This is a genomic window from Williamsia sterculiae (assembly GCF_900156495.1).
Classification (GTDB): Bacteria; Actinomycetota; Actinomycetes; order Mycobacteriales; family Mycobacteriaceae; genus Williamsia_B; species Williamsia_B sterculiae.
In genome coordinates this window covers 114,831-171,217 of sequence record NZ_FTNT01000011.1, presented here as the reverse complement: position 1 = coordinate 171,217, position 56,387 = coordinate 114,831, and the positions used below count along the sequence as shown (strand labels likewise).

Below are 56,387 nucleotides of genomic sequence, written 5' to 3'. Positions count from 1 at the left end.
AGCACATCTTTGTCACCGGTGGTGTCGTGTCGTCGCTGGGCAAGGGGTTGACCGCCTCCAGCCTCGGGCAGTTGCTCACCGCCCGCGGTCTCCGGGTCACCATGCAGAAGCTGGACCCGTACCTCAACGTCGACCCCGGCACCATGAACCCGTTCCAGCACGGTGAGGTGTTCGTCACCGAGGACGGCGCCGAGACCGATCTCGACGTCGGGCATTACGAACGGTTCCTCGATCGCAACCTGTCGCAGTCGGCGAATGTCACCACCGGACAGGTGTATTCGACGGTGATCGCCAAGGAACGCCGCGGCGAGTACCTCGGCGACACCGTGCAGGTGATCCCGCACATCACCGACGAGATCAAGAACCGGATCCTGGCGATGCGTGAGGCCGATGCCGACGGCAACGAACCCGACGTGGTGATCACCGAGGTCGGCGGAACCGTGGGTGACATCGAATCCCAGCCGTTCCTGGAGGCGGCGCGACAGGTGCGCCACGACGTCGGACGGGACAACGTGTTCTTCCTGCACGTGTCACTGGTGCCCTACCTCGCGCCGTCGGGGGAGCTGAAGACCAAACCGACACAACACTCGGTGGCGGCGCTGCGCAGCATAGGTATCCAACCCGACGCGTTGATCCTGCGCTGCGACCGCGACGTCCCGGAACCGCTGAAATACAAGATCGCCCTGATGTGCGACGTGGAGGTCGACGGGGTCATCTCGACTCCCGACGCACCGTCGATCTACGACATCCCCAAGGTGCTGCACCGCGAGCAGCTCGATGCCTACGTGGTGCGAAAACTCGGTCTGCCGTTCCGCGACGTCGACTGGACCGAATGGGGCGACCTGCTACAGCGTGTGCACGAGCCGCGCGAGACCGTGCGGATCGCGCTGGTGGGCAAGTACGTCGACCTGCCCGATGCGTACCTGTCGGTCACCGAGGCGATCCGGGCGGGTGGCTTCGCCCACCGTGCCAAGACGGAGCTGGTCTGGGTGCAGAGCGACGACTGCGCCACCGAGTCGGGCGCGGCGGCCGCGTTGTCCGACGTCGACGGTGTCCTCATCCCCGGTGGTTTCGGGATCCGTGGGATCGAGGGCAAGGTCGGGGCGGTGCGCTACGCCCGTCGCCGCGGCATCCCGCTGCTGGGGTTGTGTCTCGGGCTGCAGTGTGTGGTCATCGAGGCGGCACGTGAGGCGGGACTGGACGGTGCATCGTCCTCCGAGTTCGACCCCGACACAACACATCCGGTGATCTCCACGATGGCCGATCAGGAGCGTGCGGTCGCCGGCGAGGCCGATCTGGGCGGAACTATGCGCCTCGGCGCGTACCCGGCCAGACTGGAACGCGGCAGCATCGTCGCCAACGCCTACGGCAAGGTCGAGGTGTCCGAACGGCATCGCCACCGCTACGAGGTGAACAACGCCTACCGCGACAAGGTCGCGGGCACCGGGTTGAGGTTCTCCGGCACCTCACCCGACGGTCATCTCGTCGAGTTCGTCGAGTATCCCAGGGACGTCCACCCGTTCCTGGTCGCCACCCAGGCGCATCCGGAACTCAAGAGTCGTCCTACCCGACCGCACCCGCTGTTCGCGGCGTTCATCCGGGCGGCGCTGCGGTACAAGGCCGAGGAGCGGTTGCCCGTGGACGTCCACGGCGACGACGACATCTCCGACACGGTCGGAGAGGATCTGGCCGACGACGCCCAGGCAGTCGTGGCCGACCTGGTCGTCGAGGGGAACGTCGCCGACGGGGATCTGGCGTGACCGAGGACGGTTCCGGGAACCCGGTTCCCGGCGACTCGGACCAGCGTCACACCTTCATGGTCACCAACAGCGCGGTTGCCTACGACGGCGCGATCATGACCCTGCGGGTGGACGAGGTCGCGATGCCCGGAGGTCGCACCGCCACCCGTGAGGTGATCGAGCACCACGGTGCCGTCGCGATCGCCGCCGTCGACGACCAGGGGCGGGTCGCGTTGATCAGTCAGTACCGACACCCCGTCGGCCGTAGGCTGTGGGAGTTGCCCGCCGGACTGCTGGACGGTGGTCCGGACGAGCCACCCACCGCGGCGGCGGCCCGGGAACTGCTCGAGGAGACCGGGTTGGTGGCCGACGAGTGGTCCGTGCTGGTCGACGTCGACTCCTCTCCGGGATTCACCGATGAGTCGGTGCGTGTATACCGGGCGAGCGGTCTGCGCACCGAGGAGCGTCCCGAGGCCGTCGACGAGGAAGCCGACCTGGAGTTGCACTGGTGGGAGCTCGACACCGCGGTCGACGCCGTGCTCGGTGGCGGCATAGTCAACGGCACGGCGGTCGCGGGGATCCTCGCGCTGGCCGCCGTCACCGCACGAGGTGGGCAACCACGCCGCGCCGATGCCGCCTGGCCCGACCGTCCCCGCGCACTGGAGCAGCGGCGCTCCCGGCAGCGGTGAGCCGACGTCGATGACCGTCGGCGCCGCGGTGCAGCTCTACCTCGACCATCTGGCGGTGGAGCGCGGTGCGGCCGCGAACACCCTCAGTTCGTATCGCCGTGATCTGCACCGATATCAGCGATACCTGGCCGCCCGCGGCATCGACGACCTGACGGTGGTGACCGAGAACGACGTCCGCGAATTCCTGGTGGACCTGCGGCGCGGCGACCCCGAGGCCGGGCAGCCGGCGCTGGCGGACAGCTCGGTGGCCCGCACGCTGGTGGCCACCCGCGGCTTCCACAAGTTCGCCGCCGCCGAGGGGTTGACGACCACCGATGTCGCGCACGCGGTTCGGCCGCCCCGCCCGGCGCAACGACTGCCCAAGTCGCTGCCCATCGACGACGTGCTCGCCATCCTGGAGGCATCCGGCGGTTCCGGTCCCTCCGAGACGGCTCGCACCCTGCGCGACCGGGCACTGATGGAACTGCTGTACAGCTGTGGGGCGCGGATCTCCGAGGCGGTGGCCCTCGACGTCGACGACATCGACACCGACAACCGCTCGGTGGTGTTGCGCGGCAAGGGCGGCAAGGAACGTCTGGTTCCCATCGGCGGACCGGCCATCGAGGCCGTCGACGCCTACCTGGTACGCGGCCGTCCGGCCCTCGTGTCGCGCTTCAACCCCGCGCTGTTCCTGAACGTCCGTGGTGGCCGACTGTCCCGGCAGAGCGCCTGGCAGGTGCTGGCCGACGCGGCCCGACGGGCCGGAGTGGACGCCGCGGTGTCGCCGCACACGCTGCGGCACAGCTTCGCGACCCACCTGCTCGACGGGGGCGCCGACGTCCGTGTGGTGCAGGAACTGCTCGGTCACGCGTCGGTGACCACCACGCAGGTCTACACGCTGGTGACCGTCGGGACCCTGCGCGAGGTGTACGCCACGGCGCATCCGCGGGCACGGTGAACTCGGGTCCGGTGCGGCCCGGCTCCCCATGATCGGCTGGGTGACCAACTAAGGTTGACCAGATGTGGTGCCGGTCGGCGAGGAGGGTGGCGGATGAGCGCTGGTGACGACCTGTTCACCCAGCAGCCGATTGGAGCCCAGTACCGGTTCCGGATCGACATCCCGGCCCCCGCCGGCACCCCGGTCGACCAGCCGGCGGTGACCGAGACCCCGGTCGCCGAACCGGCCGAGCCCGAGCTGGGGCCCACCGGCCGCCCGTACCGGCCGGTGCCCGAACCGACACCGCTGGGACGGCACGGGCCGGCCACGGTGATCGCGGTCTGCAACCAGAAGGGTGGCGTCGGCAAGACCACGTCGACGATCAACCTCGGTGCCGCGCTCGCCGAGTACGGCAGGCGCGTGTTGCTCGTCGATCTCGACCCGCAGGGTGCGTTGTCGGCGGGTCTCGGCGTGGCCCACAACGAACTCGACACGACGATCTACAACGTGTTGGTACCGCCGACGGTGTCGGCCGACGAGGCGTTGATGCGCACCCGTGTCGACGGTCTCGACCTGCTGCCCAGCAACATCGACCTGTCGGCTGCCGAGATCCAGTTGGTGACCGAGGTGGGCCGCGAACAGACGCTGGGCCGTGCCCTGCACCCGCTGCTCGACCGCTACGACTACGTCCTCATCGACTGCCAGCCGTCGCTGGGCCTGCTCACCGTCAACGCGCTGGCGTGCGCCGACACCGTGGTGATCCCGATGGAGTGCGAGTACTTCTCGCTACGCGGGCTGGCCCTGCTGACCGACACCATCGAGAAGGTGCACGACCGCTTGAATCCGCGGCTCACCCTCGGCGGAATCGTGGTGACGATGTTCGATCAGCGCACCCTGCATTCCCGTGAGGTGATGGCGCGGGTGGTCGAGGTGTTCGGCGATCGCGTGTACGACACCGTGATCAACCGGACGGTGCGGTTCCCGGAGACCAGTGTCGCGGGTGAGCCGATCATCACCTGGGCGCCGAAGTCGACCGGCGCCACCGCATATCGGTCGTTGGCGCGCGAGGTGATCGCGCGCAACGGACCGCCCGCATGACGGTCGGTCCCGACCAGGCGGACCCGTCCGCGCCCGTGGCGGCCGACGCGATCCCCGAAGAAGACCCGCAGTCGGGTTTCCAGGTCAAACTGACCAACTTCGAGGGCCCGTTCGACCTGCTCCTCGACCTCATCTCGAATCGTCGCCTCGACGTCACCGAGGTCGCGTTGCACGCGGTCACCGACGACTTCATCGCCTACACGCGCCAGCTCGGCGCCGACATGGAACTCGACCAGACCACGCAGTTTCTCGTCGTCGCGGCCACGTTGCTGGACCTGAAGGCCGCCCGATTGCTGCCGTCCGGTGAGGTGGAGAACCCCGAGGATCTGGCGTTGCTGGAGGCCCGGGACCTGCTTTTCGCGCGGTTGCTGCAGTATCGCGCCTACAAGCAGGTGGCCGTGTTGTTCGCCGAACTCGAGGCGGCGGCGTTGCAGCGCTACCCGCGGGCGGTGTCGTTGGAGCCGCACTTCGAGGCGTTGCTGCCGGAGGTCGACATCGGTGTCGACGCCGCCGGGCTGGCCGAGGTGATGGTGACCGCGATGACCCCCAAGGTCGCGCCGACCGTCGGACTCGACCACCTGCACGTGGCCAAGGTGTCGGTGCCCGAACAGGCGGTGCGGATCACCGAACTGTTGCGGGCCGAGGGGCCGGGTCGGTGGACCGACTTCTCCGCGCTCATCGCCGAGTGCGAGACCGGTCTGCAGGTGGTCGCGCGATTCCTGGCCGTCCTGGAACTGTTCCGAGCCAAGACCGTCGATGTGGAACAACCCGAGGCGCTCGGTGACCTGAAGGTGTGTTGGACCGGTGATGACGTCGACACCGGGCAGATCGTCGCCGCGGAGGAGGAGTACGGATGACGGAATCAGCAGATCTCGCCGACGTGTCCGAGGGCGATCCCGCGGGTGAGGACGACGTGGATCGCGACCTGTTCGGTGAGCCGGCCGAGCAGGTCGACCCGCTCGCCGATGACGAGCTCCGTTCGGCTCTGGAGGCGATGCTGCTGGTCGTCGACACCCCGGCGTCGACGGAACTGCTCGCATCGGCCACCGAGCAGAACGCCGACCGGGTGCAGACGATCCTGCAGGAGATCAGTGCCGACCTGACCGCACGGTCGTCGGGGATCGATCTCCGGTTCAGCGGTGACGGTTGGCGGTTCTACACCCGAACCGACTACGCGCCCTACGTGGAGAAGCTGCTGCTCGACGGTGCCCGGTCCAAACTGACCCGAGCCGCGTTGGAGACGCTCGCGGTGATCGCCTACCGGCAACCGGTCACCCGCAGTCGGGTCAGCGCGGTCCGCGGCGTCAACGTCGACGGTGTGATCCGCACCCTGGTCGCGCGGGGCCTCATCGATGAACGGGGCACCGACCCGGACTCCGGCGCCGCACGCTACGGAACCACCGAGCTGTTCCTGGAGCGGCTCGGCCTGTCATCGCTCGCGGAATTGCCGGACCTCGCCCCGTTGTTACCCGATGTCGACGTCATCGACGATTTCGACCAGGAGATCGCTGACGACCCGCGATTCGCCAAGACGGCCTCCCGACCGTCAGACTCGACAGCGGGCTCGCCGGTCACCGATCTCGGCGCCGACGACGAGTGACCGGCCGCACGGCCTGGTCGACGCGCTCATACCCGCACGACCCACAACCGCACTACCACTGACGAACGAGGTCACATGACACCCGCTAGCCGAGACGGCAAACCGGCCAAGAGGACGGCGAAGATCGCCGCCGAGGCGTCACAGGAGCGACGCAAGAAGGCCCACCGCAAGGGCCGCAGTCACGCCACTCCCGACGCCAAGATCGGGCAGGTGCGGCTGAACAACGCCAAACCCGCCCGCAGGCAGAACGTCCACCCCGACGCGGAGGGCGCCGACTACGTCGCCGACGGGGTGCGGCTGCAGAAGGTTCTCGCCCAGGCCGGTGTGGCGTCCCGGCGCGGGGCCGAGGAGATGATCGCGGCCGGCCGGGTGGACGTCAACGGCGAGATCGTCACCGAACAGGGCTTCCGGGTGGACCCGAGCACCGCGGTCATCCGCGTCGACGGGGCCCGGGTGGTGATGGACGAGACCCGGCAATATCTCGCGCTGAACAAGCCCAAGGGTTGGCAGTCGACCATGTCCGACGATCAGGGACGTCCGTGTGTGGGTGACGTGGTCGCCGAGCGGGTGATGGCCGGGCAGCGGCTCTTCCACGTCGGCCGTCTCGACGCCGACACCGAGGGTCTGCTGCTGTTGACCAACGACGGTGAACTGGCCAACCGACTGATGCACCCGTCACACGAGGTGCCCAAGACCTACTTGGCGACCGTGCGTGGCGAGGTGGCGCGTGGACTCGGCCGCACCCTGCGGGCCGGGGTCGAACTCGACGACGGCCCTGTCGCAGTGGACAAGTTCGCCCTGCTCGAACTGAACAACGGTCAGTCGCTGGTGCGGTTGACCCTGCACGAGGGTCGCAAGCGCGTGGTCCGGCGCCTGATGGAGGCCGCGGGCCACCCGGTGCTCCGGTTGGTGCGCACCGACATCGGACCCGTGTCGTTGGGCAACCAGCGACCGGGCAGCCTGCGTGTCCTCGGCAACGACGAGGTCGGAGCACTGTACAAGGTGGTGGGGATGTGAGCGCCACCGATTCCAGCCCGCCGGTCGTCGCGATCGACGGACCCGCGGGGACCGGCAAGTCCAGTGTCTCGGGTGCCCTGGCGGAGCGGCTGAACGCGGGTTTGCTCGACACCGGCGCGATGTACCGGGTCGCGACACTCGCGGTGTTGCGCGCGGGTGTAAATGTCGACGACGCCGACGCGGTATACGGGGTGGTCGCCAGGGTGCGGGTGCAGGTGACCACCGCCCCCACCGACCAGCAGGTCCTGATGGGTGACGAGGATGTCACCGCCGAGATCCGCAGCGCGACGGTGACCGCGAATGTGTCTGCAGTGTCCGCGATCCCGGCGGTCCGCGAACAGTTGGTGGCGCTGCAACGCGGTGCCGTGGGCGACGTGCTCACCGTGGTCGAGGGGCGCGACATCGGGACCGTGGTGTTCCCGGACGCCCCGCTGAAGATCTTCCTCACCGCGTCGGCCGCGGCGCGGGCCGACCGACGGCACCGGCAGAACGTCGACGCCGGCCGCGACAGCGACTACGACGAGGTGCTCGCCGCGGTGGAACGCCGTGACCATCTCGACTCCACCCGCGCGGTGTCACCGCTGCGGGCCGCCGCCGACGCCGTCGTCGTGGACACCAGCGAGTCGACCAAGGAACAGGTGATCGACCGGCTCGAGAGCCTGGTCCGCGACACGTTGGGAGTGCGGTCATGAGCCAGGAGGCGGGCGCCTTCGAATCGCTGCCGGGAGACGGGGTCTGGTCCGACGAGGCCGACTGGGAGGTCGGCGATTTCGGTGACGACTCCGGGTCGGACGCCGACGTGGTGGTGCCGACGGTGGCCATCGTGGGCCGCCCCAACGTGGGCAAGTCGACGCTGGTCAACCGCATCCTCGGGCGGCGTGAGGCGGTGGTCGAGGACGTTCCCGGGGTGACGCGTGACCGGGTGTCCTATCCGGCGAACTGGGCGGGGCGGCGGTTCATGGTGCAGGACACCGGTGGTTGGGAACCCGACGCCAAGGGCATGCACCAGTCCATCGCGCGGCAGGCCGAGCACGCCATGAAGACCGCCGACGCGGTGATCCTGGTGGTGGACGCGACCGTGGGCCCGACCTCCACCGACGAGGCCGTGGCTCGGGTGCTGCGTCGGTCCAAGACGCCGGTGTTGTTGGCGGCCAACAAGATCGATGATGAGCGCGGCGAGGCTGACGCGGCGTCGCTGTGGTCGCTGGGGCTGGGGGAGCCGTTGCCGATCTCGGCCATCCACGGCCGTGGGTCCGGTGATCTGCTCGACGAGGTGCTGCGGGTGCTGCCCGAGACACCGCGGGAGGCCACGCTGACCGGTGGTCCACGTCGGGTCGCGTTGGTCGGCAAGCCGAACGTCGGCAAGAGTTCGCTGCTGAACAAGTTGACCGGGGTCGACCGTGCAGTAGTGGATAACGTCGCAGGCACCACGGTGGACCCGGTCGACGAACTCGTCGAACTCGGTGGGCGGATCTGGAACTTCGTCGACACCGCGGGTCTGCGCAAGCGGGTCAACACGGCCAGCGGGCACGAGTACTACGCGTCGCTGCGCACCCGTGCGGCGATCGACGCCGCGGAGGTCGCGATCCTGCTCATCGACGCCTCGGAGCCGATCACCGAACAGGACCTGCGCATCCTGACGATGATCATCGAGTCCGGGCGGGCGTTGGTGATCGCGTTCAACAAATGGGATCTGGTCGACGAGGACCGGCGGTATCAGCTGGACAAGGAGATCGACCGCGAGCTGGCACGGGTTCCGTGGGCGCACCGGATCAACATCTCCGCGATGACCGGGCGATCGGTGCAGAAGTTGGTGCCCGCGCTCGACGGGGCGCTGGAGTCGTGGGACACCCGTATCGCGACCGGGCGGCTGAACACCTGGCTGAAGGAGGTGGTGGCCGCGACGCCGCCGCCGCTGCGTGGTGGGCGCCAACCGCGGATCATGTTCGCCACCCAGGCGGCGAGTCGGCCGCCGACGTTCGTGCTGTTCACCACGGGATTCCTCGAGGCCGGGTACCGCCGGTTCCTGGAACGCAGACTGCGTGAGGAATTCGGGTTCGACGGGACCCCGGTGCGGGTGAACGTCCGGGTGCGGGAGAAGCGAGACCGGCGCCGATAAGGGGCGTCGGGGCGATTGGCTCCGAGACGGTGCGGTCGGATACTCTGTTCCGGCTGCCCCGTTCACGGGGTGCCACGGGCTGTGGCGCAGCTTGGTAGCGCACTTGACTGGGGGTCAAGGGGTCGCAGGTTCAAATCCTGTCAGCCCGACGTCGTGACCAGCACATATGTGCTGGTCACCGTCGTTTGTGCCCACTGCGTGCCCAGTCGTGCGGGGGTGCCTCAGGTTAAAACGGCGTTCGTGTCAGTGGGGCGCACTACGATCGGACGATGATCTTCGACCCCACCGACGACCTCACGAACTCTCATGTCAGGCCCATATCTCGCGAGGTTCTCGCTGGAATGCTCCGAGGCGTTGGCTCCTCTTTGAAGGCGCTGACTGGTGTGGCCGCTGCTGTGTTCGGCCTCCTCGGGATCGGCCTTGTCGCTCTCGCTACTTGGCGGCATGATCCTGTCACAATCACGGTCGCGGTGGTTGGACTGCTGCTGATTGTCGTGTTCGTCGCTTGGTACCGCTCCGAGCAAGGGCGGCTTGACGAGCGCTCCCAACGGGAGGCATACATGAATCGAGCTACTCGACGTTGCGGGTACTACGAGATGCCGAACGGCCACGGCATTCTTCCGGGTCGGTGGCCAATCGGCGGCAACGGCGGCAATGGAGGTAATGGCGGGACTGTCTATGGGGATGGGAACGCGAACGGTGGCAACGGCGGGGCTGGTGCTGCTCCAGGAGGCGGAGGGGGCGGGGGTGGTGCCGCTGGGATCGTTATCCCCGGGCCTCCGCCATTCAGCGGATAGGTCAGCCCGAGGGCGTCCTGATCGAGGATGACGGAGTCATGGACCCGACGTTTCCTCAATCGCCAGTGGTCGCACCAGTCGAGGTCCAGGCACGTTCGTGTCCAAGAGAAGGACATCTTCGAGGGACCCGTGGTGGTTGAAAATCACCTGCCGTAGATGATTGGTGGCTGGAACTCGGAGGAGCCCCTCGCGAAGACGTTGACTCAAGGTGTAATAGATGAAGTGATCGGCAGGGCAAACGTAGCCGCTCGTGTCAGGAAGACCGGTTGTAACGATGAGGATTTCGTTAGGTTCCCGATCCTTGGTGGCGACTCGGCCGACGAACTCCTGCTCCAGGACCTTCGTTTCCACCTCGATCTGGGCGCTCCCGGTCGCCATCGGCGGCGCTTCTGGATTGGCAATGTCTGGGTGGATCTCAAGGTCATAGCCGTTCACCTCACGGCGTCCCTGTCGCATTACGCTCCCTGGCACAGTCTGAGGTGGCGATCCGTCAGCGTTCGGCGGGATACCCGTCACCACGCCGAAGTCCGTCTCCAACTCGGTCGCTATGTCGTCAATGAGCTTGGTGAACTTGGTCCCCATGCGCTTCGGTAAGCGGCTAACGTCACCACTTCGGTCGAATACCCATACTTGGTTGCCTGTTAGATGCGGATATTGGTCAGGCGCAGCTTTCAAGCGCTCATCCAACGCGCGTCCGACCGAGCGAACCTCTGCAAGGCGTTGTCGGGACACCTGCTGTGCGGTAATCGACGTCAACTCCACGTTGAAGGTATCGCCACCGACTTGCACAACGAGGTCCGGCGGATCTGTATCGGAATGAGAATAGCTAGTCACCTCGTCCACACATCCATAGAGTTCTGCCCCAAGGAGGACGTGCCAGAATTGCTGGTCCTCGATAGCCCTCTGACTGAGAGATTTGGCGGACACTCGATGGTCCAAGGGTAGCGCCGCTATTGTGTTGAACTCATTCCCCGACTCATCTGTGCCCCCGATAGCGAGACCGCCTATGAAAACCATGCCAGTCACGGTAAGCGGTCAAAGCGTCCCAGGCAGAGTTTCGTCGTGCTGAGACGACGAACGCCCCACCCCGGAGAAGTAGCAGGGTGAGGCGCTCGACGGACGCACGGCAACGACCGTGGTCGTTCCGAGCTATGGAGTTGTTGCCTCCCAGTGTATCCGGGGCCGAGGCCCTCACCGTGGAGTCAGCGGACCGGCTTGGTGATCCCGGCGGCGCAGCTCGGGCAGGCGATCCCCGGCGCGATCTCGTGCGCCGCACGACGTGGACCCACGACGACGACGCGGTGGCCCCGTGGGGCGACCGCTGGCTCGTGGCCCGACGGTCCAACTACGCCCACGCGGGCCATGCGGATCGGCCGCGACGAGTTCGAGGCCCGCGTGGGCCGAGCTGGAGCCAGTCCAACGCCCTCGCGTCGCCGGTCGGCCGACTGGAGCGCCGACGCCGCTCGCGTCGGACGGCCGTGGTCCACGCCGCGAGGTTCCGGGTACTGACGGCCGCCGGGGATCACGCCGCCACGGCGGAAGCTGACGAGGCGTGTCGGGTCCGGCGCGATCTTCGAGCCCACGAGATCCACGTGACCCGTGTAGCCCTTGCCGGTGGGCGTGGACTTCCCCTCAAGGGTTCCGCCGATGTACTTCACCGCACCGCTGGCAATGTCGCCTACGAGATCGACGGCCCCGCCGATTACGTCACCGACGCCCATATCTATCTCCTTGTCCTAGAACGAGATCCGCCCCATGTCGCACGGTGGCAGGCATGGGGACGGAGTGAATCAGGCGGATACGGTGCTGAACCGGACGATCGACTCGGGACGAGAGACGCCGACCTCGAAACGACCCTCCAGACGGGCGCGAACAAGGTTGCGCTCGAAGTCGTCCGAGGCCCGATCCCACTGAATGCGGATCGTTGCGCCGGGGTCGGTGTAGAGCCGTACCGAGTCAGCGCCGACGAGGTATCCCACCCCGGCCGGGAGCTGAGTGCTCGGGACGATCGGGACGCCCCACAGCTTGTACTCGGCGCGGTCGAACGGCGCGGTCGCGTTCAGGTATTCACCGCTGCCGCCGGTGACGGCGAGGTCGATTTCCTCCAGCACGGCCGGGCTCACGACGAATACCGCGCCCTGGTAGCCCAACGCCTCTATAGCGGTCAGCGACTTGCGGGTGGTCCGCAAGAGGTCGGTCGCGTAGGCGACGGTCTGGATTCCAGAGGTGGCCGCGAAGCCGTTCAGGTGACCGGCGGTGCCGTCACCCTGAATCAGCTCGCGCTCGACGGCAAGGCGTAGGCCGTATTCGAGTTCCGAGCCGACGAACGCCTGGAGGTCGGCAACGTCGGTGAGGTCGTACTCCGCGATCCCGTCGGACAGGTGGGCGATGACTTTCAGCTCACGGGGGATCGTGTCCACGCCGTACTCGCTGGTGGGCTTGAGCGCGCCGGGGGCGACGACGGCCGCCCGGTTGGTGCGCGACGCCTGTCGCAGGTACTTGAACGTCGGGGAGCTGACCGCCTGGGCCTCGATCACGTCGAGAATGCTCACCGGCCGACCGAGCGGGCGGATTGTCGGCGCAACGACGACGACAGCAGTCGAGTCGGTCAGTGAAAGGTTCTTCTGGCCGCCAGCGGAGAGCGAGGCGATCACGGCCGTCTCGCCGGCCTCGCGCAGCGCCGACGCCGTGAGGTGGGTGGTCGCCTTCTGTCCGCCGGTCGCTGCCTCGAACCCCTTCTCGGGGTCGATACGGCGGATCTCGCCACCGGACTTGCTGCCGTTCTTGGCGAACTCGGCTCGTTCGCGGAGTTCCTCGCCCATCGCCTTCACGAGCGAGAGGGCGTTAGCGGCGTCCTCGCGGGCCTTGATTCCGACGGGCGAGTTCGCCCCGGCCGCCTTGGCCTGTCCGACGAGGGCCTGGGCTCGGGTGCGGTGGTGGCCAATGCGTGCCGCGAGGGCGTCGTCGGTCAGATCATCGAAGTGCTGGAGTCGGGTAGTGCCCATTCTGGGTGCCTCCTGGGGCGAGATTCTGGGAGAGATCCCACGGGCCTCGGAGGTGATGAGCGCACGCGGTGGAGGAGGTGCGCTGACCAGTCCGAGGCTCGTGGGGCCTCACTGGGGGTTGCAACCCTCCTCGGGGGCGGACGGGCTGGTTACCGCTGGCCTCACCGGGCGAAGGTTGGCGGGGATCTCGGACCGTGGGGACGGGCGGGGTGGTTACCGATGGTCTACCCACGCGGCCGAGGCCGCCAAGCTGACGACTTACGCCGTCGTGATCGAGACTATCAGCAACGAGTCCTGTTGTCCCGCTTGACAATACTGGTCACACGATCGGCGGCTCGGCCAGCTTGTCCAACGCCTGGGCCACGAGTGCGGGGGCCTCGTCGTCGGAGATCCTCTGGGCCGCGAGCGTCGCGGCCGCCACCGCGAGATCTCGCAGAGTAGCGGCGTCGGCCGCCTCGTTGAGGACGGCGTGAACGGCGTCCGGGTCCTCGTCGCGGAGGGCGAGGACGAGCCGGGTGGCCGAGGCCCGGGAGGCGTCGGATCGGTTCGATTGAGACATGTCGAGGGTCCTATCGTCGTGCTGATATTGGTGGTCATTTTCAGTAATGGAATATGCGCTGGTCAGAGGTCCGCGTTTTTCAAACGTCAGGAGACCGGCGGAACTGGGAAAGGGCTCGCGAGTTTGTGGCAGTGACCCCCCTGGGCCTAAACGACCCGCTCGAACACGGGTCAACCGTCGGGCGACCGGGGACGACGAGCGTGGTGGTGTCCGCAGCTACGGACCTCGCCGCCGGTGAGTCGGCCAGCTCGCACGAGTCGGGACCGACCACAGTCGCACTCGCAGCGCCAGCGCCGACGCCCCGAGTCCCAGCCGGTGACCACGAGATCGGAAAACCGTCGGCCGACGAGATCGACGCGAGGCGGGGCGCTCGGCGGATCGAATTGGCCAGCTCGCCACCGGGCGAGGTAGCAGCGCGAGCACAACCCACGCGAGTGAGTCGGACGACCACAGTGCTCGGTCGAGCACGTTGTCGGGCTCATCGTCGCCGCCGTCGGTTGTGTCTCCGTTTGCGATTGATCGACGGCCGGACCTTGGACCGTGCGCCCCGGCGCTGTGCGGGCCGAGGCGGGATGATCTCGGGCTCGGGGTCCTCGGGTGCCGGGACGGCAGCAGCAGCGCGGCGAGGCCCACGCGCGCCGATCACTGACGCGACGTGCGACGAGGCGGCCGTCGGTCCGGCGACTCGGGCCCCCGGGAGCGAGGAGGCCCACGCCCAGCACGCACCACGGACCGGGCAACCGACACACGTCTCCTCGACGGCGGCCACGCGAGCCCGCTTGCTGGAGTATCCGAGCGACTCGGCACTCACGTCGGGATCGAACAAACGCGGGCACGCAGTGCAGGCGGCACCGCGCAGATCTGCCGATCCGGTGAGTATCGCCGCGATGAGCGCTACAGGCCTCGGGTCGGCAGTCCGGCTGACGAGCGCGTTACGACTACCCACGCCGCTCCTCCTGCTCGATGATCTGGTCCGTGAGACGACGCCGCTGCCCTCTCGGTCGGCGGGCGATACCGAACTCGCGCCGTAGCGCGTCCTTGTCGGCCAGCTCGGGCGTCTGTGTTCGGTGACGAGCCTCGCCGGTGAGGCGGGACATGCTGACGCGGATCTTCTTGGCGCTCATCGGGTTCTCCTTGAGTGGTGAATGAGGCGGGACGAGTTGCGTTGCCCAGGCCGCCGATAGGCCGGAATCCGTTCGGGACGAGTTTCTGATTCAGCAGCTAGTGACCTGGGCTTTTCTACGTCGTCCCTCGTCCCGGTACAGAGACCGGGACGAGAGGACGAGTGAGGTAGAAACTCGTCCGGGACGACCTCGGGACGAGTTGGGACGAGGGACGAGTTAGAGGTCATTGGGCGGCCTCGGTGAGGACCTCATCGACCATCTGTAGGGGCCTGAGACCGGTCGGGCGTCGGTACTCCCGCAGGAACCGGAACCGGCTCTTGGTGGACTCCACGTAGCCCTCGTTCGCCAGCGTCTTGACGTGATCGCGGATCGTCGTGGACTTACCTCGGACGCTCTTCTCGATCTCGTCCATTGAGAATCGGAATGCGTCCGGCGCGCGGTCGGCGTCCTCGTCCAGCCATTCGTCACGTCGTCGCACGATCTCGGCCGAGATCCGCTCCATGAGGTCCTCGTTCCGAGGCGTGCCCTTGGACGTGAGAGGTCCATCCTCGGCCATCTTCTCGGGGAGCTTGAGCAGCACCAGGAGCTTGCCGAGGGTGGAGTCCACGACGACCTCGGCGGCTACCTGCATATTGCCGCTGGAGCCCTCGGCGCACCGAGGACGCACGAACCCGGGCCGGTCCTTGCCCACGCGCAAGCGGAGGTTGCCGATCCCGCCCCGCTTAGGGTGCTTGACGACCTCCAGCGTGTACGCCGCGCCGGTGATATCGGCCATCTTGGCCTGGGCACCGATGGCCCACCGGCCCCGGCCGTCGTCGGACTTGGTGACGTGATCGACCATCACCAGCGGCGCACCTGTGGACTCGGCCAGCTTGCGCGGGAGTATCCGCGTCCACTTGTTCACGTCGTCGTTGCTCATCCCCGAGAGGTCGAACGTGCCCAGCGAAGCCGTCACGCCGTCGATCACGATCAGGTCGTAGCCGGTGCCCAGGATCTCCTCCCACGCCTCCATCGACGCGTCGGGACGCCCCTCGGGCCGTCGGTAATCGAACCCGTCGATGATGGCCTCGGACTTGGCCCCGAGTTCGCGCAGACGGGAGACGACCGAATGCTGATCGGACTCGTAATCGAGGAACAGGACCCGGCCGCCGGAGTTGAGGATCTCGGCGGCGAGTGCCTGCATAACGAGGGACTTCCCCGACTCCGATTCACCGTGGACCGTGTGCGTGAGTCCCGGGTAGAGCATGAACAGGCCGTAGGCGTGCTCGAAGTGAGCGACCCGACGCGTGAGGAGGTCGATCTCGTGCTCCATCGCCTCGTACGAGTCGGCCACCTCGTCGGACACCTGGTGTCCGTGCTCGCTGTTCTCACCCGTGAAGATGAACCGGGACGCCTTACTCATCACTCATCACCGCCCGCGAGCGGTATAGTTATCCCATCGGTTGCTCGGCCGATTCTCCTGTTGGGACGCCCCTCGGTTTCGCCGGGGGGCGTTCTGTTTTCTGCTGACACTTGGTGTCTTCTGGACTGAATAGCGTTGCGCCACAAGGGCATGACTTGCCCTATCGCTGGGGTGGGTTGGTAGTTAGAGCGAGCGCCGAGGGCACCAACGCCGGTGAGAGATCCCGGCCGAGACTCCGCCGTCGCCCACGCGGACGATCCTCGGGCGTCGGCAATGCGGGCACCGAGTCGTGGAGCGACCCGCGAGAACGCGGGCCTGGGACTCGCTCGGGCCGGACGGGGCCGACGCCAATAGTTGCGATATATGGGCGGCCTCGGCCCCGCTCCACGTCGCCAGGTAAGCGAGGGCGTAGGCGACGACGGCGATCACGGCGAGGTGGTTGGTACTCATCGGCCGTTGGTCTCGGCCTGGGCGAGGAAACGATCGACCTCGGCGGTGTCGATACGGATCACGCGCTCGGAGAGGCGAACGGCCTTGAGCCGACCCTCTGCGATCCACCGTCGAACGGTGCGGTCGGTGACGCCGAGATCGTCGGCAAGGCGATTGGGAGTGGTGAAACTGCGACGTGCGGACATGCGAGGGCTCCTGAGAGATTACGGAATCGAATCTCGCCCAAGCACGTAACTCGCCAGATACCGCGCCGGGGACTTGGCGGAAGCCGTCGGTCGCGCTTTTATGCGTAGTTCCGACGATAGTCGTCGCGTCCGATAACGTCAAACACTTGTGAATGAAAGCCCTTGTGTCCTAACAGAATTCGTTTGACCGATATGGTCACACGGCGCTATTCCCAGAGGGATTGAACGAGCCCACGCGTGCGGGACTCGGTGCTGTGCGTGTAGCGGGCACTCATCGCGGCCGACGTGTGGCCCATCAACACCATGTGGTCGGCCAACGTCGCCCCGGCCTGGGCGAACAACGTCGCGGCCGTGTGGCGCAGTCCGTGAGGTGTGAGACCCGGTTTGCCGATGGCCTCGGCGGCGCGCTGGAACGAGTAGCGGAACGTGGAGGCAAACATCATCGCGCCCGTGCTCGTCGGGAACAGGAGCCCGTCGCGGCCGGGGAGTGCGTAGGTCTTGAGGTGCTCGGCCAACGCAGGCCGGAGTCCCTCGGGGAGCGGGACGGTCCGTAGCGCGGCCCGGGACTTAGGGCGGTCCACCACGAACTTGCCATCGACCCGCGTCACCGCTCGACGGACGGTGACGGCGAGCGAGTCCTCTCCCATGTCGAGATCCGATCGGCGGAGCGCGGTCAGCTCACCGAACCGGAGCCCGGAGAATCCGGCGAGGAGAACCCACGCCCGATAGCGGGCGGTGATGGCGTCGGCCAATGCCCGGATCTCCTCGGGCGTGAGAGGGATGGGCTCGCTCTTGCGGTGCTTGACGGCCGCGCGCTTGATCCTCGCCGGGTTCGCCGCGAGGATCTCGTCGTCCACGGCCTGGTTGAGGATCGTCCGCAGCAGTGAATAGGCGTTGGCGTTGCGGGTCGGGAAGTCCTCCAGGCCCGCGAACCACTCCCGGACGTCGCTCACGGTCAGACCCTTGAGCGCGCGGTCACCGAGGCCCGGATAGATCACGTTGTCGAGGTACCCGCGATTGAGGGCGCGAGTCCGTGGCTTGTGTCGGTTGACGGTCTCGGCGTGCCACTTCTCGCCGTACGTCTTGAGCGTCAGGCCGGTGACGGCCTTGGCGGCGGTCCGCTCGACCGGGGGAGTCCACTCGCCGTTCTCGATGAGCTTGCGCTCCTGTGCCAGCCAGCCCTCGGCGTCGATCTTGGCCGTGAATGTCGTCGGCGCGGTGTACCGGGCGAGGTCCGCGCCGTGGACGTAGCGCGCCTGGAACTTCTTGCTCGGGAGCTTGCGGATACTGCCGAACGCTCGTTGTCCTGCCATGCCTTACGCCTCCGAATCGTGCCCAGTACGTGCCCACTGAGCTTACATCGACGCCGCTCACGTGCGCTTATGTCCGATCGGTAATGTGCTGGTATGGGCCATATTTCGCGGACTATCAGCAGGTCAATGGCTGTTTCTAGGACGCCGAACGCTACAGGTTCGAATCCTGTCAGCCCGACGCAGGTCAGAGGCACTTTCTGTAGACGCAGAGGGCGCCTCACTTGCTTTCGCCCGACTTCTGATCGCTTTCCCCACTTGCTGGAATCGCCCGTCACGTCGCGTTTAGAGAGCAGTGTTCTTGAATTTGCTCGGGCAACATGGTCTCATTGTGAGAGCACTGCTCTCGAATGATGCTGCGGCTGCCGGAGGACCTGATGACGGACAATGCGAACGCGAATGACGTGGTGGCGTTCCTTGTGGAGATGGGGACACTTGTCTTCCTGGGACTATGGGCGTGGCGCCTGGGCGAGGTGAAGTGGTCGCGAGGTGTGACGGTGGTCGTGGTGGTCGGCGCCGCCGTCATCCTGTGGGGTCTTTTCGCTTCTCCGCGAGCGACATTCGACGTGCCGGTGGCGGAAGTCGCAGTCAAGGTCATGGTGTTGGGTGGTGGGATTCTGGCCGCGTTCGCCGCGATCTCGTCAGTCCCGATCGCAGTCGCGTGGGGAGCCGTTGTCGTCGTCAACACAATCCTGATCTACGTCGGCCCGTTCGCGCGAACGTGACCGCGGGCCACGCCACGCTGATCGCGGCGATGTTCCTGGTTGCGTCGAACCGATCGCGCAGGGCGATGTCGCCACGTCTGCACGATCGCTACAGTGACGGTCATGTCAGGCGTCCTCTTGAATCCGGGTTCCCACGATTACGCGGAGTTCGATTCCGAAACGCGGCGATTGCTGCGGTCGACGATCGACTTCTTCGAGTCCTACGGCAAGCAACGCTTGCTGCAGGCTGACCTGAATGCCGAGTGGGTCGCGGACTTCCTGGAGTTCGAGAAGAAGGAGAAGCTGTTCGCGACCTTCCTGACGCCTGCGGCCTATGCCGATGGGGACGAGAATCGGCGCTGGGACGGAGCTCGCAACGCGGCGCTGAGTGAGATCTTCGGGTTTTACGGTCTGGCGTACTGGTACGCCGAGCAGGTGACGATTCTGGGACTCGGACCGATCTGGATGTCGGAGAACGCCAAAGCCAAGACCAGAGCCGCACAACAACTCCTCGACGGCGAGGTAATGGCGTTCGGACTGTCCGAGCGAGCACACGGCGCGGACGTGTACAGCACGGACATGATCCTGACGCCGTCGGCAGACGGCGAGAGTCTCACCGCGTCGGGGACCAAGTACTACATCGGGAACGGCAACGTCGCCGGCACGGTGTCGGTATTCGGTCGGCGTGCCGACGTGGACGGGCCGGACGGTTACGTCTTCTTCACCGCCGACTCGCGCCACCCGAACTACCGGCTGGTCGACAACGTCGTACACGGGCAGATGTACGTCTCGACATTCGAACTCGACGACTATCCGGTGACGGCCGATGACATCCTGCACACCGGTCCACAGGCGTTCGCTGCCGCACTCAACACCGTCAACGTCGGCAAGTTCAATCTCTGCCATGCCTCGATCGGCATGTGCACTCACTCGCTGTACGAGTCGATCACCCACTCCAACAACAGGGTTCTGTACGGCAAACCGGTCACCGACTTCTCACACGTGCAGAGCAACTTCGTCGACGCGTTTGCGCGGCTGACGGCCATGAAGATGTTCAGTGACCGCGCGGTCGATTACTTCCGCAGTGCGAGCCGGGACGACCGCCGTTATCTGCTGTTCAATCCCGTGACCAAGTCGAAGGTCACGTCCGAGGGCGAGACCGTCATGACGTTATTGCTCGACGTGGTGGCCGCCAAGGGTTACGAGAAGACCACGTACTTCCATCAGGCGAATCGTTTCATCGGTTGGCTACCGCGGTTGGAGGGCACGGTGCACGTCAACGTTGCGCAGATTCTCAAGTTCATGCCCAACTATCTGTTCAATCCCGCCGAATACCCGGAGATCGGGACTCGCGATGATGCCACCGACGACGCATTCTTCTTCGCGCAGGGTCCGGTCGGCGGTGCAGGGAAAATTCAGTTCGCAGACTGGAAGGCTGTCTACGAATCGCGTCTCGACGTGCCCAACGTCGCTGTGTTCTACGAACAGGCCACGGCGTTGCAGACGCTGCTGCAGACGGCCCCGCCCAGTCCCGAGCAGCAACAGGATCTCGACTTCGTCCTCACCATCGGTCACCTGTTCACACTCATCGTGTACGGACAGCTCATTCTCGAGCAGGCGGCGATCACCGGTCTCGATGACGACATGCTGGGCCGGATCTTCGACTTCCAGATCCGCGACTTCTCCGGTTACGCGGTGTCGTTGTACGGCAAGCCCTCGACGACGGCGGCTCAGCAGGACTGGGCTCTGGGCGCAGTGCGCCGACCAGCCGTCGATGCGGAGTCGTTCGACCGGGTGTGGCGGCAGGTGCAGTCCCTCGATGGCGCGTACGTGATGCCGGAGGCCTGAGGTCGAGGTAGGGCGTGGTGGTCAGTGGCCACTCGGACGGCTTGTCCAGGTTGAACACGCCGACATGTGTGCCGACTGCGCGATCTTCTCACGTCGCAAGATCGGGCAGGAGTTCGGCGATCATCGCGTGAGTGATCCAGTCCTGATATTCCGCGATCGACCACCCTCGCCGCACGACGAGCAGTTCGTAGATCTCCGGTGAGATGAGAGTCCACAGGGTGTCCCGAGCCTTGTCTACCGTGAGTCCCGGACGGAGAGTGCCGGACTCGGATAGATGGCGGGCCAGCATGGTCATTCCGTCGAGTCGCTGCTGCAATGCTTGGGCCCAGAGCGTCTGCAGCGCCGGATCGGATCGTGCGCCATCACGGATCGCGATCATCAGCCGTCCGGCTCGCTCGATGCGGGGGACTGCGGTTGCCGCATATCGCTCGATCTTGCGTCGGGGATCCGGCTCGATGTCGACCGCTTTGTTCTCCGGCCGATCGGCGACCCTCACGTCGTTGTCGTCGCCGGCCAAGGCCTGATCGAGGGCGTCCTTGATCAGCCCGGACTTGCCGTCGAAGGACTTGTAGATCGTCTCCGGTGACACACCGGCCGCGTCGGCGATCTCGGCGATGGTCACGTGAAAGCCGCGGCGCTCGAACAGGTCCGTGGCCGCCAGCACGATTCGACGCCTGCGGGCTCGGGCCTCGTCACGGCGTCCGGACGAATCGTATCCACGCCTCCTATTGACTCCAGCCATGCTGTCATCAATACTCGAATTTCACTACAGTCTCCCTGTATCCGAAGGTGCGGTCATGATCGACAAAGCTGAGATGGTCGCCGTCGCGACGAAATCACTGATGGACATGGGTTCGGGGGATAGGGCCGCTTTCGACGCGACCATCCATCCAGAAGCCACCAACAGGGAAGGGGTCGACGAGCCGCCCGCCTGTCGCGGCCGCGGACCCGAGGCCTTCTGGCAGACGGCGCTGTGGTTACGTGCGGCGTACCCGGACCTACGGTATGACGTGCACGAGATGGTGACCGACGGTGACTTCGTGGTCGCTCACGCCACGATGTCCGGTACCCACCGCGGTCCGTTCGTCGTGTACGACGCCAATGCTGAGATCAAGCAAGTGTTCGCTCCTACGGGCAAGGACTTTGCCGTCACCCAGTCGCACTGGTATCGGATTCGCGGCGGCCTGTGCGTCGAGCATTGGGCAAATCGCGACGACCTCGGGATGGCTGAACAACTCGGCTGGGTTCCGCCGTCCCCGGGTTACCTGTGGCGCTGCGCCCGCGCCAAACGTACTGCCGTGCGTGCTCAAGCGACCGCTCTCGCGCCCGCGGCCCACACCTCCCCGACATCAATGGTCTAGGTGGTCGAGAGCGTTGACAGTTGCCTCTCGCGGCTCGGTAGTCACCGCGCGACGTCGACGACGTCCTGGGTGCCGAGGACGAGCGCGAGGGCCAGTCGGTCCGCGTCCTCGCTGCCCGGTTCGGCCGAGTAGATCATGATCCGGAGATCGTCACCGGCAACGACGAGGGTGTCGCAATCGAGCGCGATGTCTCCGACGGCCGGGTGCTCGACGATCTTGTGGCGGCCGCGATCCTCGGGCAGAACGAGATCCGCGGAGCTCCAGAGCTCGACGAAACGAGGGCTGGCACGCGACAGTTCGGCAATCAGCCTTCGAATACGTGGGTCGTCGGGGTAGTTCGCGGCGGTGAGACGAAGGTCGGCGACGATACCGACTACCTGTTCGTCGCGTTCCTCCTCGCTGAGCGCCGCGAGCGGACCTGGGCCGACCACGTTCCGCCAGACGCCGTTGCGCTGGACCCCACGCCACGTCTGTGCGCCGCTGATCGCGTCGTACGCACGATTGGTGCTGATGACGTTCCACATGGCGTCGTAGACGACGATGGGGTTGCCACTGAGCCGGGCGAGAAGGCGGTGCACACTCGGCGGGATACGTTGCGACACCAGGCCTGCACCGGGTGGCTGCTGCCCGGCCAGCCGAAACAACAACTCCCGCTCCGCATCGCCGAGGCGGAGTGCGCGTGCGAGCGCTTCGACGACCTGCGTCGACGGTGAAGTCGCGCGACCCTGTTCCAATCGGGTCAGGTAGTCGACCGAGATACCCGCGAGTGCCGAGAGTTCTTCGCGTCGCAGCCCTGCGGCCCGGCGACGTCCGCCCGTCGGCACTCCCACCGTGTCCGGCCTGATCCGGTCACGCCAACGGCGCACCGCATTCCCGAACTCCGAATCCGCCACCACCCGAGTGTGCCTCCCCGAGGAGGTCGTGTCCTGGCCCTGGCAGTCCTACGACACGTCGACGACTGGCTGCGGTCCGAGACGCTGACCACTCTGGTGACCATGACCTCTACGCACAGTTCGACTTCTCCGCAGACGGGCACCGTCCTCATCACCGGACCGACCGGCAGTCTCGGTCGCGAGGCGACCCTCGCGATGGCACACCGCCCACCTCATGACCGGCCCGACCTCATTCTCGTGGGTCGGCCCGGCGGTGGACTGGATGACATCCTCGCCGAGGTGCGCGCCACCGGGACGACCGCTCACGCAATAGGTGCAGATCTAGGACATATCAGCGAAGTTCGTGCAGCCGCAGCCCGGGCGCAAGAGCTTGTGACGCGTGGCACGGTGCGACCGCTCCGTGCTCTCGTCGCGAACGCCGGAGTGACCGGAAGCGTCTCCGGTGCGCTGACCACGGATGGCTACGAGCGCACCTTCGCCGTCAACCATGTGGCTCACGCGGCGCTCATCGGTGACCTGCTGCGGACATTCACCTCGCCCGCCCGCATCGTGCTCATCGGCTCCAACACCTACTACCAGAACATATGGCGCCGCATCCTCGGCGTTGCGCCATCGGAGTGGAAGGACCCGCTCGAGCTCACCGCACCGGAATCCGCGCCGCACGATCTGCACTCTGCCGGCGTCGCCTACTCCACTTCGAAACTCGCTATCCTCTATTACGCACACGAACTGCAGCGCCGCGCACCGGAGGGGGTGGCGGTGTCCGTGTTCGAACCGGGTTGGATGCCATCCACTGGATTGGCTCGCGAGATGCCCGCCGCTCTCAGACGAGTCATGGGTGCCATCGCTCGCATCCCAGGAGTCTCGTCGCCACGGGAGTCCGGTCCGCTGCTCGCCTCCGTCGCGCTCGACGAGAAATGGGCTTCGCTCCGTGACGGCGCATTTGTCGTCAAGACGGAGGTTCGCGACGTCGAACCGTTCGCTGTCGATCGAGAGCGCGAGTCCCGGTTGTGGACCGCCACGGCCGAGCTGATCGAACGAGTCAGCTAGCCCAGACCGCGCCCCATAGTCGATCGGCTCAGGCGGCCACGGGTTGGTCGTGGGGTGGGTCGCCGAGGGGTATGAGGTGGAGGTCGTGTTCCCAGCGGTGGCCTTCGGCGAGGTGGGCGCGTGTGAGCGTCAGGTGATCCCTAAAGGTGTTGCGGAAGTGTTGGGCTGTGCGCGCTTGGTCGGACTGGAGGGTGAGTTGTTCGCGGTTGGCTGACACGCGGGCAGCGATGGTGCGATCCTGCCGCAGCACCGGATTCGGCAGCAGTGGTCCATCCGTGCCGCGTTGTCGCCACCCGACACGTCCGACCCAGTCGGGTGGTCCGGTGTCGGGGGTGATGATCTCGGTGATCCACCCATGTTCGCTGTCGTTGACCTGGGCGTGGTCGGCGTCGCACGCCAACGCCAACACGGTCACATCGGTGCGACCATCGTTGCGCCATTCGTGCACGTGATGCACGGCCACGCGGGTGGCGGGTTGATCACACCCGGGTCGGGTGCACCCCCGTTGGGAGGCGATCAACGCCATCCGCTGATCCGAGCTAGCGAGTCGTCGTTGCCGACCGAGAAACAGGGGCCGGTCCTTGTCGTCCAGCAGGGCGAGGAACGGCCGCGACGTGCCGGCCAACGCGAGCGCATCGCGGACGGGGAGGGTGCCGCCGGAGGCGGTGGTCGCTATCCCGGTTTCGGCTTCGAGTTCTTCCAATGTCATGGTGAGGATGACTTGCGTGGGTAGGCCTCGGTGTTGGCCCAACACCCCAGAGTCGGTGATCGTTCGGAGCATCAGGGCGAACGCATCATGGTTGCGTTGCGCGGTGCTGCGGGTATCCCGTTTCGCCGCCGCGGCGAGAACGTCGGCGTTGACCTTGTCCGCATCGCCCACGGGCGACTCCGGGTCGTCGGGGTTGTTCATGCCCGGCCGCGCCCATTTCTCGGCCAGCACATCCCACAACGCCCGGGTCACCGGATCCAGTTCGCCGCGGATGCCGGACATGTGATCCACGCCTTGGCGACCCAGCGTGAGACTGCGTCGGCGTTTCCTATCGCGGTCGTCGTCATCGACACCGTCGGGGTCCAGGTAGGCGAGCATCCGTTGCGCCGCCCGGGTCAACTGATCCGGGTCCAATACCGCTGCCAGTGCACCCAACTGTTGTTCGGCGGCTTCCCACACCCGACCGGTCATCCCGGACCGCAGCAGGAAACTTGGCGATCACTGCCCGCATCACCCGCAGATGTGCTGCCCCGATCGCCCCGTCACGCAGCAGTGCGGCCATGGTCGGTGCGTACGGGGGCAGGCTTTCCCCGGTCAACCCCACCATCGGGGCACAATGCTCAGTGTTCGCAACGCGCGCCGCTGATTCGGAGCCACTCAGCCGCATAACTTCCCGCAGGTACGCGTTGCGTCGCAGACCGCGTTTCGGGGGTAACCCACGCTCCAACATCTGCGTGGTCAACGCCACCTGCACGGCCTCATCTCGCCGCGTCTGCCGCTGCAACCGCCGCGCCGCGTCCACCACCTGCTCGTCATCCAATTCCACAAACGACTTGTCGACCAACCTGTCAGACAACGCCTCTCGAACGGACAACAACTCGTCGGTGTCGAAATCATCGAGGGCCGCCAGGACCGACCGGAGGGTGTCGGGGGTTTCGTCACCGGACCCTACGTTCGGGAACATGTGTTCGATCGTACCGAGTAACGCATGATCATGCCATCGATACTTGTCACCGTTCGAATGAGATAACCCCGACTGCAACATCATTCCCGCCCATCGCTTGCCGTCGGGATCACACGTGTGTCGTTGTCACTCGGGGACGCGCTCAATCGTCGGACGGTCCACCGAGAACTCGTTACGCTGAACCGCATCGGGAAGAGGGGACAACGTGGCGAGAGCGCCCGAACCACCAGCGCCATCTGCGTCGGACCGCGTCCTGCATACGCTCGACCTGCCATCGCGGCTCTGGTGGCGTGTCTGGGGTCGTCCGGTGGATATGGACGCGACCGAGTCCGATTTTCTGCGTGCCCCGTACAACCGACGTCACACCGTCGGCGACGCGTGGTTGGACGATCTGAACGCGCAAGGATTGGTGCGGTCGTCGTCTCCGGACGATGGCCTCTTCGACGACATGTCCCGCCTCGACGGACCGCCATTCGATGCCGCCCGCCTGCAACCACAGGTGCGTGACTTCTACGAGCACACCGCGCGCTGGCGAATGGAGGTCTGGGCGCAGTGGAATCCGCTGCTCGCGCCCGGCGGGTTCGCGGTGTCGGCATTGTTCGGCCGCCGTGTGCGGCAACTCGCCCTGCCCACGTCGCCGCTCTCGGTGAGTCGTGGGATGTCCAGCGAAGTCCATGTGGTCACCGACGACACCGGTGTGCGGAGAGGTGCCGCATGGCTGCGCACGCTGCGCATCGACGGATCTGCGGTGTACAGCGGCTTCTACCGGCCGGCCACACTTCCGGTGGACCGTCAACCTCATGTGGCGGTGTCGTTTCCGTTGGAGATGGGTCACGTCGACGTTTACCTGCGCCCGCGGGTGAATCAGGACGGCTCGTTGACGCTGGAGTCGCGATCGCATCATTTCGGCGAGGACGGTGCGTACGTGTCGGTGCTCCTGGGCGGACAGTGGTACGCGGCACAGGTCCCATTGCGTGAGCGCTTCCGGGTCTACGTCGACGACGAGGGCGTGTTGCGAACCGATCACTCGCTGCACGTCGGTCCGGCGCGAGCGTTGCGGCTGCATTACCGACTGGAGCGCGAGCCCGAGGGGAAGTGAGGCCGGTGGCCGTGTCAGTCCAACGCGCACGGTCACACCACCGTCCTCGTGCCACTACGACGAATCACCTGTCGAGACCTGATCCCGGCGATAGTGTCCACCCGAGATCTTTCGTCGACCCGAGGTTGGACCATGCCTTCTGACACCTTCGAGTTCACCGACTCCACCGGCACCACGTTGGCCGCGTACCGGTGGGATCCGAGCGCGGCAGCACGAGCCGCGGTGCAGATCGTGCACGGCATGGGGGAGCACGTCCTGCGCTACGAGCATGTGGCCGCAGCCCTCAACGACGCCGGGTTCGTGGTCTACGGCTACGACCAGCGTGCCCATGGGGCCAGTACCGGCTCCGCTGAGCTGGGAGCCGTCGGCGGGGACGGGTGGCGCCACCTCGTCGACGACATCAGCGAGTTCGCCCGGTTCATCCGCCAGAACCACCCCGGACTGCGCAACGGTCTGTTCGCGCACAGCATGGGGTCGTTCGCCGCCCAACAAGCGCTACTCGACCACAGCGCGGACTTCGACGCCGTCGCCCTCAGCGGCACGGCTTCCATCGACATCCTGGAACCCGTACTCGACCTGAGCGGTCCGCTCGACCTCGCGATGTTCAACGCTCCGTTCCAGCCGCCGCGCACCGACTTCGACTGGCTCAGCCGCGACGAGGCTCAGGTGGACGCCTACGTCGACGATCCCCTCACCGGATTCGGGATCGATCCCGACGGAGCACGGGAGATGTTCGTGGGTGCACGTGCACTGGCCGACCCCGAGCGGGTCGCCGGCATTCGTCACGACCTGCCGATCTACCTGGCCGTGGGGGAGTCCGACCCGGTGAATGGTGCTCTGGCGCTGTTCAACCCGCTGGTCGAGCGATTGCGGTCGGCAGGTGTCGAGGACCTGACCACACGCGTCTATCCGGAGGCGCGGCACGAGATCGTGAACGAGCTGAATCGGGACGAGGTGATCGGTGAGCTGATCACCTGGTTCGGTGAGCGCCTGATCGTGGACTGAGAGGCGACCCGCGACCGCCGTCCGGTTGTCGGCCGGTGACGAGCGTGACGAGTCAGCCCTGCTCGCGTGAACAGAACCACGTGGTCCGACCGCCCACCGTCCCGCGCTTCATCGGCGCGCCGCAGCGCGGGCACGACGCGTCGGCGTGGCGGAACGGGATGATCTCCCCGGTGTGTACACCGCCCTTGCGGATCGCCGACCGGATACTGCGCCTCAACACCCGCCGCAGGTCGTCGATCTCGTCGGTGGAGAGGGTCTTCGCCGGCCGGGACGGTGACAGCGCAGTCTCCCACAGCACTTCATCGGCCAGGAGGTTGCCGATGCCGGAGATCGCTCCCTGATCCAGCAGTCGCGCCTTGATCGGGGCGGTACTGGCACCGACCAGGTCGCGGAACTGCTCGCGAGTCACCTCACCCGCATCCGGGCCCAACGCGTCGATGTCGGGCTCCAACCGCACCCGACCGAGGCGTCGTTTGTCGAACAACCGCAGCATGCCGCCGTCGTCGAAGGTGATCGAGAACCGGGTCCACTCCGGCTTGTCGGTGGGTCGTTCACCAACGTGCGGATCGCCGCCCGCGTAGCGCGATCCGCTCTCGCCCTCGGGCCCGGTCACGATCACCCGACCACCCATTCCCAGATGCACGCCGAGCGTCGGGCCCGCCGACCCATCGGCGTTGCGCACCTCGCACCACATGGCTTTGCCCTGACGATGCGCCGCCACCAATCGGCCACCCATCAAGGCGTCGGCGATCTCGCCCGGTCGATGCGGACGGCATTCGAATTCGTCACGGTCGTCGACGTCGACGATGTCGCGGTCCAATGCCTTCTCGATCACCTGGCGGGCATTCTCGACCTCGGGCAGTTCCGGCATGTCCTCTGTGTACCCCGTCGTCGGCGACCGCCCCACGTGACCCCTGATGTGCGGTGCGGTGTCGGGGCCCGCGCCTAAGGTCGAGGTGTCCGCAGGAGAAGCGAACCGACCCGGGCGGCGACGAGCGGTACGGATCCACCAGCAGTGGCATCCCCACATCGACGAACAGGAGACCCCATGAGCGACAGGCAGACGACAGGTCGGATGATCGTGGTGCTCGGTGGTCCACAGGGAACCGATGCGGTCGCGGACCTCCGGCAGATCGCCGGGATCACCCGTGTGGCCAGTACCACCGACTTCTCCGAGCAGGCCGTCGACATGGCCGACGTGGCGTCCGCCGAGGCCACCGTCTACGCCGAACTGGGTGTCGCCGTGGTGGCAGCCGATGCAGATCAGACCGCCGCGCTGCGCGCCGATGTCGGCAGGCGGATCGTCGCGGTGGAACCAGAACTCATCCTGTACGCCCGCGGTGCCGACGGTTCACCCGACTACGTGCGCGGCTACCGAGATGGGGTCACCGACCTGTCCGCACGCCTAACCTCGGAGGGTGACGCCACGCGCGCGCTGCAGTCGTACTCCGACACCGACGCCTACACCTGGGGGCTGCAGGCCGTCGGTGTCGACCGCACCACGGTCACGGGAGCGGGAAGCAAGGTCGCTGTCCTCGACACCGGGTTCACGTTCGACCATCCCGACTTCGCCGGACGCACCATCACCTCACAATCCTTCGTCGCCGGTGAGGAACCCGCCGACGGGCAGGGACACGGTACCCACTGCGTCGGCACCATCACCGGACCCGCCGCACCAGCGGGTTCCCGCCGCTACGGGGTGGCGCCCGACGTCGACATCCATGTCGGCAAAGTGCTGGGCAACAACGGATCCGGCTCGGACGCAGGCATCCTGGCCGGGATCAACTGGGCCCTCGCCTCCGGCTGCCAGGTGGTGTCGATGTCACTCGGCGCCAACGTTCGCGAACCGTCCGCAGCCTACGAGCGGGTCGGTTCCCGCGCGCTCGCCGCGGGAACCCTCATCGTCGCCGCGGCGGGCAACAACGCCAAGCGGCCCGACGACCCCGGCTTCGTCGGCGTCCCAGCGAACAGCCCGTCCATCATGGCCGTCGCCGCCGTCGACCACGACCTACAGGTGGCGCCCTTCTCGGCAGCGGGAACGACGGTGGAAGGCGGCCAGATCGACGTCGCCGCACCCGGGGTCGACGTCTACTCGTCCTGGTTGCTGCCGCAGATGTACAACACCATCAGCGGTACCAGCATGGCCACCCCGCACGTGGCGGGTCTCGCTGCGCTCTGGCATCAACAGTCCGGCGCAACCGGTCGCGACCTGTGGACGCTGCTCACCCAGCACGCCCGACGACTCGGCGCGACCTCGCAGGATGTGGGTAGCGGGTTGTGCCTGGCTCCGTGACCTCTGATCCCGTGACCTGCGGTTCCGTCGCCACCTGAGAGACCGCGGCGTACCCTGACGCCATGCCGCAGTTCACGCTGACCGTCGCCGATCACAAGCTCGGAGAGATCGACGGCGTCGCCGCGGCCGCCGCCCAGGCCGGGATGCATGTCGACCAGGTACTCGGTCAGGTGGGCATCATCTGCGGAACCGCACCAGCCGAATGCGCCCCGACGCTGAGGTCGATCGAGGGTGTGGCCGCGGTCGAGGCGAGCCACTCGTATCAAGCGGCCCCACCGGACTCACCCGTCCAGTGACACCTCGGATCGGGTCGGCGTCACCTTGACCTGCAGCGACTTCATCAGGGGCTGATCGCTCTGTGAACTGAAGTCCAGTGGGCCCATCAGCATGTTCATCTCCGGCATGTAACCGGCGGCGCTGCCACGCGGGGTGTTGTACCCGACCGCGCGGTACCGGCTGACCGAACGGACGCTGCCGTCCACCGACGTGCAGGCGATGTCCACGAACTCACCCTCGTCGATGCCGCGATCGGCCATGTCGTCGGTGTTCATGAAGATCAACTCGCGGAGGTTCTTCACGCCGCGGTAACGGTCGTTGTTGCTGTAGATGGTGGTGTTCCACTGGTCGTGCGACCGCATGGTCTGCAGGACCAGTACCTCCGGATCGTCGGGGATGATCTTCGGCAGCGGCGCGAGCGAGAACTCCGCGCGACCCGACTCGGTGCGGAAGTCGCGCTCACGAGCCGGTTGGGGGATACGGAAACCGAGGTGGTTGTCGCGGATGAGATGGTTGAACCCCTCGAAGCCCGGCAGCACCGCGGCCATCACGTCGCGGATGCGGTCGTAGTCCCGGACCAGCCATTCCCACGGTGTGGGACTGTCAGGGAGGGCCGCCCGCGCCATACCCGCGATGATGGCGGGCTCGGACCTCAGCTCCGACGATGCCGGACGACGCTTTCCCACCGAGAGATGCACCATCGCCATCGCATCCTCGACGGTGACCCCCTGCGGTCCCGCGGACTGCATGTCTTTCTCGGTCCGGGTGAGGCACGGCAGGATGAGCGCCTGCTTGCCGTGCACCAGGTGACTGCGATTCAGTTTGGTGCTCACCTGGACGGTGAGATCCAACTTCCGCATCCCGCGGGCGGTGTACCGGGTGTCCGGCGCGGCCAGGACGAAGTTGCCGCCCATCCCGATGAACACCGTGAGCTTGCCTTCGTTCATCGCCTTGATCGACTTCACCGTGTCGAGCCCGTGGGTACGCGGCGCGGTGATGTTGCAGACCTCGCTGAGCTTGTCGAGGAACTCGTCGCTGGGGTTGTGGTCGATGCCGCACGTGCGGTTGCCTTGTACGTTGCTGTGGCCACGGACCGGTGAGGGGCCGGCGCCCGGACGGCCGATGTTGCCGCGCAGCAGGAGCAGGTTCACAATCTCGCGAGCGGTGTCGACACCGTGCTCGTGCTGCGAGACGCCCAGACACCAACTGATGACGGTCCTCTCGGACCTGAGGTAGATGTCCGTGAGCTTGCGCAGCACCTTCTGGCTGACACCGGATTCGCGGACCAACTCGTCCCAGCTCGTCGCCTCGAGGAGGCTGCGGTACTCGTCGAATCCGTGGGTCTTGTCGGCCAGGAAATCCGCGTCGAGCACGGTTGGGTCGCCGGCCGCGGCCTCCAGGGTGCCTTTGGCGATGGCGCGCAGCATCGCGAGGTCGCCACCGGGCCGGACCTGCACGTTGCCGGTGCTGGTGTCCGTGGTCCGGAAGGTGGCCATGTCGAGGATGTCGTGCGGCACGATGGTGCGCGTCTCCGCGGCCTCGACGAAGGTGTTCACGTGGATGACCTGGGCGCCGCGCTTGGTGGCCTCGGCCAGCGAGGTGAGCATGCGGGGTGCATTGGATGATGCGTTCACACCGAGGATGAAGATCGCGTCGGCGAGATCCCAGTCCTCGAGGTCGCAGGTGCCCTTGCCGGTGCCGATGGCGGCCTTCAGGGCGCGGCCGGATGCCTCGTGGCACATGTTGGAGCAGTCCGGCAGGTTGTTGGTGCCGAGTTCACGGGCCATCAGCTGGTACAGCCAGGTGGCCTCGTTGCTCAGGCGCCCGGAGGTGTAGAACGACGCCAGATCGGGACTGGGCAGGTTCTGCAGGGTCGTGCCGACGAGTCGGAAGGCATCGTCCCAGCCGATCGGCACGTAGTGGTCGGTGTCGGCGTCGTACACCATGGGCTCGGTGAGTCGGCCCTGGTTCTCGAGGTCGAAGTCGGTCCAGCCGGCGAGCTCCGTGACGGAGTGCCGGGCGAAGAATTCGCGGCCTGCACGCTTCTTGGTCATCTCCCAGGTGGTGTGCTTGACCCCGTTCTCGCACAGGTCGAGCTTCAGCCCGTGCTGGTCGTCGGGCCAGGCGCAACCGGGACAGTCGAAACCCTTGACCGGGTGATTCATCTTCAGCATCGCGGTGCTGCCGCGGAGCAGCTCGTGTTCGCGCAGGAGCACGTGACCCACGGACATCGCGGCACCCCAACCGGCAGCGGGGTGGTGATAGTCGTGCTGCGACCACGGCTTGTCGGTGACTGGTCCGTACCCGCCCTGGCGTGGAGTGATCGGCAGCAGCCCGGGAACACGACTCGCGGGCCCGGGCTGCGTCGGTGCGCTCGCGGGCGAGACGTGTTCGGTCATGTCGTGGGGTCGGACGTCCTGGGGCACGTCTTTCGCGCCGTGCAGTGAGTCGGTCGTCTCATCCATCGCGCATCGTCCTTACCACTGTCGTGTTACCCCACCTGCGACTGTAATCCCGGTGTCCACCGATTCGCCGTCTGTAGGGTGCAGCGGGTGAATTCGACTGCAGTGGGGAAATCGGTCAACGCACGGCTCGCCGAGGAGCTCTCGGTGGGTGAGCATCAGGTCGCCGCGACCGTGCGGCTGTTGGACGAGGGCTCGACGGTGCCGTTCGTCGCCCGCTATCGCAAAGAGATGACCGGCGGACTCGACGACGCGCAGCTGCGACTGCTCGACGAGCGGTTGCGCTATCTGCGAGAGCTCGACGAACGACGGTCCGCGATCCTGGCCTCGATCGAGGAGCAGGGCAAGCTCACCGAGGACCTGCGCGCGGCACTGGTGGCCGCCGACACCAAGTCGCGGGTGGAGGACATCTACCTGCCGTACAAGCCGAAGCGCCGCACCAAGGCGCAGATCGCCAGGGAAGCCGGACTGGGGCCACTGGCCGATCGACTGTTGGCCGATCCGACGCTGACGCCCGAGAGCGTCGCCACCGAGTACGTCACCGAGACCGTCACCGATCCGGTTGCCGCGCTGGACGGGGCTCGCCACATCGTCATCGAGCGGGCGGCTGAGGACGCCGATCTGGTCGGCGCCGTCCGTGAGAAGTTCTGGGCCGAGGGTGTGTTGCGGACCGCGCCACGCTCGGAGGCCGTCGCGGCCACGCCGACGGGTCAGAAGTTCCGCGACTACTTCGACTTCACCGAGCCGTTGCGCAGCATGCCGTCGCACCGGGTGTTGGCGGTGCTGCGCGGGGAGAAGGAGGAGGTGCTGGGCCTGACCTTCGATGCCGGCGACGACGACGCCTATCAGGCGATGATCGCTGCCGCATTGGGTGTGAACCTGACCGGGACCGCCCCTGCGACACCGTGGCTGCGGACGGCGGTGCAATGGGCGTGGCGGATCAAACTGATGATCGCCGCTGAGGCCGATGCCCGCTTGCGGCTGCGTCGGGGTGCCGAGGACGACGCGGTGACGGTGTTCGCGCGCAATCTCCACGATCTGCTGCTCGCCGCCCCGGCAGGTGCCCGGACCACCCTCGGCCTCGATCCGGGGTTTCGGACGGGGGTGAAGGTCGCCGTGGTCGACGGCACCGGCAAGGTGGTCGACACCTGCGCCATCTTCCCGCATCAGCCGCAGAAGAAATGGGCCGCGGCCAAGCAGGTGCTCACCGGACTCGTCGATCGTCATCAGGTCGACCTGATCGCCATCGGCAACGGCACCGCCTCGCGGGAGACGGACGCCCTGGCCGCCGAACTGCTCGGCGAGCTGCGGTCGTCCGGCGCGCAGGTGCCTGCCACAGCAGTGGTCAGCGAGGCGGGCGCATCGGTGTACTCGGCGTCGGAGTACGCGGGTCACGAGTTGCCGCACCTCGACGTCACGCTGCGTGGCGCGGTGTCCATCGCACGGCGACTGCAGGATCCGCTGGCGGAACTGGTGAAGATCGACCCGAAGTCGATCGGCGTCGGCCAATACCAGCACGACGTCAACCCCGGCACGCTCGCCCGCAGCCTCGATGCGGTGGTGGAGGATGCGGTGAACGCCGTCGGGGTGGACCTCAACACCGCATCGGTACCGTTGCTGACCCGGGTGTCGGGAGTGTCGGCCGGACTGGCCGAGTCGATCGTCGCCCACCGGGACGTGAACGGGCCCTTCCGCACCCGCGCGGCGCTGCTGCAAGTACCGCGGCTCGGGCCGAAGGCCTTCGAACAGTGCGCGGGGTTCCTGCGCATTCCGCACGGCGACGACCCGCTCGATGCGTCCGGCGTGCACCCCGAGGCCTATCCGGTGGTCCGCAGGATCCTCGATCGCGCCGGCGTCACCCTCGCCGAACTGATCGGTGACACCCGTTCGCTACACGCGTTGCAGCCGAACGACTTCGCTGACGACCGCTTCGGTGTACCGACGGTGACGGACATTCTCGCCGAACTCGAGAAGCCCGGACGTGACCCGCGTCCGGCGTTCACCACCGCGACGTTCGCCGCGGGTGTCGAGAAGGTCGCCGATCTGACGCCGGGCATGGTGCTCGAGGGTGTCGTCACCAACGTCGCCGCCTTCGGGGCATTCGTCGACGTGGGGGTGCACCAGGACGGCCTCGTGCACGTCTCGGCGATGTCCGACAAATACGTCTCCGACCCGCACGAGGTGGTGCGATCCGGCCAGGTGGTGAAGGTCAAGGTCCTCGAGGTGGACACCGATCGCCAACGCATCGGCCTGACCCTGCGACTCGACGACGAGGTCGGACGGGGTGCGAAGAAGCCGGGCGCACCGAAACACGAACGACGGCAGGGCGGACGATCGCCACAGCGCGCCGATGACGTCGGCCGCGGCGGCAAGCCCGCGCAGACCACCGGTAAAGGCCGCCGCCCGGCACCCGCACCGACCGGCTCGATGGCGGACGCCCTGCGCAACGCGGGGTTCGGTCGGTAACTGGGCGATCAGAACGGGGTCAACGAGACCGGTGCGCGCAGGGTGACGAGAAGTCTCGCCAACTCGTCGACCGCTGCGCCGTGGATGCGGCCGGCTCCGGCCAGGGCGGCGACGGGCACGCCGCCGAGCACGGCCGACCCCAGCGCGGCGACGTCGAGGGTCACGTCGGTATCCGCGTCGCGCGTCCGTTCCACCGTCGCCGCGCCCTTGCTCACGGCGAGGCGATAGGTACCACCGGTGAATCCCTGGTCGTCGACGACGGTCAGGGTGACCTCACCGTCGACCAGATACGTCCGGGCCTCCAGCACCCGGGCCACGTCGAGGACCCGCAACCACAGGAAGTCACCGCGGGCGGACACCTCGTAGACATCGGGTTCGCGCAGCGCGTACCGCAACGGATCCTCGACCGGCGTGCGACGTCGGACGACGGTGGTGATCAGGTCCAGGTGTCCCAGGAAATCCCACAGCGCGAGATTCGCCTCCGGGGTGACCGCGACGAAGTCGCGCACCGTCGCCGTGGACGAGTCGTCGTCGACCTTCCAGGTCACCGATCCGGTGGGAACGCCGGTGTCGTCGATGTGGAGCGCATGCCTGACCGCCTCGTCGGGTTTGCCCGTGTGGTGGTCGAAGACACCCGCCAAGGCGTCGGTCAACCCCTGGCTACGGCTGACCGATCCGGCCGTGCGCCGGTGGAACTCGTCGAACACCGTATCGGCGTGTGCGAGATAGTCGGCCCGCGAGGTCATCTCGACCCGTCCGCTGGTCGGTACGTCGAGAGCGAAGCTGCGGTCGGTGCGCAGCGTCACCTGGTGGCTGACGGCCGCCGGCCCGAACCCGAATCGACGGTAGATCCCCGACTCGGAGACCGTGAGTGCGGCGAGCGGCAGCCCGCGGTCGTGCGCGACTGCGAGATCCGTGGTCATCAGCGAGCGCAGGATACCGCGCCTGCGGTGGGTGGCACGCACGGTGACGTCGGTGATCGCGTCCGCGGGCAGCAGCACCCCGTCGCCGAAACCGACTGTCTTGTCGTAGCTGAGGAAGGTGCCGACCGGATCGTCGGGGTCGCGGAACCCACCCGTGTCGTGGTCGTACATGGCGCGCAGACGTGCGTCGTTGCGGAGCATGTCGGCGAGCCACCGCCGAATCGTCTCCTCGCCGGGCCCCGCGCCGTGAAAACCGAGTTCCACCGCCCGTAGGAACTCCGCGGATGCGGGTTCGTCGGCCAGCACGGCCGATGAAGGTGCGAACGAGCGCATCTCGAGATCCATGAACCCCACCGTAGGGAGGGTGCGCGAGGCCCACCAGCCATTTTCCAGGACACCCGATCGGATCACACCCCTGCGATCACCCGGAGCGCAACTCTGTCGGCGTCTCGACAACATCGGCACTCTCACCGGAGAGAGTCGTCCCCCTTAGTCTGGAACCCAGGAGCGCACAGTGACATCGACAGTCCGCAGCAGCGTGGTCCCGTTCGTGATCGAGTCCACCGGAACCGGGGTGGCTCAGCACCTCACCACGCACGGTCCTAATCGGCACGAGTTCGACGCCGACGCCTATCCGGCCTTCGGTGGGCAGGACGCCGCGCCGAGCCCTCTGTTCTACGCGCTCGGTGCGTTGACCTCGTGTAACCAGGTCACCGCGGCGGTGGTGGCGAAGGATCTCGGGATCAGTCTGGGTGAGTTCTCGTTCCACGTGCAGGGCGATCTGGACACCGCGGTCCTGGTCGGCGGGGAGGACGGCAACGCGAATTTCGACGTGGTCACCGTCGCCGTCACCGTCCAGATCGATGCCACCGGTGTCGATTTCGACCGGTTCGTCGCAGAGGTGGAACGTCGATGCCCGGTCACCCAGTTGTTCGTGCGCAGCGGTGTGCGGTTCGAGAGCCACTGGGAGCGCACCGACCTGCCATGATCGTCGCCGCACCGATCGGTGATTCGGCATACTCGAGATCGTGATCCGTGATGAGGTGCCCACGCCGACCGTGGACCGTGCCCCCCACACGGTGGCGACGTCTCCCGGTGCGGCATTGCCCCCGCTGGACGAACTGCCGGAGTTCCGCCCCCACGCGGTCGACCTGATCGGTGCCGTGGCGCGGGCTGCCGGTCCGTGGATCGGTGCGGGATCGGTGCTGGGCGCGGTCGGTGGGATGGTCCTGCGCAGTGGCGTCGGCGGTGGTGCGTGGTCGGGTGCGGTGATCGGGGCATTCGCCGCCGTCGCGCACCGGACACCGGCGCCCGCCGCGTCGCAACTGGGTTCGGTGGCCGACCCGCTGCCGGTGGCCGACGAGACGTTGCGGGTGATGGAGTACAACGTGCACGGCGGTATGGGTGGACCAGGGCAATTCCTGGCCACTCCTGGGAAGTTGGACCACCTTGCCGAGACCATCCGGCGTGAGGATCCTGACATCGTGTTGCTGCAGGAGCTCGACCGGTTCGCCACCCGGTCGACCTACACCGACACTCTGGTGCAGCTGGCGCGCCGCCTCGACGCCACCGGGGCGGTGATGACACCGGGGGCGGAGAAGGCCACCGGCCGCCAGGAGGGCCCCGGGGTCATCACTCGCAACGGTGTGACCGTTATCGACGTCCGGGGTCTGCGGATCCCCGACGAGCTCGGTGAGGGCGTCACCAGACGGGCGGGGGCGGCGATCGACGCCTGGGCGAGGTTGCTGGGCCCGGCTCTGCGTCGTTTCGGTGTACGGCGACAGGATTGGCAGCCGTTCGGTGGTGTGCCGGAGTACCAACCGCGTACCGCCACCGACGCCATGGTGCGCACCGCGCGCGGCAACCACATCCGCGTTCTGTCCGGACACTTCGACCCACCCCGCGCCGGTTCCGACGAGCAGGCGCGCCAGGTGGTGCCCGTGGTGGCGGCGCTGGCCAAGTGGCCGGGCCCCACGGTCGTCGGTGCCGACTTCAACGTTCGCGACGGCTCCACCGAATTCGTGCGCGAACACGCGGTGTTCGCGGAGGCGGGACTGACCGAGGCCACCGCAGGCGCCCCCGAGAACAGCGACCGCATCTACGCGACTCCGCACCTCGCACCCTGTGATCCGCGCAAACTGGACACACCGGCGGGTGAGTCACCCGCCAGCGACCACGCGCCGGTCACGGTGGAACTGACCATCCGCTCGGGTGATTCAGCGCAGCCGTAGCGGCACGTGCACGTCGCGGAACACGTCCGCGATCCGCGTCATGGCGGAAGAACCATCGGTCGACTCGGCGCCGTTGTTGCTCAACGCTTTCCGGGATTCGTCGCTGTGCTCCCAGTCGAAGACGAAATCGCCGTCGTCGGGAGTGCCGAAACCGCCACGCAGGCAGTCTTCCAACGCGTCGAGGTTGTTACCGAAGTAGCCACCAGGACCGTTCACGGCCCGGCCGATCTCGACATAGAAATCCGCTGGGGTGGCGATCTTCGATCCATCGATCCGATAGACCTGCGGCGTACTCGACATGGGTCCGAGACTAGTCGGCACCGGTGATCTCACAGAAGCTCTCGTAGTGATCGCCGGTGTAGTAGTAGTGCGGAGGCTCGTTCACCGGGGTGCCACCGGTGACGATCCGACGGGTTCCACGGTTGGACGAACCCGGCGTCGGGACTGTGTACTCGTGGTAGTAGCCCGACGACTCGCTGGGCAGCAGGCCCTCACGGTTGGAGAAGACGACGCCGTCGTTGCTCGGGTAGGGGAAGGGCCCGTCGCTGTGGATGAGGTCCACGGTGTCGCCCGCCTGCGACGGCAGCGACGACAGCGCGCATGACGAGATGGCGGCCTCGGCGGTGGCGGTGCCGAAGAGGGTCGAGACGGCGATGACGGAGAGGGTCGCGCCGGTGGCGATACGGCGGCGGAACACTGTGGTGGACATGATCGGAACCCTGCCGCACGCATGTGACGGGGAGATGGCGAGCTCGTTAGCAGTCCTCATTGGTTTGGCCAACGCTCCGGGCTTCCACCAGTGCGCGGAGCCGACGCAGGTCATCGCGGACGGCGGCGCAGTCGTCCGCGAACTGCTCCTCGGTGGCATCGAGTCTGCGCACCGTGAAGATGACCTCTGCGCCGTCGGGATGGTGGAGCACGCGGAGTGGGTTGTTGACCACGGTGCCGTCGGGAAGGGTCACGTCGTGGTCGAGGACACCGAAGTCGTTGAGCGGTGCGAACCGCACGCGGACCTCACCGAACGGTGACGCCGCAACCGCGTCGGTACCGTCTCGTCGTACGCCCGACGCCAGGCCCGCGGCCCACCGCGGCAGGTTGTCGATGTCGGCGGCGTAACGGTAGACCGCGCCGGGCTCGGCGTCGACCACCACCGAGATGTGGTGGCTGGGCATCTCATCCGGACGATCGGTCGGGGATTGTGTTGATTCCATGGCGATTCCTCGGTTCTCTGCGGGTGGTCAGCATCCGGTGATGGTGGTGGTGACCATGTCGACGAACCAGTCCTGCCAGCGTGCAGGCGTCCAGCCGCGATCGTCGACAAGACTGAGCCACTGCCGCCGTGAGGCGATCACCCACATCGCGTCCACCACGTGTCCGGGCGGCTCCCGGTCGACGATCAGTCGTGTCGCCCAACGGACCTCGTCCCACCGGTTGCGCTCGCGTACCGTCAGGCGCGCCGCGGCGTCCTCATCGGTGACCGCGGCCTGGTCGAGCACGCTCTGGATGCGCGCCGACCGTTGATGCGCCGCACCGAGCCATCGCGCGCCCGCGCGAATCCGATCGTCCCGGTCGCCGACCCCCATGGCCTCGTACGCGGGCATCGTCCGCACCGGATTTCCCGTTCCCTCGGACAGGGCGTCGCCGATGCAAGCGTCCAGGAGCGCGAGCTTGCCGTCGAACTGTTGGTAGACGGTCTGGCGGGTGAGTCGACTCCGCTCGGCGACCTGCGCCATCGTCGTCTGCACCCACCCCTGTTCGACGAAGAGCTCGCTCGCCGTGGCGACCACCCGGGCACGATTCGTCCGCGCGCGTTCGGTGCGCAGCTCCGAGGAATATGTCCTGACCACCTGGTCAGTCTAGACATATTTGAAGTTACCCTGTGTAATGTGAAAAACCGCAGCGCTTCGGAGGTCGCCATGGAACCCCTCGCCATCACCACCCGGCTCGGGATCGCCCGCCTGTCCGTGGTCGGCAGCGGCACCCCGACCGTGTTCTGGCACAGCCTGTTCGTCGATGCACGAATGTGGGACCGGTTGCTGCCGTTACTGCCGTCGGGACGGTCGTTCTGGCTGGTCGAGGCGCCCAGCGACCGGGTGGGCGACATCGGTGACTGTGCGGAGGTCGCATCGGAGGTCGTGGAACGCATCCGACGGACACTGGGGGTGGACTCGGTGGACTGGGTCGGCAATGCCTGGGGCGGGCACGTGGGTATGCATATCGCAGCGACCCGGCCCGATCTGGTGCGCAGCCTGGTGGCCATCAGTGCGCCGACGGATCCGATCGGCGCCGGTCTGCGATGGAAGATCCGTGCACTGCTGCCGATCTACCGGTTGATCGGTCCCCGGGGACCGATCAACGCCACCATCGAGGAGACCGTCTTCACCGACGCCAGCCGCGCGCACGACCCCTACGCCGTGGATGTGCTGCGCAGTGCGCTACGCGCCCTCGGGCGGTCGAGGGTCATCGCCTCGATCCGCACCGCGGCGCTGAACCGAACCGACCTCACCTGGGCAGCACGGCGACTCCGGTGTCCGACGGTGTTCGTGGTGACCGACGATCGCGGGGAGTGGTCACCGGAGCGGGCGCAGGAGGTGGCCGCGGAGATGTCCGCCGTCGACGTCGTCACGATCACCGGTGCGCGGATCATCCCCGCGCTGGAGCAACCCGAGGCCCTCGCGTCCGCGTTGACCGAATTCTGGTCGCGGGCTGCCGTGGCCGGCCGTTGAGGCGCCTCATATGTCGTCGTGGGTGACGATACGGCGACGCACCGCGACCAACTCGACCTCCGGCCGCGCGGCTACGGATCGTTCGACGGTGTCGAGGACCTCGACGAGGTGCGCGCGATCCGCGGCGACGGCGCCGACCCCGACTGCGGCGCGACGATGCAGGTCCAGGTGATCGACCTCGGCCGCCGACACCGCGAACTTCCTACGAATCTCGGCCACGATCGGTTTGATCACCGAGCGTTTGGCCTTCAGCGAGTGCACGTCGCCGAGAATCAGATCGAACTGCAACCAACCAATCCACATGGTTGCGACGACCTTACGGCAGGACCGACGGTCCCACCACCTCCGCACCGAGGGCGGTGACCCGGCGACGCAGCTCCCGGTCGGCGGTGACCACCACACACCGGCGGCCCTGGTTCTCGGCGACCGCCTCGACGATCCGGTCATCACCCGAACCCGGTGCCCGCAGCGTCGTCACGGTGGAGCTCGCCGAGACGGTCGCCGCCTGCCCCTCGACCACCATCACCACCTCGACGGGCGCACCCGTGGTCGGTAATCCCTGCTCGGCGAGGTCGCCCAACCGGTCGCGCAACCGCTCGGTGAAACCATGCCGATCGCGCCACCACCCGTTGGGCGTGGAACCCACCACGTTGGCGGCGTCGACGACGACGAGGGGGAGAGCGGTGTCCGCGACGTCCGGCATGTGGCGATCCTCCCAGGTCCGCTCCGCGTCAGGGGAGCGGACGGGCGCTACGGTCGTCAGATGGCGCTCACCCGTGCCGAACTACAGGCTCACGTCGGCGGTCTCGTCGACGATCTGCTGGGTGACGACTGCCGGTTGTTGTTCGTCGGCATCAACCCGGGTCTGGTGTCGGCCGCGGTGAACGCCCATTTCGCCCGTCGCGGCAACCGCTTCTATCCCGCGTTGCAGGCGGCGGGCCTCACGGACCGTGTCATCGATGCATCGACCGGGATGTCGGACAGGGACCGCGATGCCCTGACCCGCCGCGGTATCGGCATCACCAACATCGTCGGACGGGCGTCGGCCAAGGCCACCGACCTCGACAGCGACGAACTACGACGCGGAGCCGACGAACTCGCGGCGAAGGTGGAGCACGTCACCCCGGCCGTGGTGGCGATTCTGGGCGTCGGTGCCTACCGGATCGCCTTCGACCGACCAGGCGCGGTGGTCGGGAGGCAGGAGGCCCGGCTCGGCGGTGCGGAGCTGTGGGTGGCACCCAACCCGAGCGGACTCAACGCCCACGAGACGGTCACGTCACTCGGCCGGGCGTACCACGAGATCGCTGTGGCCGCCGGCGTCGTCGACCGCTGACAGCCGTCCAGGGCGGCGCGGGCGATCGCCGATCAGTTCGACGCGGCGACTCACTTGATGTGGTCGTCGAACCATTTGATGAGTTTGTCGGGGTGTTGGCCGAAGTGGTTGTAAGCGTAGAACCGCTGATTGGAGTCCTCGATCCAGAGCAGCTCTTTGTCATGCGCGCCGATGGCGTCGAAGATCTCCTGACCGTCGGTCTCGGCGTCGATGAGGAAGTCGCGGCGCAGTTGTGCCAGCAACGTGGGAACGGTGACCGCGTGCGCGTACAGCTGCGGCGCCTCGTCGTCCAACCGCTGCCCACACAAGCCCACGAGCTTGTCCGCCAACGCTTCGCGCGCCTTGTTCGGGTCGAGGCCGATGTTTCTGGCACCCTGTTCGATGAACGTCTTGCCCGATACCGAGTTGAGAACCACCAAAGCCTGCACACCACCGAATTCTTCGGGCCAGTGATGCATCGCGACAATGGTGGAGTTGCCGCCCATGCACCGGCTGTAGAGGCCGAGCTTCATCGCGGCCAACTGATCCTGACTACGCACGTAACGCAGTGACCCGACCACATCGCGGGCCTCGATCAACCCCAGGCCGCTGGTGACCCCATTGGCGTCGCTGCTCAGACCGTGGTTGCGCAGGTCGTAGGTCAAGATGTTGTAACCGGCGTCATGCAGAAACCGCAGCTCGGTGAGGAAGTCGACCTCAAATCCACCGAACACCGCGAGGTCCGTCTTCCAGGGTTCCAGATGGCCCGGGAAACCATAGCGGTTGCACGTCATCGGGTGGTTGACGACCAGCAGACGGTCCGATCCGGCGGCAGGGATCAACCAGGCCTCGAGCGCCACGCCGTCCCGGGAGGGGAACTGGACCTCCTCATAGTCCAGGCCGACATCGCTGGGTCGTTTGAGGACGGAGGTGCGAGCACCGTGGGCGAACATCTGAGCGTATTGATCCACCAAGCCCTGCAGCTTCTCGTCATCGGTGCCGTCGGGCTGCGGGAGAGACGACAGGTCGCGATCAACCTGACCAAGGTCCTTGTCGACGTCGATCTGCTCACCCTTGCTGTTGAACGCGATCATCCGGTCTCCTCTGTGGTACTGGATCGTCGGTCCGGGACGGCTGTCAGCGAGTTCCGCCGAACCGGATCAGTCGCGGGCAGCTGACGAAGGCATGCCACCCACAGACGATCTTGCCCATGGCGTCGCCGAATTTCCAGGCCCAGAGAGGGGGGCTGGCCGTGACTGGTTGGTGCCACCCGGCGGGAGTAGCATCCGGCCGCTGGTCTGCCAAAGAGCCTGCAGCGCATCACACGCCCATCACCCTCGCACCCGCAGTCCGCAGATACGCCTGATAATAGGTCGGTGCGAGCCGTGGTGTACGAGAAGTTCGGTGCCCCGATGGCGGTGCGTGACATCGCCGAGCCGTCGTGTCCCGCGCACGGCGTGGTGGTATCGGTGGCTGCGACCGGTCTGTGCCGCAGTGACTGGCACGGGTGGAAGGGTCACGACCCCGACATCCCGTTGCCGAACGTGCCCGGCCACGAGCTGGCCGGAACTGTCGTCGACGTCGGTGACGACGTGCGGCACTGGGAGCTCGGCGCGCGTGTCACGGTGCCGTTCGTCTGCGCGTTCGGTGACTGCGGCGCGTGCCGTCGAGGCGATCAGCAGGTGTGTGAGCGCCAGACCCAACCCGGATTCACCCACCCGGGGTCGTTCGCCGAACGCGTGGCACTCGACCACGCCGACGTGAACCTGGTCGCCCTGCCCGACGACATCGACTTCGACACCGCCGCCGGTCTGGGATGTCGTTTCGCCACGGCGTACCGGGCCGTCACGCAGGTGGCGCAGGTGCGATCCGGTGAGACCGTGGCCGTCCACGGCTGCGGCGGGGTCGGGCTGTCGGCGGTGATGATCGCCGCCGCCCGTGGCGCTCGGGTCATCGCGATCGACCCGTCACCGGTCAGCCTCGACCTGGCGCTTTCCCTGGGCGCGACCACGGGTGCGCGCACCGCCAACGAGCTGGACGACATCGACGTCTCCATCGACGCGTTCGGCGCCGCGGGCACCATGCGCGCATCCATCGCGTGTCTGCGCCCCCGCGGGCGTCACGTACAGGTGGGGCTGCTCGGCGACGACGCCGCGCCCGCGGTCCCGATGGGACTCGTCGTCGCCCGCGAGCTGCAACTACTCGGTAGCCATGGCATGGCCGCACACACCTATCCGGCGATGCTGGCCGAGATCGCGGCCGGCACCCTGCGTCCCCAGAAACTCCTACGCGACGTGATCGACCTCGGCGCCGCGCCCGCACGTCTGATGGCGCTCGGCGAGCCAGGCGCCGGTGCGGGCGGGGTCACCGTCGTCCACCCGTGACACGACCTCCGGGACGGTCTCAGCCCTGCGCCTCCAGTGCGACGTCCTGCCATTCCTCCCAGTTCGCGATGCGACTCTCGTAGTCCGCCTTGGCGATACCGAGCGGAGCCGCACCGAAGAACACCCGCAGCGGCGGCTGCTCGGCATCGATCACCTTGAGCAGCGCACGCGCGGACGCCTGCGGGTCTCCCGGCGTGCCGCTGCGCTTCTTCCGACCCTCCAGGGCCTTCTCGTGCGCTTCGGCGTACGCGTCGAGCTGGGTGGCGTGCTTGGCCGACGGACCGCTCCAGTCGGTGCTGAAGCCACCCGGTTCGATGAGCGTGACGTGGATGCCGAAGTCGGCGACCTCTTGCGCCAGGGACTGCGAGAAACCCTCCAGGGCCCACTTCGACGCGTGGTACAGCCCCACCAACGGGAATGCGCTGATCCCCCCGATCGAGGACACCTGCAGGATGTGCCCGCTCTTCTGCTCCCGCATGAAGGGCAAGGCGGCCTGCGTGATCCACAACGCGCCGAAGACGTTGGTCTCCAGCTGGGCTCGAGCCTCGGACTCGCTGACCTCCTCGACGAAGCCGAACAGGCCGTAACCGGCGTTGTTGATGACGATGTCGAGGCGGCCGAAGGTGTCGTGAGCCTTCGTGACGGCCGCGAAGTCGGCGTCACGATCGGTGACGTCCAACTCGATCGGCAGCAACGAATCACCGTACTTCGTGACCAGATCGTCGAGCGTCGAGGTGTCACGCGCGGTGGCGGCCACCTTGTCGCCTCGCTCGAGTGCGGCAATGGCCCACTCGCGACCGAATCCGCGGGACGTGCCGGTGATGAACCAGACTTTTTCACTCATGTTCGCAACCTCTCCCTCATCGATGCCGTCGGACGGCACATAGGGACTGCAACCTGCGGGCGGGTGCCCGCCATTCCCGTCCGCCGGTCCTGTCGTCGGCAATTCATTCGGAATTCAGTCGCTGCGGATCTCGGGGCCACCGGGAGATGATGATCTCCGGTGATGACCAGATTGCGCGTCGCCGTCGCGACCCTCGTCCTCGTCGTCTTCGCCGTCCTCGGTGGTCAGGCGACCGCCCACGCAACCCCCACCGAGCAGTACCCCATCGATCCTGCCGCGCAGGCGGCGTCGCAGGTGTACCCCGGCCCGCCGGTGTCCGCGCGGTCGCGGTCGGCCACGGCCGCCGCGTTCGTCTCGGTGCCGAGCAATTACGTCTACGACACCAACCTGGTGCCGGTCGCGCGGCACGACTACTGCACCTCGTCGCCGGACAGCTACTTCGCGGCCGACTTCCGCGGTCCGTGCGCCCGACACGACCTCTGCTATGACCGGGCCGACACCGCGGGCACCGACTACACCGCCTGCAACTCCGCGCTGCGCACCGACCTGAAGACCAACTGTGCCTACGCGTACGGCTCGGGCACCGCTCTCACCACCTGCAAGGCGACGGCCGACGTCTATTGGGCAGCGGTGACCGCGACCCATCTGTGACAGGTCAGAACCCAGCCTCCGGGTCGCCCAGCAACGCGGCCGCGTGGTCGGGTACATACGTCGACAACGACCGCGACGGTCGCCGGTAGTTGCCCGACTCGATCGGTCGTTTGGGCAATTTCACGGCCGGTCGCGGGACTTCGGCGTAGTCGATCGTGGACAGCAGGTGCGACATCATGTTCAGTCGCGCGTGCTTCTTGACGTCGGACTCCACCACGAACCACGGCGACAACGGGGTGTCGGTGTGCACCATCATCTCGTCCTTGGCCCGGGAGTAGTCCTCCCAGCGGTACACCGACTCCAGATCCATCGGGCTCAGCTTCCACTGCCGCACCGGATCGTTCAGCCGGGAGCGGAACCGTCGCAACTGCTCCTCCTCGGACACCGAGAACCAGTACTTGCGCAACGTGATCCCGTCCTCGATCAGCATCTGCTCGAAGATCGGGGTCTGGCGCAGGAACAGTGAATGCTCCTGCGGGGTACAGAATCCCATCACCCTTTCCACCCCGGCGCGGTTGTACCAGGACCGGTCGAACAGCACGATCTCGCCGGGCGCGGGCAGGTGGGCGATGTAACGCTGGTAGTACCACTGACCCCGTTCCCGGTCGTTGGGTGCGGGCAGCGCCGCCACCCGCGCGACCCGTGGACTCAGGTATTCGGTGATGCGTTTGATGGTCCCGCCCTTGCCCGCCGCATCGCGCCCCTCGAAGATCACCACCACGCGCTGGTGGGTGTCGCGCACCCATTCCTGCAGGGTGACCATCTCCGTCTGCAACCGGAACAGTTCGGCCTCGTACGCGGCTTTCGGGAGTTTGGCCCGTTTCGGTGTACGGCCGTCACCGGACGCCGTGGAGCCGGCCTTGTTCTTCGTCCCAGCATGCTTGGCCATCGTCGGATTCTACCGGTCGCGCCACCGTCGGACCGGGCCGATGAAACAGCCCGCCGAGCCGATGACGCATCACCGCTGCGTCGCCGTCCCGCCGGCGGCCACTCGCGGGTCCGCCCGGACACGACCGCGAGATCGGTACAGCCTCCCGCGTACCGTGGAGCGCGGCAGAATCGCCGGGTGGCGCGGCTGCACGACAACCCGAACGCACGACAACCTGCACCTACGACGAGGAGTACAGCTCGGTGGGAAAGCTCACGAACAACATGTGGCGGCTGCTCGGAGCGCAGTCATCGCGCAACCAGTCGAAGTCGGTCGCACTGCTCAAGGATGCGGCGGGTCACGACGACTGGGCTGCCGGGTTGGACGACGCCGAGCTCGCCCCCGCAGCGGAGAAGCTGGACATCACCGATCCGCAGGGCACCGACCGGGCCAAGTTCCTCGCGCTGGCCCGCGTGGCCGCCGACCGAAGCCTGTCGATGCGACCGTTCGACGTGCAGTTGCAGGGTGCGTTGCGTCTGCTCGAGGGCGATGTCGTCGAGATGGCCACCGGTGAGGGAAAGACTCTCGCCGGGGCCATCGCCGCGATCGGATACGTGCTGCAGGGCCATCGCGTGCACGTCATCTCGGTCAACGACTACCTCGCCGAGCGCGACGCCGCATGGATGAAGCCGCTGTTCGACAGCTTTGCGATCTCCTCGGGTTCGGTGTCGGAGAAATCCGATCGCGAGGCCCGCCGGACGGCGTACGCCGCCGACATCACCTACGCCTCGGTCAACGAGGTCGGATTCGACGTGCTGCGCGACCAGCTGGCCGTCCGTGATGCGGAGCTGGTGTCGCCGAAACCCGACGTCGCGATCATCGACGAGGCCGACTCGGTCCTGGTTGACGAGGCGTTGGTGCCGCTCATCCTGGCCGGTGCGGCGGCGGGTGAGGTCCCCGATCGTCCCATCCACGACGCCGTGGCGAAGCTGAAGAAGAACCACTACGAGGTCGACGCCGACGGCCGCAACGTCTACCTCACCGACGAGGGCGCGGAATTCCTGGAGAGCGAGCTCGGCGGTATCAACCTCTACGACGAGGAGCACGTGGGCACCACGCTGGTGCAGGTCAACGTGGCCATGCACGCGCACCTGCTGGTGGAGCGGGACGTGCACTACATCGTCCGCGACGGTGGTGTGCACCTGATCAACGCCTCCCGTGGACGCGTCGCCCAGCTGCAGCGTTGGCCGGACGGCTTGCAGGCCGCGGTGGAACTGAAGGAAGGGCTGGCCCAGACCGATTCCGGTGAGGTCATCGACACCATCACCGTGCAGGCGCTCATCGGCCGCTACCCCAAGGTGTGCGGGATGACCGGCACAGCCCTGGCTGCCGGTGAGCAGTTCCGTCAGTTCTACGAACTGGCCGTCTCGCAGATCCCGTTGAACACGCCGAACACCAGGATCGACGAGACCGACCAAGTCTACGACAACAAGGCGAACAAGGCCGAGGCCGTGGTGCAGTACGTCAAGGACGTGCACGAGACCGGACAACCCGTGCTCATCGGTACCCACGACGTCGCCGAATCCGAGGAGCTCGCCTACCTGCTGGGCAAGGCGGGCGTCGAGTCGGTGGTACTGAACGCGAAGAACGACGCCGAGGAGGCGAAGATCATCGCCGAGGCGGGCGCGCTGAACGCGGTCACCGTGTCCACACAGATGGCCGGTCGCGGTACCGACATCAAGCTCGGCGGCTCCCGTGGCGAGAAGGACGGCAAGAGCACCGGCGCGCGCGACCAGATCGTCGAGCTCGGCGGACTCTGTGTGGTGGGCACCGGGCGCCACGACACCCAGCGTCTCGACAGCCAGCTGCGGGGTCGCGCCGGCCGCCAGGGCGATCCGGGACGGTCGATCTTCTTCTCCAGCCTCGAGGACCCGGTGGTCACCAGGAACCTCGCCTTCAAGCGTGACCCGGTGTCACCCAATCCCGATGGGTCGATGGCGGCGAAGGGTGTGGACCTCATCGAACAGGCCCAGCGGGTTGCCGAGGGCGTGATGCTGGAGTTGCACGCCAACACCTGGCGGTACAACAAGTTGGTCAACCAGCAACGCGAGATCGTGGTCAAGCGCCGGATGGAACTGCTGACCACCGACGCGGCCGTCGACGAATTGGCCGAGCTGGAACCGGAGCGCTACCGGCAGTTGACCGGGGAGACCGAGCAGCAGACCCCGTCCACCGGAGAGTCCGCCGCCGCAGCGGAGAGCGCCCCGGAGGAGGGCGCCCCAGAGAAGAACACCCGGACCGACACCGGCACGGTCGACGAGCCCGAGGTCGCGAAGGACACGGTCGAGGAGGCCGAGGCCGACGAGAAGACCGTCGACGCGGCCACCGACGACCCCGCCGCAGAGACGGTCACGGCGGACGAGGACACCGCCGAGGGCACGCTGCCCGCGGTGGAACCGGTGGAGCGGGAGGTGTTGGTCCAGGCCTGCCGCGAGATCATGCTCTACCACCTCGACCGTGCGTGGGCCGACCATCTGGCCTTCGTCTCCGACGTCCGCGCGTCGATCCACCTGCGTTCGCTGGGACGACAGAGTCCGCTGGACGAGTTCCATCGGCTGATCCTCGACGAGTTCGCGAAACTCCCGGGCGAGGCCGTGGACAACGCCCGGAAGACGTTCCGTGACATCGCGATCACGGCGGATGGGGTGGATCTCGACGCGGCCGACCTGCGTCGGTCGACCACCACGTGGACCTACATGGTGCACGACAACCCCTTCGCCTCCGGCGGCGCGAAGGCCCTGCAGGGTGTCATCGGCATCTTCCGCTGACCGGAGCTGATTGGATGAGGGTGTGACCGACTCGCACGCACCCCGCACCCCCGACTCCGGCGAGCCCCCGCCGCAGACGGGGACCGACGCGGCGCCCAGCGAGCGCATCGCCACGATTCCCAACGCGCTGAGCGCGCTGCGGTTACTGCTGGTGCCGGTGTTCTGCTGGCTGTTGTTGGGGCCACATGCCGATGCCTGGGCGTTCGCGGTGCTGTTCGTCTCCGGCGCGTCTGACTGGGCCGACGGCAAATTGGCCCGGTTGCTGAACCAGTCGTCCAAGATCGGCGCGTTGTTGGACCCCGCCGCGGACCGCCTGTACATGGTGGTGATCCCGATCTGCTTCGGCCTGCGTGAGATCCTGCCGTGGTGGATCATCGGCGTGCTCGTGGGGCGCGACCTACTGCTGTTGGCGAGCGGTCCACTGCTCAAGTCGCGCGGGCTGACGGCGCTGCCGACGGTCTACGTGGGCAAGGCCGCGACGTTCTCGCTGATGTCAGCGTTCCCGTTTCTGCTTCTCGGCGAACTCGATTCGATCATCGGCGACATCTTCCATCCGATCGGCTGGGCGTTCCTCATCTGGGGTCTGTACATGTACGTGTGGTCGTTCGTCGTGTACTGGGTGCAGACCGTGCTGGTGCTCACCCGGATGCCTGCGGTCGGTAAGAGCGGGCGGTAGGACACGGGTTAGAGTCTGGGCGACACCCGGACGACGAGTCGGCGAGTACGTGAATCATCCGGCACGAGAACTACCGGTATCGAGAACTTCCAGCACGAAAGAGGCGGCCATCCCGTGAGTGACAGCCAGGTACCCGACGACCTCCGATACACCGCCGAACACGAGTGGGTTCAGCAGGTCGGTGATCGGGTGGTCCGGATCGGGATCACCGATTACGCCCAGCAGGCACTCGACGACGTCGTGTTCGTGCAACTCCCCGCCGTCGACGACGGCGTGGAGGTCGGGGAGTCGTTCGCGGAACTCGAGTCCACCAAGAGCGTGTCCGACATCTTCGGACCGATCGATGGGACCGTCAGCCGGATCAACGGCGATCTCGACGGGTCGCCCGAACTGGTGAACTCGGATCCCTACGGCGCGGGTTGGCTGGTGGAGATCACGGTCGGCGACGACATCGACCTCAGCGCGGCGTTGGCCGAGATGCTCGACCCGGCGGGGTACCGCGCGATCATCGAGTGAGGCGCGGGTGTCGGGTGACGGATGGGTCGGTCACGCCCATCGACGACACCACGGGCGGCTAGGATCTCTCTGACACCTCGTGTGACGACGTCACGCGTCGGCTGTCGACCGTGACTACCGTGACACGTGAGCAACAGGTGCGGTGGCGCGCCCCGACGAGGGTCTCCGCAGGACCGGTACGGGTTCGTATCGGGCAGGGCGTACGACGACAAGGAGTAGTTGGTGAGCGACAACGACAAGGACCTCGAGGCCCCGGTCGAGACGACCTCGGTGTTCCGGGCCGATTTCATCAAGGAGATGGAGCAGGGCGCCCCGGCGGCCTCGGGTCAGGAGTCGGGAGAGTCCGGTGTCGAACGGCTGGCCCCGGGTACCGCACTGCTGGTGGTCAAGCGTGGTCCCAACGCCGGGTCGCGATTCCTGCTCGATCAGGCCACGACGTCCGCGGGGCGCCATCCCGACAGCGACATCTTCCTCGACGACGTCACGGTGAGCCGTCGGCACGCCGAGTTCCGACAGAACGACAAGGAGTTCCAGGTCGTCGACGTGGGCAGTCTCAACGGCACCTACGTGAATCGCGAACCGGTCGACTCCGCGGTGCTCTCCAACGGTGATGAGGTCCAGATCGGCAAGTTCCGTCTGGTGTTCCTCAGTGGACCGCGCGACGAGTCGTAGGTCGGGTCGGTGACCGCTCCGTCGACGGGAGGTCAGGAGGGCTCGATGTCGATCGGCGCGGTCCTGGACCGGCTGCGCGGCGAGTTCTCCGACATCACCATCTCCAAGATCCGGTTCCTCGAATCCGAGGGACTGATCACCCCGCAACGCTCGCCGTCGGGGTACCGCCGGTTCACGGTGGCCGACTGTGAACGATTGCGGTTCGTGCTGACCGCGCAGCGCGATCGGTATCTGCCGCTGAAGGTGATCCGCGAGCAGCTCGACGCGATCGACCGCGGCGAACGCGTCGACGGCGACGGATCCACCCGGTTGCTGTCGTCGGTGAAATCGTGGGTGGCACCGGCCACCGACTTCTCCGAGCTCGGCGCGGGTCGGTTGTCGCGGGAGACGCTGATCGAACGCACCGGGGTCGACGCAGAGTTCGTCACCGAACTCCGGCGCAACGGACTGCTCTCCGCGGGACCCGGGGGCTTCTTCGACGAGGACGCGGTGCGACTGGTCGAGGCGGCGTCGGCGCTGGCCGCATACGGGCTGGAAACCCGACATCTCCGGGCGTTCAAGGTCTCCGCCGACCGCGAGGCCGGGTTGGTGGGGCAGATCGCCAAACCCATCGCGATGGGTCGCGGTGCGGGTGCGCGCGACCGCGCCGAGGAGATGATCCGGGAGGTCGCGGCGCTCTCGGTCACCCTGCACACCCAACTGGTCAAAGCGGCCGTTCGCGACGTCTTGGACTGAGCGTCGCACGGCGGCACCAGATCGGGTCGACGGCGGCGTGGGCGATCCGACTGCACTGTGCGGCATGTCTTTCGGTGTGTCAGCGGGGCAGGTCCGCGCCAACTGATGCGGATCGACGGGCGGTGTAGCGTCGGTGAGGACCGGTGGCAGACCGGATCGCGCGGCCTGCGCCCGGGTCGCGCACTTCGGTCGAGCAGTCGGTGGGGTTGCCATACGATGGACAGATGTGGCGGTCGAGCACCGGACCGCTGTATCGCCCATCCTCACGGGAGAATCTCAGGCGGGAGTTCGAGTCGGATGAACGAGACGCAGATGCGCAGCGAGATGCGACATGGGTGAGATGCGTGTGGTGGGGATCCGGGTGGAACCGCCACAGAGTCAACCGGTGCTGCTGCTCCGCGAGGTGTCGGGGGAGCGCTACCTGCCGATCTGGATCGGACAGAGCGAGGCCGCGTCGATCGCCCTCAAGCAAAAGGGCGTGGAACCGCCCCGGCCACTGACCCACGACCTGATCGTCAACCTCATCACGGCATTCAACCAAGAGCTCGTCGAGATCCGGATCGTGGACATGCAGGAGGGCACCTTCTATGCCGAGATGGTCTTCTCAGGCGACCTGCGGGTTTCCGCGCGGCCGTCCGACGCGGTGGCCGTCGCCATGCGAGCCGACGTCCCGATCATCGCCGAGGAGGCGGTGCTCACGGAGGCCGGCCTGCTGATCCCGGACGAGGACTCCGACGAGGGTGACGAGGTCAAGGAGGACGAGGTGGAGAAGTTCAAGGAATTCCTCGACTCGGTCTCACCCGACGACTTCAAGGCCAGCGGGGGCGCCTGATAGTCAGGCCGATGGGCGCGGCGAGCGTCAAGGTCACGGAACGAGATCCGGCACATCACGATTGTGCTCAACCTCGAGTTGAGGTCGAGGCTTGCGGCGCGGCACGTTGATACCCCCTCCGCCGGGCCATACCGTTTGCTTCATCGCCCCGGATTGCCGTGGCGCACACATCAGCAGGGTCGGGGCGCGTAACCTAGGGTCGACGACGGCGAGGATCGGCTCGTCGTGGGTGGACCGTGACGACACGAACCCCACCCGACGCATGCGAGGAGTGGCAGTGGTCGAGCAGTCGCGCGGCACCGGAGAACTGGATTCGCCCGGGAACACCCCTGGCTCGACCGCTCCTGCGGACACCGTGACCACCGCCACCCAGGGGTCGCTCGACGACATCGCCCCGGGGTTGTTCCCCAACGACACCGTGCCCGACGAACTCGTCGGCTACCGGGTGCCGAGTGCCTGCCAGATCGCGGGTATCACCTATCGACAGCTCGACTACTGGGCCCGTACCTCATTGGTGGTCCCGTCCATCCGCGGCGCCGCGGGCTCGGGCAGCCAGCGGCTGTACTCGTTCAAGGACATCCTGGTCCTGAAGATCGTCAAGCGGCTACTGGACACCGGTATCTCGCTGCAGAACATCCGCGTCGCCGTCGACCACCTGCGCCAACGCGGGGTCGAGGATCTGGCCAGGATCACCCTGTTCTCCGACGGCACGACCGTCTACGAATGCACCTCCGCGGAGGAGGTCGTCGACCTGCTGCAGGGCGGTCAGGGAGTGTTCGGTATCGCCGTCAGCGGCGCGATGCGGGAGTTGAGTGGCACCATCGCCGACTTCCCCGGCGAACGCGCCGCCGACGGCGCGGTCAGCGAGACCGCACCAGAGGACGAGTTGGCGGCCCGCCGCAAGTCTCGCGCGCAGCGCACGGGCTAGGGCGCGGCGCGGGGATCAGGCCTTCGATGGTTCTCCGGCGTAGGTGCCGATCGACCACAGGTTGCCCTCCGGATCGGCGATGGTGAACTCGCGCGAACCGTAGTCGGTGTCCTGCAACGGACGGATGATCGTCGCGCCGAGACGCTCGGCCCGATCGAACAGCTCGGCCACATCGGTCGCCACCAGGTAGGTCCCCGCGGTGCCCGGTTCACGAGACCACTCTGCCCCGGGCTTGTGGCTGCCGAACATGATGCTGCCGCCCCCGGGCCAATCGAGCTGGGCGTGTGCGATCTGATCCCCGTCCCGGTAGACGACGTTCTCCACGAATCCGAGGTCGGTGAGGAAGCGCAGCTGGGCGTCGGCGTCGTGGGCCTGAAAGGTCGGGAAGACGCCGGGGTGGGTCGAGGCGGTGTTGTCGTCTGCAGTGTTGTTCATGTCGTCAGTCTTCGTGATAGGTGTGCCCGCCGGCTTGAATGTTTCGGCGCTCGGCGGCAATCCACTCGGTCGGCGTCACACCGAGGAACGCGCCCACCTCGCGGGTGAGGTGCGCGTGGTCGGCGTAACCGCAATCCGCGGCAACCCCGGCCAACGACGGCGTGCGACCGGCACGTACCGCGGCGGTGATCCGGCCCAGCGCGTGCTCGAACCGCATCAACCGGGCCGCCTGCTTGGGGGTGACACCGAACTCGCGGGTGAACTCGGTGCGGAGTTGGCGTGGCGACAACGCCACCCGCTGGGCCACCGACTCGACGGCGATCGCGCCGCGACGCGTCCGCAGGATCCGCCAGGCCGCGACGACGTCGGTGCGCGCCCGCCGGCCCGGCGCGAGTGTCGAGTGCTCGGCGTTCGCGGCGGCGGCGCGGAACCGATCGGCGACGAGTGCGAACCGCTGTTCCCACCCGGCGGCGTCACCGACCCGCTCCCACAACTCGTGGTCACGGCGGCCCAGTACCTCCGGCATGCTGATCGGTCCGGTCAGCTCGGCGACCGGCACCCCGAACACCGCCCGGCAGGCCAGCGGGTCGACCGCGAGCTGGACGCCTTCCTGTCGGCTGGGTTGCACGATGTGCGCCGCGCCGGTGTGCAGTCCGGACAGCACGATGTCGGACGTCGAGACCCGTCCGGCGGCCAGATCGTCACCCGACCAGGCACCGACGACCGGGCCGTCGACGCTGAGGATGAAGGTCAGCGATGCGCTGGGCACGCCGAGGTGCGTCCCCGGCTCGACGCCGGCGGCGCGGTAGCCGACGCAGCTCGACGCGCCCGGGACGGATCCCGGCGGGGTCGTGGTGAACTCCAACTGCCCGGACGGCATGACCTCAGTATGGGACGGCCCGGGCCGGATCGCGACGGCTGTCGCGGGAGTCGTGTGTGACGCGATACTTCGGGCGGCACCGAATCGTTCTGGCCCGACGATGGGGACATGGCCACCCGCAACGATTCCATCGCGACCTCGACACCGGTGAACAGCGCCCGCGGCCCGGTACGTGCTGTTGCGCTCATCGCGCTGTCGCTCACCTTCGGCGTCGTGCAACTCGACGCCACCGTCGTCAACGTCGCGCTGGACACCATCGGACGTGACCTCGGCGGCGATCTCGGCCTCAGCCAGTGGTTGGTCGAGGCGTACGCCGTCCCCTTCGCATCACTGTTGCTCATCGGCGGAGCCGCGGCAGATCGCTTCGGTCACCGCCGAGTCTGTGTGGCCGGATTCGCGTTGTTCGCGTTCGCTTCCGTGGCCGCGGGACTGGCCACCGGATGGTCGGTGTTGCTCGCGGCGCGGGTGATCCAGGGGGTCGGAGCCGCGGCCATGCTCCCGGCGTCGCTCGCGTTGGTCGGTGAGCTCTACCCCGAGCGTCACCAACGCGCCCGGGCTCTCGGGATCTGGGGTGGTATCGCCACCCTCGGGTTCGCGGCGGGCCCGTTGGTCGGCGGGGCACTGATCAGCACGATCGGCTGGCAGTCGATCTTCTGGATGAACGTCCCGGTCGCGCTCGTCGTGGGCGGGACCGTTGCCATCACCGCACCACACGACCGGCCGCAGGACCGCCCACTCGATCGCACCGGGAGCCTGGTCGCGGCCGCAGGTCTGGCGGCGGTGGTGGCCGGCATCATCGCGGGCGG

The 56,387-nt window shown here is 67.1% G+C and carries 57 protein-coding genes, 1 tRNA gene and 1 pseudogene (2 of these 59 cut by a window edge); 33 read left to right on the top strand and 26 right to left on the bottom strand.

Annotated features, from left to right (window positions below; genetic code table 11):
* The 10 genes from BW971_RS17275 to BW971_RS17230 form a co-directional block, all read left to right on the top strand.
* Positions 1-1,760, top strand: the 3' portion of a protein-coding gene (locus BW971_RS17275) for a CTP synthase (RefSeq protein ID WP_076482205.1). The gene continues 34 nt to the left of window position 1, outside the view; the window shows 1,760 of its 1,794 coding nt (coding positions 35-1,794); its start codon lies off the left edge, out of view; it ends in the stop codon at positions 1,758-1,760.
* A gap of 56 nt (positions 1,761-1,816) precedes the next feature.
* Positions 1,817-2,428, top strand: a complete 612-nt coding sequence (locus BW971_RS17270) for an NUDIX domain-containing protein (protein ID WP_083710243.1) — start codon at positions 1,817-1,819, stop codon at positions 2,426-2,428.
* Positions 2,429-2,438: 10 nt separating this feature from the next.
* Positions 2,439-3,365 (top strand): site-specific tyrosine recombinase XerD, encoded by a 927-nt coding sequence (gene xerD, locus BW971_RS17265; RefSeq protein WP_076482202.1) that lies wholly within the window; start codon positions 2,439-2,441, stop codon positions 3,363-3,365.
* 93 nt (positions 3,366-3,458) lie between these two features.
* On the top strand, positions 3,459-4,442 hold the full coding sequence (locus BW971_RS17260; protein WP_076482096.1) for a ParA family protein: 984 nt from the start codon (positions 3,459-3,461) through the stop codon (positions 4,440-4,442).
* Complete coding sequence (locus BW971_RS17255) at positions 4,439-5,299, top strand: segregation and condensation protein A (protein ID WP_076482093.1); 861 nt, start codon at positions 4,439-4,441, stop codon at positions 5,297-5,299. Before BW971_RS17260 ends, BW971_RS17255 begins: the two co-directional genes overlap by 4 nt.
* Positions 5,296-6,042, top strand: a complete 747-nt coding sequence (scpB, locus tag BW971_RS17250) for an SMC-Scp complex subunit ScpB (RefSeq protein ID WP_083710218.1) — start codon at positions 5,296-5,298, stop codon at positions 6,040-6,042. Before BW971_RS17255 ends, scpB begins: the two co-directional genes overlap by 4 nt.
* Positions 6,043-6,117: 75 nt before the next feature.
* Complete coding sequence (locus BW971_RS17245) at positions 6,118-7,059, top strand: pseudouridine synthase (protein ID WP_076482091.1); 942 nt, start codon at positions 6,118-6,120, stop codon at positions 7,057-7,059.
* Positions 7,056-7,751 (top strand): (d)CMP kinase, encoded by a 696-nt coding sequence (gene cmk, locus BW971_RS17240; protein ID WP_076482089.1) that lies wholly within the window; start codon positions 7,056-7,058, stop codon positions 7,749-7,751. Before BW971_RS17245 ends, cmk begins: the two co-directional genes overlap by 4 nt.
* A complete protein-coding gene (gene der / locus BW971_RS17235) occupies positions 7,748-9,178 on the top strand; it encodes a ribosome biogenesis GTPase Der (RefSeq protein WP_076482088.1) in 1,431 nt (476 codons plus the stop codon). The genes cmk and der overlap by 4 nt, the downstream gene beginning before the upstream one ends.
* A 75-nt stretch (positions 9,179-9,253) precedes the next feature.
* Positions 9,254-9,327, top strand: a tRNA-Pro gene (locus tag BW971_RS17230).
* Positions 9,328-10,011: 684 nt separating this feature from the next.
* Here BW971_RS17230 and BW971_RS17225 read toward each other — a convergent pair.
* The 8 genes from BW971_RS17225 to BW971_RS17185 all read right to left on the bottom strand — a co-directional run bounded on the left by BW971_RS17225 (position 10,012) and on the right by BW971_RS17185 (position 18,013).
* A complete protein-coding gene (locus BW971_RS17225) occupies positions 10,012-10,818 on the bottom strand; it encodes a hypothetical protein (protein WP_143690435.1) in 807 nt (268 codons plus the stop codon).
* A 359-nt stretch (positions 10,819-11,177) separates the two neighbouring features.
* Positions 11,178-11,696 (bottom strand): hypothetical protein, encoded by a 519-nt coding sequence (locus BW971_RS17215; RefSeq protein ID WP_076482082.1) that lies wholly within the window; start codon positions 11,694-11,696, stop codon positions 11,178-11,180.
* A 69-nt stretch (positions 11,697-11,765) separates the two neighbouring features.
* Positions 11,766-12,980, bottom strand: coding sequence for a phage major capsid protein (locus tag BW971_RS17210; RefSeq protein WP_083710216.1), 1,215 nt, complete (start codon positions 12,978-12,980; stop codon positions 11,766-11,768).
* A gap of 319 nt (positions 12,981-13,299) precedes the next feature.
* The gene (locus BW971_RS17205) at positions 13,300-13,539 is read right to left on the bottom strand and encodes a hypothetical protein (protein WP_076482079.1); all 240 of its coding nucleotides are present in this window, start codon (positions 13,537-13,539) and stop codon (positions 13,300-13,302) included.
* Positions 13,540-14,477: 938 nt separating this feature from the next.
* The gene (locus tag BW971_RS17200; protein ID WP_076482076.1) at positions 14,478-14,663 is read right to left on the bottom strand and encodes a hypothetical protein; all 186 of its coding nucleotides are present in this window, start codon (positions 14,661-14,663) and stop codon (positions 14,478-14,480) included.
* A 223-nt stretch (positions 14,664-14,886) separates the two neighbouring features.
* The gene (locus tag BW971_RS17195) at positions 14,887-16,065 is read right to left on the bottom strand and encodes an AAA family ATPase (protein WP_076482074.1); all 1,179 of its coding nucleotides are present in this window, start codon (positions 16,063-16,065) and stop codon (positions 14,887-14,889) included.
* A 446-nt stretch (positions 16,066-16,511) separates the two neighbouring features.
* The gene (locus BW971_RS17190) at positions 16,512-16,700 is read right to left on the bottom strand and encodes an excisionase family DNA-binding protein (RefSeq protein WP_076482072.1); all 189 of its coding nucleotides are present in this window, start codon (positions 16,698-16,700) and stop codon (positions 16,512-16,514) included.
* Between the two features lie 206 nt (positions 16,701-16,906).
* On the bottom strand, positions 16,907-18,013 hold the full coding sequence (locus BW971_RS17185) for a tyrosine-type recombinase/integrase (protein WP_076482070.1): 1,107 nt from the start codon (positions 18,011-18,013) through the stop codon (positions 16,907-16,909).
* A gap of 347 nt (positions 18,014-18,360) precedes the next feature.
* Between BW971_RS17185 and BW971_RS17180 the strand changes: the two genes are divergently transcribed.
* Both BW971_RS17180 and BW971_RS17175 read left to right on the top strand, forming a co-directional pair.
* A complete protein-coding gene (locus BW971_RS17180) occupies positions 18,361-18,735 on the top strand; it encodes a YrdB family protein (RefSeq protein WP_083710214.1) in 375 nt (124 codons plus the stop codon).
* A 102-nt stretch (positions 18,736-18,837) separates the two neighbouring features.
* A complete protein-coding gene (locus BW971_RS17175; protein ID WP_076482192.1) occupies positions 18,838-20,562 on the top strand; it encodes an acyl-CoA dehydrogenase family protein in 1,725 nt (574 codons plus the stop codon).
* Between the two features lie 88 nt (positions 20,563-20,650).
* On the opposite strand, the gene BW971_RS17170 is transcribed toward BW971_RS17175, so the two are convergent.
* Complete coding sequence (locus BW971_RS17170) at positions 20,651-21,304, bottom strand: TetR/AcrR family transcriptional regulator (RefSeq protein WP_076482067.1); 654 nt, start codon at positions 21,302-21,304, stop codon at positions 20,651-20,653.
* A gap of 55 nt (positions 21,305-21,359) precedes the next feature.
* Here BW971_RS17170 and BW971_RS17165 point away from each other — a divergent pair, with 55 nt between their 5' ends.
* Entirely contained in the window at positions 21,360-21,923 is a 564-nt protein-coding gene (locus BW971_RS17165; protein WP_076482189.1) for an ester cyclase, read from the top strand.
* 41 nt (positions 21,924-21,964) lie between these two features.
* On the opposite strand, the gene BW971_RS17160 is transcribed toward BW971_RS17165, so the two are convergent.
* Positions 21,965-22,816: a helix-turn-helix transcriptional regulator gene (locus tag BW971_RS17160; RefSeq protein ID WP_076482187.1), complete on the bottom strand. Its 852-nt coding sequence runs from the start codon at positions 22,814-22,816 to the stop codon at positions 21,965-21,967.
* Positions 22,817-22,918: 102 nt separating this feature from the next.
* Here BW971_RS17160 and BW971_RS17155 point away from each other — a divergent pair, with 102 nt between their 5' ends.
* Entirely contained in the window at positions 22,919-23,866 is a 948-nt protein-coding gene (locus BW971_RS17155) for an SDR family NAD(P)-dependent oxidoreductase (protein ID WP_076482185.1), read from the top strand.
* A 28-nt stretch (positions 23,867-23,894) separates the two neighbouring features.
* Here BW971_RS17155 and BW971_RS17150 read toward each other — a convergent pair whose 3' ends face one another.
* Both BW971_RS17150 and BW971_RS22290 read right to left on the bottom strand, forming a co-directional pair.
* Positions 23,895-25,046, bottom strand: a complete 1,152-nt coding sequence (locus BW971_RS17150; RefSeq protein ID WP_083710212.1) for an HNH endonuclease signature motif containing protein — start codon at positions 25,044-25,046, stop codon at positions 23,895-23,897.
* Positions 25,047-25,062: 16 nt separating this feature from the next.
* A pseudogene (locus tag BW971_RS22290) lies at positions 25,063-25,539 on the bottom strand (hypothetical protein); the annotation flags it as partial.
* A 313-nt stretch (positions 25,540-25,852) separates the two neighbouring features.
* Here BW971_RS22290 and BW971_RS17140 point away from each other — a divergent pair.
* Both BW971_RS17140 and BW971_RS17135 read left to right on the top strand, forming a co-directional pair.
* The gene (locus BW971_RS17140; RefSeq protein ID WP_234974458.1) at positions 25,853-26,638 is read left to right on the top strand and encodes a hypothetical protein; all 786 of its coding nucleotides are present in this window, start codon (positions 25,853-25,855) and stop codon (positions 26,636-26,638) included.
* 132 nt (positions 26,639-26,770) lie between these two features.
* Complete coding sequence (locus BW971_RS17135; protein ID WP_076482060.1) at positions 26,771-27,643, top strand: alpha/beta fold hydrolase; 873 nt, start codon at positions 26,771-26,773, stop codon at positions 27,641-27,643.
* Positions 27,644-27,695: 52 nt separating this feature from the next.
* Here BW971_RS17135 and BW971_RS17130 read toward each other — a convergent pair whose 3' ends face one another.
* A complete protein-coding gene (locus BW971_RS17130) occupies positions 27,696-28,514 on the bottom strand; it encodes a DNA-formamidopyrimidine glycosylase family protein (RefSeq protein ID WP_076482058.1) in 819 nt (272 codons plus the stop codon).
* Positions 28,515-28,691: 177 nt separating this feature from the next.
* Between BW971_RS17130 and BW971_RS17125 the strand changes: the two genes are divergently transcribed.
* Complete coding sequence (locus BW971_RS17125; RefSeq protein ID WP_076482055.1) at positions 28,692-29,936, top strand: S8 family serine peptidase; 1,245 nt, start codon at positions 28,692-28,694, stop codon at positions 29,934-29,936.
* 62 nt (positions 29,937-29,998) lie between these two features.
* Positions 29,999-30,232 carry a hypothetical protein gene (locus BW971_RS17120; protein WP_076482053.1) on the top strand — a complete coding sequence of 78 codons (234 nt, stop codon included), beginning with the start codon at positions 29,999-30,001 and terminating at the stop codon, positions 30,230-30,232.
* Here the strand turns inward: BW971_RS17120 and BW971_RS17115 are convergent.
* Positions 30,218-32,677, bottom strand: a complete 2,460-nt coding sequence (locus tag BW971_RS17115) for an FdhF/YdeP family oxidoreductase (protein ID WP_234974457.1) — start codon at positions 32,675-32,677, stop codon at positions 30,218-30,220. The genes BW971_RS17120 and BW971_RS17115 overlap by 15 nt on opposite strands.
* A 78-nt stretch (positions 32,678-32,755) precedes the next feature.
* Between BW971_RS17115 and BW971_RS17110 the strand changes: the two genes are divergently transcribed.
* Positions 32,756-35,140 (top strand): Tex family protein, encoded by a 2,385-nt coding sequence (locus tag BW971_RS17110; RefSeq protein ID WP_143690434.1) that lies wholly within the window; start codon positions 32,756-32,758, stop codon positions 35,138-35,140.
* Positions 35,141-35,148: 8 nt separating this feature from the next.
* Here BW971_RS17110 and BW971_RS17105 read toward each other — a convergent pair whose 3' ends face one another.
* Positions 35,149-36,408 carry a GNAT family N-acetyltransferase gene (locus tag BW971_RS17105; protein WP_076482050.1) on the bottom strand — a complete coding sequence of 420 codons (1,260 nt, stop codon included), beginning with the start codon at positions 36,406-36,408 and terminating at the stop codon, positions 35,149-35,151.
* Positions 36,409-36,577: 169 nt separating this feature from the next.
* Here BW971_RS17105 and BW971_RS17100 point away from each other — a divergent pair, with 169 nt between their 5' ends.
* Positions 36,578-37,051 (top strand): OsmC family protein, encoded by a 474-nt coding sequence (locus tag BW971_RS17100; protein ID WP_076482047.1) that lies wholly within the window; start codon positions 36,578-36,580, stop codon positions 37,049-37,051.
* A 40-nt stretch (positions 37,052-37,091) separates the two neighbouring features.
* Positions 37,092-38,294, top strand: coding sequence for an endonuclease/exonuclease/phosphatase family protein (locus tag BW971_RS17095; RefSeq protein WP_076482045.1), 1,203 nt, complete (start codon positions 37,092-37,094; stop codon positions 38,292-38,294).
* Here BW971_RS17095 and BW971_RS17090 read toward each other — a convergent pair.
* From BW971_RS17090 to BW971_RS17075, 4 genes are read right to left on the bottom strand one after another with little or no spacing between them, the layout of a single operon-like run.
* Positions 38,280-38,594 (bottom strand): barstar family protein, encoded by a 315-nt coding sequence (locus BW971_RS17090; RefSeq protein WP_076482043.1) that lies wholly within the window; start codon positions 38,592-38,594, stop codon positions 38,280-38,282. The two genes, BW971_RS17095 and BW971_RS17090, sit on opposite strands and share 15 nt — an antisense overlap.
* Before the next feature lie 10 nt (positions 38,595-38,604).
* Positions 38,605-39,003: a guanyl-specific ribonuclease gene (locus BW971_RS17085; RefSeq protein ID WP_076482041.1), complete on the bottom strand. Its 399-nt coding sequence runs from the start codon at positions 39,001-39,003 to the stop codon at positions 38,605-38,607.
* A gap of 46 nt (positions 39,004-39,049) precedes the next feature.
* Complete coding sequence (locus BW971_RS17080; RefSeq protein WP_234974456.1) at positions 39,050-39,505, bottom strand: SRPBCC family protein; 456 nt, start codon at positions 39,503-39,505, stop codon at positions 39,050-39,052.
* Between the two features lie 27 nt (positions 39,506-39,532).
* Positions 39,533-40,141: a TetR/AcrR family transcriptional regulator gene (locus tag BW971_RS17075; RefSeq protein WP_076482036.1), complete on the bottom strand. Its 609-nt coding sequence runs from the start codon at positions 40,139-40,141 to the stop codon at positions 39,533-39,535.
* Between the two features lie 39 nt (positions 40,142-40,180).
* Between BW971_RS17075 and BW971_RS17070 the strand changes: the two genes are divergently transcribed.
* Positions 40,181-41,020, top strand: coding sequence for an alpha/beta fold hydrolase (locus tag BW971_RS17070; RefSeq protein WP_234974455.1), 840 nt, complete (start codon positions 40,181-40,183; stop codon positions 41,018-41,020).
* 6 nt (positions 41,021-41,026) lie between these two features.
* On the opposite strand, the gene BW971_RS17065 is transcribed toward BW971_RS17070, so the two are convergent.
* Both BW971_RS17065 and BW971_RS17060 read right to left on the bottom strand, forming a co-directional pair.
* Entirely contained in the window at positions 41,027-41,323 is a 297-nt protein-coding gene (locus BW971_RS17065; protein ID WP_076482031.1) for a DUF503 domain-containing protein, read from the bottom strand.
* A 13-nt stretch (positions 41,324-41,336) separates the two neighbouring features.
* Positions 41,337-41,723, bottom strand: a complete 387-nt coding sequence (locus tag BW971_RS17060; protein WP_076482029.1) for a PIN domain-containing protein — start codon at positions 41,721-41,723, stop codon at positions 41,337-41,339.
* 60 nt (positions 41,724-41,783) lie between these two features.
* Here BW971_RS17060 and BW971_RS17055 point away from each other — a divergent pair, with 60 nt between their 5' ends.
* Entirely contained in the window at positions 41,784-42,353 is a 570-nt protein-coding gene (locus BW971_RS17055; protein ID WP_076482026.1) for a mismatch-specific DNA-glycosylase, read from the top strand.
* A gap of 50 nt (positions 42,354-42,403) precedes the next feature.
* Here the strand turns inward: BW971_RS17055 and BW971_RS17050 are convergent, their stop codons facing one another.
* Positions 42,404-43,426 (bottom strand): alpha/beta hydrolase family protein, encoded by a 1,023-nt coding sequence (locus BW971_RS17050; protein WP_234974454.1) that lies wholly within the window; start codon positions 43,424-43,426, stop codon positions 42,404-42,406.
* Positions 43,427-43,708: 282 nt separating this feature from the next.
* Between BW971_RS17050 and BW971_RS17045 the strand changes: the two genes are divergently transcribed.
* The gene (locus BW971_RS17045; protein WP_076482023.1) at positions 43,709-44,716 is read left to right on the top strand and encodes an alcohol dehydrogenase catalytic domain-containing protein; all 1,008 of its coding nucleotides are present in this window, start codon (positions 43,709-43,711) and stop codon (positions 44,714-44,716) included.
* A 19-nt stretch (positions 44,717-44,735) separates the two neighbouring features.
* On the opposite strand, the gene BW971_RS17040 is transcribed toward BW971_RS17045, so the two are convergent.
* Complete coding sequence (locus BW971_RS17040; protein ID WP_076482020.1) at positions 44,736-45,560, bottom strand: SDR family oxidoreductase; 825 nt, start codon at positions 45,558-45,560, stop codon at positions 44,736-44,738.
* 162 nt (positions 45,561-45,722) lie between these two features.
* On the opposite strand from BW971_RS17040, the gene BW971_RS17035 reads away from it, so the two are divergent.
* On the top strand, positions 45,723-46,211 hold the full coding sequence (locus BW971_RS17035; RefSeq protein ID WP_076482017.1) for a phospholipase A2: 489 nt from the start codon (positions 45,723-45,725) through the stop codon (positions 46,209-46,211).
* 4 nt (positions 46,212-46,215) lie between these two features.
* Here BW971_RS17035 and ppk2 read toward each other — a convergent pair whose 3' ends face one another.
* The gene (gene ppk2, locus BW971_RS17030; protein WP_076482014.1) at positions 46,216-47,100 is read right to left on the bottom strand and encodes a polyphosphate kinase 2; all 885 of its coding nucleotides are present in this window, start codon (positions 47,098-47,100) and stop codon (positions 46,216-46,218) included.
* Positions 47,101-47,342: 242 nt separating this feature from the next.
* Between ppk2 and secA2 the strand changes: the two genes are divergently transcribed.
* The 7 genes from secA2 (at position 47,343) to BW971_RS16995 (ending at position 54,266) form a co-directional block, all read left to right on the top strand.
* A complete protein-coding gene (gene secA2 / locus BW971_RS17025) occupies positions 47,343-49,907 on the top strand; it encodes an accessory Sec system translocase SecA2 (RefSeq protein ID WP_076482012.1) in 2,565 nt (854 codons plus the stop codon).
* Positions 49,908-49,929: 22 nt separating this feature from the next.
* Positions 49,930-50,583: a CDP-alcohol phosphatidyltransferase family protein gene (locus tag BW971_RS17020; RefSeq protein ID WP_076482173.1), complete on the top strand. Its 654-nt coding sequence runs from the start codon at positions 49,930-49,932 to the stop codon at positions 50,581-50,583.
* A 114-nt stretch (positions 50,584-50,697) separates the two neighbouring features.
* A complete protein-coding gene (gene gcvH, locus BW971_RS17015; protein ID WP_076482010.1) occupies positions 50,698-51,099 on the top strand; it encodes a glycine cleavage system protein GcvH in 402 nt (133 codons plus the stop codon).
* 222 nt (positions 51,100-51,321) lie between these two features.
* A complete protein-coding gene (garA, locus tag BW971_RS17010; protein ID WP_407701232.1) occupies positions 51,322-51,771 on the top strand; it encodes a glycogen accumulation regulator GarA in 450 nt (149 codons plus the stop codon).
* A gap of 45 nt (positions 51,772-51,816) precedes the next feature.
* Positions 51,817-52,506 (top strand): transcriptional regulator FtsR, encoded by a 690-nt coding sequence (gene ftsR / locus BW971_RS17005; RefSeq protein WP_076482004.1) that lies wholly within the window; start codon positions 51,817-51,819, stop codon positions 52,504-52,506.
* Positions 52,507-52,837: 331 nt separating this feature from the next.
* Complete coding sequence (locus BW971_RS17000; RefSeq protein WP_076482002.1) at positions 52,838-53,338, top strand: bifunctional nuclease family protein; 501 nt, start codon at positions 52,838-52,840, stop codon at positions 53,336-53,338.
* Between the two features lie 307 nt (positions 53,339-53,645).
* Positions 53,646-54,266, top strand: a complete 621-nt coding sequence (locus BW971_RS16995) for a MerR family transcriptional regulator (RefSeq protein WP_076482170.1) — start codon at positions 53,646-53,648, stop codon at positions 54,264-54,266.
* A gap of 15 nt (positions 54,267-54,281) precedes the next feature.
* Here the strand turns inward: BW971_RS16995 and BW971_RS16990 are convergent, their stop codons facing one another.
* Both BW971_RS16990 and BW971_RS16985 read right to left on the bottom strand, forming a co-directional pair.
* The gene (locus BW971_RS16990; protein ID WP_076482000.1) at positions 54,282-54,701 is read right to left on the bottom strand and encodes a VOC family protein; all 420 of its coding nucleotides are present in this window, start codon (positions 54,699-54,701) and stop codon (positions 54,282-54,284) included.
* Positions 54,702-54,705: 4 nt separating this feature from the next.
* Positions 54,706-55,581, bottom strand: coding sequence for a helix-turn-helix domain-containing protein (locus BW971_RS16985; protein ID WP_076481998.1), 876 nt, complete (start codon positions 55,579-55,581; stop codon positions 54,706-54,708).
* A gap of 108 nt (positions 55,582-55,689) precedes the next feature.
* On the opposite strand from BW971_RS16985, the gene BW971_RS16980 reads away from it, so the two are divergent.
* Positions 55,690-56,387 carry the 5' portion of an MFS transporter gene (locus BW971_RS16980; RefSeq protein ID WP_083710205.1) on the top strand. Its footprint extends 688 nt past the window's final position, so only the first 698 of its 1,386 coding nucleotides appear in the window; it begins with the start codon at positions 55,690-55,692; its stop codon lies off the right edge, out of view.

Excerpts from the sequence above, each read along its gene's own strand:
- BW971_RS17270 (WP_083710243.1), top strand. The coding sequence starts at position 1,817 with ATGGTCACCAACAGCGCGGTTGCCTACGACGGCGCGATCATGACCCTG.
- xerD (WP_076482202.1), top strand. The coding sequence starts at position 2,439 with ATGACCGTCGGCGCCGCGGTGCAGCTCTACCTCGACCATCTGGCGGTG.
- BW971_RS17260 (WP_076482096.1), top strand. The coding sequence starts at position 3,459 with ATGAGCGCTGGTGACGACCTGTTCACCCAGCAGCCGATTGGAGCCCAG.
- BW971_RS17255 (WP_076482093.1), top strand. The coding sequence starts at position 4,439 with ATGACGGTCGGTCCCGACCAGGCGGACCCGTCCGCGCCCGTGGCGGCC.
- scpB (WP_083710218.1), top strand. The coding sequence starts at position 5,296 with ATGACGGAATCAGCAGATCTCGCCGACGTGTCCGAGGGCGATCCCGCG.
- BW971_RS17245 (WP_076482091.1), top strand. The coding sequence starts at position 6,118 with ATGACACCCGCTAGCCGAGACGGCAAACCGGCCAAGAGGACGGCGAAG.
- der (WP_076482088.1), top strand. The coding sequence starts at position 7,748 with ATGAGCCAGGAGGCGGGCGCCTTCGAATCGCTGCCGGGAGACGGGGTC.
- BW971_RS17215 (WP_076482082.1), bottom strand. The coding sequence starts at position 11,696 with ATGGGCGTCGGTGACGTAATCGGCGGGGCCGTCGATCTCGTAGGCGAC.
- BW971_RS17210 (WP_083710216.1), bottom strand. The coding sequence starts at position 12,980 with ATGGGCACTACCCGACTCCAGCACTTCGATGATCTGACCGACGACGCC.
- BW971_RS17205 (WP_076482079.1), bottom strand. The coding sequence starts at position 13,539 with ATGTCTCAATCGAACCGATCCGACGCCTCCCGGGCCTCGGCCACCCGG.
- BW971_RS17200 (WP_076482076.1), bottom strand. The coding sequence starts at position 14,663 with ATGAGCGCCAAGAAGATCCGCGTCAGCATGTCCCGCCTCACCGGCGAG.
- BW971_RS17195 (WP_076482074.1), bottom strand. The coding sequence starts at position 16,065 with ATGAGTAAGGCGTCCCGGTTCATCTTCACGGGTGAGAACAGCGAGCAC.
- BW971_RS17190 (WP_076482072.1), bottom strand. The coding sequence starts at position 16,700 with ATGTCCGCACGTCGCAGTTTCACCACTCCCAATCGCCTTGCCGACGAT.
- BW971_RS17185 (WP_076482070.1), bottom strand. The coding sequence starts at position 18,013 with ATGGCAGGACAACGAGCGTTCGGCAGTATCCGCAAGCTCCCGAGCAAG.
- BW971_RS17180 (WP_083710214.1), top strand. The coding sequence starts at position 18,361 with ATGATGCTGCGGCTGCCGGAGGACCTGATGACGGACAATGCGAACGCG.
- BW971_RS17175 (WP_076482192.1), top strand. The coding sequence starts at position 18,838 with ATGTCAGGCGTCCTCTTGAATCCGGGTTCCCACGATTACGCGGAGTTC.
- BW971_RS17170 (WP_076482067.1), bottom strand. The coding sequence starts at position 21,304 with ATGGCTGGAGTCAATAGGAGGCGTGGATACGATTCGTCCGGACGCCGT.
- BW971_RS17165 (WP_076482189.1), top strand. The coding sequence starts at position 21,360 with ATGATCGACAAAGCTGAGATGGTCGCCGTCGCGACGAAATCACTGATG.
- BW971_RS17155 (WP_076482185.1), top strand. The coding sequence starts at position 22,919 with ATGACCTCTACGCACAGTTCGACTTCTCCGCAGACGGGCACCGTCCTC.
- BW971_RS17150 (WP_083710212.1), bottom strand. The coding sequence starts at position 25,046 with ATGACCGGTCGGGTGTGGGAAGCCGCCGAACAACAGTTGGGTGCACTG.
- BW971_RS17140 (WP_234974458.1), top strand. The coding sequence starts at position 25,853 with ATGGACGCGACCGAGTCCGATTTTCTGCGTGCCCCGTACAACCGACGT.
- BW971_RS17135 (WP_076482060.1), top strand. The coding sequence starts at position 26,771 with ATGCCTTCTGACACCTTCGAGTTCACCGACTCCACCGGCACCACGTTG.
- BW971_RS17130 (WP_076482058.1), bottom strand. The coding sequence starts at position 28,514 with ATGCCGGAACTGCCCGAGGTCGAGAATGCCCGCCAGGTGATCGAGAAG.
- BW971_RS17125 (WP_076482055.1), top strand. The coding sequence starts at position 28,692 with ATGAGCGACAGGCAGACGACAGGTCGGATGATCGTGGTGCTCGGTGGT.
- BW971_RS17120 (WP_076482053.1), top strand. The coding sequence starts at position 29,999 with ATGCCGCAGTTCACGCTGACCGTCGCCGATCACAAGCTCGGAGAGATC.
- BW971_RS17115 (WP_234974457.1), bottom strand. The coding sequence starts at position 32,677 with ATGGATGAGACGACCGACTCACTGCACGGCGCGAAAGACGTGCCCCAG.
- BW971_RS17105 (WP_076482050.1), bottom strand. The coding sequence starts at position 36,408 with ATGGATCTCGAGATGCGCTCGTTCGCACCTTCATCGGCCGTGCTGGCC.
- BW971_RS17090 (WP_076482043.1), bottom strand. The coding sequence starts at position 38,594 with ATGTCGAGTACGCCGCAGGTCTATCGGATCGATGGATCGAAGATCGCC.
- BW971_RS17085 (WP_076482041.1), bottom strand. The coding sequence starts at position 39,003 with ATGTCCACCACAGTGTTCCGCCGCCGTATCGCCACCGGCGCGACCCTC.
- BW971_RS17080 (WP_234974456.1), bottom strand. The coding sequence starts at position 39,505 with ATGGAATCAACACAATCCCCGACCGATCGTCCGGATGAGATGCCCAGC.
- BW971_RS17065 (WP_076482031.1), bottom strand. The coding sequence starts at position 41,323 with ATGTGGATTGGTTGGTTGCAGTTCGATCTGATTCTCGGCGACGTGCAC.
- BW971_RS17060 (WP_076482029.1), bottom strand. The coding sequence starts at position 41,723 with ATGCCGGACGTCGCGGACACCGCTCTCCCCCTCGTCGTCGTCGACGCC.
- BW971_RS17055 (WP_076482026.1), top strand. The coding sequence starts at position 41,784 with ATGGCGCTCACCCGTGCCGAACTACAGGCTCACGTCGGCGGTCTCGTC.
- BW971_RS17050 (WP_234974454.1), bottom strand. The coding sequence starts at position 43,426 with ATGATCGCGTTCAACAGCAAGGGTGAGCAGATCGACGTCGACAAGGAC.
- BW971_RS17040 (WP_076482020.1), bottom strand. The coding sequence starts at position 45,560 with ATGAGTGAAAAAGTCTGGTTCATCACCGGCACGTCCCGCGGATTCGGT.
- BW971_RS17035 (WP_076482017.1), top strand. The coding sequence starts at position 45,723 with ATGACCAGATTGCGCGTCGCCGTCGCGACCCTCGTCCTCGTCGTCTTC.
- ppk2 (WP_076482014.1), bottom strand. The coding sequence starts at position 47,100 with ATGGCCAAGCATGCTGGGACGAAGAACAAGGCCGGCTCCACGGCGTCC.
- ftsR (WP_076482004.1), top strand. The coding sequence starts at position 51,817 with ATGTCGATCGGCGCGGTCCTGGACCGGCTGCGCGGCGAGTTCTCCGAC.
- BW971_RS17000 (WP_076482002.1), top strand. The coding sequence starts at position 52,838 with ATGGGTGAGATGCGTGTGGTGGGGATCCGGGTGGAACCGCCACAGAGT.
- BW971_RS16990 (WP_076482000.1), bottom strand. The coding sequence starts at position 54,701 with ATGAACAACACTGCAGACGACAACACCGCCTCGACCCACCCCGGCGTC.
- BW971_RS16985 (WP_076481998.1), bottom strand. The coding sequence starts at position 55,581 with ATGCCGTCCGGGCAGTTGGAGTTCACCACGACCCCGCCGGGATCCGTC.